The organism is Pseudomonas xanthosomatis, from assembly GCF_019139835.1.
GTDB lineage: Bacteria > Pseudomonadota > Gammaproteobacteria > Pseudomonadales > Pseudomonadaceae > Aquipseudomonas > Aquipseudomonas fakonensis.
On record NZ_CP077075.1, the window covers coordinates 4,556,811 to 4,600,000 of the forward strand.

The 43,190-nt window shown below is 62.9% G+C and carries 41 protein-coding genes, 2 tRNA genes and 2 rRNA genes (1 of these 45 only partly in view); 27 read left to right on the top strand and 18 right to left on the bottom strand.

Translation table 11 applies throughout. The annotated features are described in order from the left end of the window. Positions 1-1,337: the 5' portion of a SulP family inorganic anion transporter gene (locus KSS93_RS20050; protein ID WP_217885663.1), read on the bottom strand. The gene continues 106 nt to the left of window position 1, outside the view; the window shows 1,337 of its 1,443 coding nt (coding positions 1-1,337); it begins with the start codon at positions 1,335-1,337; its stop codon lies beyond the left edge, outside the window. Positions 1,338-1,577: 240 nt separating this feature from the next. On the opposite strand from KSS93_RS20050, the gene KSS93_RS20055 reads away from it, so the two are divergent. The 16 genes from KSS93_RS20055 (at position 1,578) to nuoN (ending at position 20,326) form a co-directional block, all read left to right on the top strand. Then, positions 1,578-2,342: a secretin GspD/PilQ domain-containing protein gene (locus tag KSS93_RS20055; protein ID WP_217885664.1), complete on the top strand. Its 765-nt coding sequence runs from the start codon at positions 1,578-1,580 to the stop codon at positions 2,340-2,342. Positions 2,343-2,831: 489 nt separating this feature from the next. Beyond that, entirely contained in the window at positions 2,832-4,157 is a 1,326-nt protein-coding gene (aceA, locus tag KSS93_RS20060) for an isocitrate lyase (protein ID WP_217885665.1), read from the top strand. A gap of 161 nt (positions 4,158-4,318) precedes the next feature. Next, positions 4,319-4,981, top strand: coding sequence for a lysoplasmalogenase (locus tag KSS93_RS20065; protein ID WP_217885666.1), 663 nt, complete (start codon positions 4,319-4,321; stop codon positions 4,979-4,981). 381 nt (positions 4,982-5,362) lie between these two features. After that, the gene (locus tag KSS93_RS20070) at positions 5,363-5,776 is read left to right on the top strand and encodes an NADH-quinone oxidoreductase subunit A (RefSeq protein WP_217839350.1); all 414 of its coding nucleotides are present in this window, start codon (positions 5,363-5,365) and stop codon (positions 5,774-5,776) included. Between the two features lie 9 nt (positions 5,777-5,785). Continuing rightward, positions 5,786-6,463, top strand: a complete 678-nt coding sequence (locus tag KSS93_RS20075; protein ID WP_008096180.1) for a NuoB/complex I 20 kDa subunit family protein — start codon at positions 5,786-5,788, stop codon at positions 6,461-6,463. A 79-nt stretch (positions 6,464-6,542) separates the two neighbouring features. Then, positions 6,543-8,324 carry an NADH-quinone oxidoreductase subunit C/D gene (gene nuoC / locus KSS93_RS20080; RefSeq protein WP_217839351.1) on the top strand — a complete coding sequence of 594 codons (1,782 nt, stop codon included), beginning with the start codon at positions 6,543-6,545 and terminating at the stop codon, positions 8,322-8,324. A 2-nt stretch (positions 8,325-8,326) separates the two neighbouring features. After that, positions 8,327-8,824, top strand: coding sequence for an NADH-quinone oxidoreductase subunit NuoE (gene nuoE, locus KSS93_RS20085; RefSeq protein WP_130264067.1), 498 nt, complete (start codon positions 8,327-8,329; stop codon positions 8,822-8,824). Then, a complete protein-coding gene (gene nuoF, locus KSS93_RS20090) occupies positions 8,821-10,182 on the top strand; it encodes an NADH-quinone oxidoreductase subunit NuoF (protein WP_217885667.1) in 1,362 nt (453 codons plus the stop codon). The genes nuoE and nuoF overlap by 4 nt, the downstream gene beginning before the upstream one ends. A gap of 133 nt (positions 10,183-10,315) precedes the next feature. Continuing rightward, positions 10,316-13,030 carry an NADH-quinone oxidoreductase subunit NuoG gene (gene nuoG, locus KSS93_RS20095; RefSeq protein WP_217885668.1) on the top strand — a complete coding sequence of 905 codons (2,715 nt, stop codon included), beginning with the start codon at positions 10,316-10,318 and terminating at the stop codon, positions 13,028-13,030. After that, positions 13,027-14,034 carry an NADH-quinone oxidoreductase subunit NuoH gene (gene nuoH / locus KSS93_RS20100; protein WP_217839354.1) on the top strand — a complete coding sequence of 336 codons (1,008 nt, stop codon included), beginning with the start codon at positions 13,027-13,029 and terminating at the stop codon, positions 14,032-14,034. Before nuoG ends, nuoH begins: the two co-directional genes overlap by 4 nt. 11 nt (positions 14,035-14,045) lie before the next feature. Further along, positions 14,046-14,594, top strand: a complete 549-nt coding sequence (nuoI, locus tag KSS93_RS20105) for an NADH-quinone oxidoreductase subunit NuoI (RefSeq protein ID WP_016488223.1) — start codon at positions 14,046-14,048, stop codon at positions 14,592-14,594. A gap of 10 nt (positions 14,595-14,604) precedes the next feature. Next, complete coding sequence (gene nuoJ, locus KSS93_RS20110; RefSeq protein WP_217885669.1) at positions 14,605-15,105, top strand: NADH-quinone oxidoreductase subunit J; 501 nt, start codon at positions 14,605-14,607, stop codon at positions 15,103-15,105. Between the two features lie 3 nt (positions 15,106-15,108). Then, on the top strand, positions 15,109-15,417 hold the full coding sequence (gene nuoK, locus KSS93_RS20115; RefSeq protein ID WP_023631349.1) for an NADH-quinone oxidoreductase subunit NuoK: 309 nt from the start codon (positions 15,109-15,111) through the stop codon (positions 15,415-15,417). Next, positions 15,414-17,273, top strand: a complete 1,860-nt coding sequence (gene nuoL, locus KSS93_RS20120) for an NADH-quinone oxidoreductase subunit L (protein ID WP_217885670.1) — start codon at positions 15,414-15,416, stop codon at positions 17,271-17,273. Before nuoK ends, nuoL begins: the two co-directional genes overlap by 4 nt. A 43-nt stretch (positions 17,274-17,316) precedes the next feature. After that, on the top strand, positions 17,317-18,849 hold the full coding sequence (gene nuoM / locus KSS93_RS20125; RefSeq protein ID WP_217885671.1) for an NADH-quinone oxidoreductase subunit M: 1,533 nt from the start codon (positions 17,317-17,319) through the stop codon (positions 18,847-18,849). 7 nt (positions 18,850-18,856) lie between these two features. Next, the gene (gene nuoN / locus KSS93_RS20130) at positions 18,857-20,326 is read left to right on the top strand and encodes an NADH-quinone oxidoreductase subunit NuoN (protein ID WP_217885672.1); all 1,470 of its coding nucleotides are present in this window, start codon (positions 18,857-18,859) and stop codon (positions 20,324-20,326) included. A gap of 75 nt (positions 20,327-20,401) precedes the next feature. Here the strand turns inward: nuoN and KSS93_RS20135 are convergent, their stop codons facing one another. After that, the gene (locus KSS93_RS20135; protein WP_217885673.1) at positions 20,402-20,647 is read right to left on the bottom strand and encodes an Ogr/Delta-like zinc finger protein; all 246 of its coding nucleotides are present in this window, start codon (positions 20,645-20,647) and stop codon (positions 20,402-20,404) included. Positions 20,648-20,848: 201 nt separating this feature from the next. Between KSS93_RS20135 and KSS93_RS20140 the strand changes: the two genes are divergently transcribed. Next, complete coding sequence (locus KSS93_RS20140) at positions 20,849-21,229, top strand: helix-turn-helix domain-containing protein (protein ID WP_217885674.1); 381 nt, start codon at positions 20,849-20,851, stop codon at positions 21,227-21,229. Here the strand turns inward: KSS93_RS20140 and KSS93_RS20145 are convergent. Genes KSS93_RS20145 through KSS93_RS20155 form a run of 3 tightly spaced genes read right to left on the bottom strand, consistent with a single transcriptional unit; the run spans position 21,226 to position 22,192 of the window. Beyond that, the gene (locus KSS93_RS20145) at positions 21,226-21,588 is read right to left on the bottom strand and encodes a hypothetical protein (RefSeq protein WP_217885675.1); all 363 of its coding nucleotides are present in this window, start codon (positions 21,586-21,588) and stop codon (positions 21,226-21,228) included. The two genes, KSS93_RS20140 and KSS93_RS20145, sit on opposite strands and share 4 nt — an antisense overlap. Then, on the bottom strand, positions 21,581-21,916 hold the full coding sequence (locus KSS93_RS20150; RefSeq protein WP_217885676.1) for a head completion/stabilization protein: 336 nt from the start codon (positions 21,914-21,916) through the stop codon (positions 21,581-21,583). Before KSS93_RS20150 ends, KSS93_RS20145 begins: the two co-directional genes overlap by 8 nt. A 9-nt stretch (positions 21,917-21,925) precedes the next feature. Further along, entirely contained in the window at positions 21,926-22,192 is a 267-nt protein-coding gene (locus tag KSS93_RS20155) for a response regulator transcription factor (RefSeq protein ID WP_437182054.1), read from the bottom strand. Positions 22,193-22,427: 235 nt separating this feature from the next. Between KSS93_RS20155 and KSS93_RS20160 the strand changes: the two genes are divergently transcribed. Continuing rightward, on the top strand, positions 22,428-24,494 hold the full coding sequence (locus KSS93_RS20160; RefSeq protein ID WP_217885677.1) for a TonB-dependent receptor family protein: 2,067 nt from the start codon (positions 22,428-22,430) through the stop codon (positions 24,492-24,494). 36 nt (positions 24,495-24,530) lie between these two features. Here KSS93_RS20160 and KSS93_RS20165 read toward each other — a convergent pair whose 3' ends face one another. Beyond that, positions 24,531-25,595 carry an AI-2E family transporter gene (locus KSS93_RS20165; protein WP_217885678.1) on the bottom strand — a complete coding sequence of 355 codons (1,065 nt, stop codon included), beginning with the start codon at positions 25,593-25,595 and terminating at the stop codon, positions 24,531-24,533. A 124-nt stretch (positions 25,596-25,719) separates the two neighbouring features. On the opposite strand from KSS93_RS20165, the gene trhP reads away from it, so the two are divergent. The 5 genes from trhP (at position 25,720) to KSS93_RS20190 (ending at position 29,818) form a co-directional block, all read left to right on the top strand. Further along, positions 25,720-27,054 (top strand): prephenate-dependent tRNA uridine(34) hydroxylase TrhP, encoded by a 1,335-nt coding sequence (gene trhP / locus KSS93_RS20170; RefSeq protein WP_217885679.1) that lies wholly within the window; start codon positions 25,720-25,722, stop codon positions 27,052-27,054. 87 nt (positions 27,055-27,141) lie between these two features. Further along, positions 27,142-27,594 (top strand): copper resistance protein B, encoded by a 453-nt coding sequence (locus tag KSS93_RS20175; RefSeq protein ID WP_225917225.1) that lies wholly within the window; start codon positions 27,142-27,144, stop codon positions 27,592-27,594. Positions 27,595-27,878: 284 nt separating this feature from the next. After that, entirely contained in the window at positions 27,879-28,307 is a 429-nt protein-coding gene (locus KSS93_RS20180) for a DUF411 domain-containing protein (RefSeq protein WP_217885680.1), read from the top strand. Further along, positions 28,307-28,744 carry a YqaA family protein gene (locus tag KSS93_RS20185; RefSeq protein WP_217885681.1) on the top strand — a complete coding sequence of 146 codons (438 nt, stop codon included), beginning with the start codon at positions 28,307-28,309 and terminating at the stop codon, positions 28,742-28,744. The genes KSS93_RS20180 and KSS93_RS20185 overlap by 1 nt, the downstream gene beginning before the upstream one ends. A gap of 75 nt (positions 28,745-28,819) precedes the next feature. Continuing rightward, positions 28,820-29,818, top strand: a complete 999-nt coding sequence (locus tag KSS93_RS20190; RefSeq protein WP_217885682.1) for an alpha/beta fold hydrolase — start codon at positions 28,820-28,822, stop codon at positions 29,816-29,818. Positions 29,819-29,951: 133 nt separating this feature from the next. Here KSS93_RS20190 and KSS93_RS20195 read toward each other — a convergent pair whose 3' ends face one another. From KSS93_RS20195 to KSS93_RS20220, 6 genes are all read right to left on the bottom strand, one after another. Beyond that, complete coding sequence (locus tag KSS93_RS20195) at positions 29,952-30,530, bottom strand: DinB family protein (protein ID WP_217885683.1); 579 nt, start codon at positions 30,528-30,530, stop codon at positions 29,952-29,954. Positions 30,531-30,544: 14 nt separating this feature from the next. Next, entirely contained in the window at positions 30,545-31,636 is a 1,092-nt protein-coding gene (gene zapE, locus KSS93_RS20200) for a cell division protein ZapE (RefSeq protein ID WP_217885684.1), read from the bottom strand. A 212-nt stretch (positions 31,637-31,848) separates the two neighbouring features. Beyond that, positions 31,849-32,997, bottom strand: a complete 1,149-nt coding sequence (locus tag KSS93_RS20205; RefSeq protein WP_217885685.1) for a PQQ-dependent sugar dehydrogenase — start codon at positions 32,995-32,997, stop codon at positions 31,849-31,851. A 20-nt stretch (positions 32,998-33,017) separates the two neighbouring features. After that, on the bottom strand, positions 33,018-33,341 hold the full coding sequence (locus KSS93_RS20210; protein ID WP_217885686.1) for a hypothetical protein: 324 nt from the start codon (positions 33,339-33,341) through the stop codon (positions 33,018-33,020). 140 nt (positions 33,342-33,481) lie between these two features. Continuing rightward, positions 33,482-34,441 carry an agmatinase gene (gene speB, locus KSS93_RS20215; RefSeq protein ID WP_217885687.1) on the bottom strand — a complete coding sequence of 320 codons (960 nt, stop codon included), beginning with the start codon at positions 34,439-34,441 and terminating at the stop codon, positions 33,482-33,484. A 15-nt stretch (positions 34,442-34,456) separates the two neighbouring features. After that, positions 34,457-35,536, bottom strand: coding sequence for an extracellular solute-binding protein (locus tag KSS93_RS20220; RefSeq protein ID WP_217885688.1), 1,080 nt, complete (start codon positions 35,534-35,536; stop codon positions 34,457-34,459). Positions 35,537-35,638: 102 nt separating this feature from the next. On the opposite strand from KSS93_RS20220, the gene KSS93_RS20225 reads away from it, so the two are divergent. Then, positions 35,639-36,529 (top strand): LysR family transcriptional regulator, encoded by an 891-nt coding sequence (locus KSS93_RS20225; protein WP_217885689.1) that lies wholly within the window; start codon positions 35,639-35,641, stop codon positions 36,527-36,529. 76 nt (positions 36,530-36,605) lie between these two features. Next, positions 36,606-37,070 carry an LEA/WHy family protein gene (locus KSS93_RS20230; RefSeq protein WP_217885690.1) on the top strand — a complete coding sequence of 155 codons (465 nt, stop codon included), beginning with the start codon at positions 36,606-36,608 and terminating at the stop codon, positions 37,068-37,070. A gap of 1 nt (position 37,071) precedes the next feature. On the opposite strand, the gene KSS93_RS20235 is transcribed toward KSS93_RS20230, so the two are convergent. Then, positions 37,072-37,335 (bottom strand): hypothetical protein, encoded by a 264-nt coding sequence (locus KSS93_RS20235; protein ID WP_217839376.1) that lies wholly within the window; start codon positions 37,333-37,335, stop codon positions 37,072-37,074. A 129-nt stretch (positions 37,336-37,464) separates the two neighbouring features. Here KSS93_RS20235 and KSS93_RS20240 point away from each other — a divergent pair, with 129 nt between their 5' ends. Further along, complete coding sequence (locus KSS93_RS20240) at positions 37,465-37,785, top strand: ElaB/YgaM/YqjD family protein (RefSeq protein WP_217885691.1); 321 nt, start codon at positions 37,465-37,467, stop codon at positions 37,783-37,785. 6 nt (positions 37,786-37,791) lie between these two features. Here KSS93_RS20240 and KSS93_RS20245 read toward each other — a convergent pair whose 3' ends face one another. Then, positions 37,792-38,409 (bottom strand): MiaE family protein, encoded by a 618-nt coding sequence (locus KSS93_RS20245; protein WP_217885692.1) that lies wholly within the window; start codon positions 38,407-38,409, stop codon positions 37,792-37,794. Between the two features lie 156 nt (positions 38,410-38,565). On the opposite strand from KSS93_RS20245, the gene KSS93_RS20250 reads away from it, so the two are divergent. After that, positions 38,566-39,432 carry a universal stress protein gene (locus KSS93_RS20250; protein WP_217885693.1) on the top strand — a complete coding sequence of 289 codons (867 nt, stop codon included), beginning with the start codon at positions 38,566-38,568 and terminating at the stop codon, positions 39,430-39,432. Positions 39,433-39,568: 136 nt separating this feature from the next. Here KSS93_RS20250 and rrf read toward each other — a convergent pair. The 4 genes from rrf to KSS93_RS20270 form a co-directional block, all read right to left on the bottom strand. Continuing rightward, a 5S ribosomal RNA gene (gene rrf / locus KSS93_RS20255) occupies positions 39,569-39,684 on the bottom strand. Between the two features lie 144 nt (positions 39,685-39,828). Continuing rightward, a 23S ribosomal RNA gene (locus KSS93_RS20260) occupies positions 39,829-42,721 on the bottom strand. 245 nt (positions 42,722-42,966) lie between these two features. Continuing rightward, positions 42,967-43,042: transfer RNA gene (locus KSS93_RS20265), tRNA-Ala, on the bottom strand. A gap of 26 nt (positions 43,043-43,068) precedes the next feature. Further along, positions 43,069-43,145, bottom strand: a tRNA-Ile gene (locus tag KSS93_RS20270). Positions 43,146-43,190: the final 45 nt, after the last annotated feature.

A 43,190-nucleotide genomic window follows, 5' to 3' on the forward strand; every position in this document is an offset into this window, starting at 1 on the left:
AACGCGGCCACCGCCGAATAATCGACAAAGCTCAGGTGCTGGCAATCCAGGGTCACCTTGGCCGGGTCGCCCGCCGGGTCGAACTGGTTCAAAAATGGTGTGGTCGAGGCGAAGAACAGCGTGCCGTGCACCTGGTAATGCTTGCCGCCTTCGGCATCCTCGTGGCTGTCGGCATACAGCTCGCGCGCGTGCTGCCAGGCAAAGTTCACCGCTGCAATGACGATACCGAACAACACCGCCGTGGCCAGGTCGGTGAATACCGTCACCACGGTGACCGCGATGATCGCCAGCACATCGCTGACCGGCACCTTGTGCAGCACCCGCAGGGATGCCCAGGCGAAGGTCTGCTGGGCCACCACGAACATCACCCCCACCAGCGCCGCCAGCGGAATGCGCTCGATCAGCGGCGACAGGAACAGCACGAACAGCAGGATCATCACGCCCGCCGCCACTCCCGACAGCCGGCCACGGCCATTGGAGCTGAGGTTGATCACCGTCTGGCCGATCATCGCGCAGCCGCCCATGCCGCCGCACAGGCCCGAAACCATGTTCGCGGCGCCCAGCGCAACACATTCGCGATCCGGGAAGCCGCGGCTTTCGGTGATCTCGTCGGTGAGGTTGAGCGTGAGCAGGGTTTCCAGCAGGCCGACCATGGCCATCAACACTGCATACGGGGCGATGATCTTCAGGGTTTCGAGGTTCCACGGGATATCGGGCAGCGCCAGCCCCGGCAGGCCGCCGGCAATGTGCGCCATGTCACCGAGGGTGCGGGTGGGCAGGCCGAGCAGGTACACCAGCAGGCCAACGCCGAGAATGGCCACCAGCGCCGGCGGCACTGCGCGGGTGATCTTGGGCAGCACGTAGACCACCAGCATGGTCAGCGCCACCAGGCCGAGCATCAGGTATAGCGGCGCGCCGCTGAGCCAGTGCTCGCCGTCCTTGAAGTGCTCCAGCTGCGCCAGGGCAATGACGATGGCCAGGCCGTTGACGAAGCCGAGCATCACCGGGTAAGGCACCAGGCGCACCAGCTTGCCCAGGCGCAGCACGCCGAACAGGATCATCACCACCCCGCCCAGCAGCACCGTGGCCAGCAGATACTGGGCACCGTGCTGCACCACCAGGGCGACGATCACCACCGCCATGGAGCCGGCAGCGCCGGAGATCATCCCCGGGCGGCCGCCGAACAGCGCGGTCAGGGTGCAGATGATGAAGGCCCCGTACAGGCCCATCAGCGGGTTGAGGTGCGCCACCAGGGCAAAGGCGATGCACTCGGGCACCAAGGCGAACGAGGTGGTAAGGCCGGCAAGCAGGTCGGCGCGTAGGCGAGCGGGTTTCATTGAAGTCCTGAAAATTGGTGCAAGAGCTGTATCCCTGGAGGAGCGGGCTTGCCCGCGATAGCGTCGGCAGGGCCAATCTCGCCGCCTGATCGGACGCCATCGCGGGCAAGCCCGCCCCCACAGGGGCCGGGGCAAATCGGGCGGTGGGCGATGTTACGGAATTTGTCTGACAGCAGCCACCGCGCATTCATTCACACCCTTGTGATTCACACCCGGCAAGATGCTGACAAATTTGCCATCATGAGCATTCCACCCGCGGAGATCATGGACATGCCGCTACGCCCCCTCTTTGCCTCGCTGCTGCTGGCCGCCAGCCTGACCGCCCAGGCAGCCACCGAGGTCATCCCCCTGCAACACCGCGCCAGCACCGAGCTGCTGCCTGCTGCCCAGTCGTTCATCGGCAAGGACGGCACGGTCAGCACCTTCGAGGACAAGCTGATCGTCAACGCCCCGCAGCAACGCATCGACGACCTGCGCGCCCTGCTGCAGCAGCTCGATACCGCCCCCAAGCGCCTGCTGATCAGCGTCGACAACAACGACAGCAACTTCCAGGACAACCGCGGCAACGCACGGATCATCCGCTACGGCACCGCCAACCGCGAGGGCGGCCTGCAGCAGGTACAGGCCAGCGAAGGCCAGCCGGCGCTGATCCAGGTGGGCCAGAGCGTGCCCATTACCAGTACCTCCACCGACGGTTACGGGCGCATGCAAAGCAACACCGAATACCGCAACGTCACCCAAGGTTTCTACGTCACCCCACGCCTGAGCGGTGACACGGTTCGGCTGCAAATAAGCACCAATAATGACCGAATGAGCCAGGAACGTCCGGATGTAGTGAAAGTGCAAAGCACCGACACAACCGTTACCGGGCGCCTTGGCGAGTGGATCACCCTGGCAGGGTTCAATCAGCAGAGCCAGGCCGAACGCAGCGCGTCAAGCCTGAGTTATAGCACCCAGCGCGGTGAAAACATGACATTGCGTGTCAAAGTCGACCTGGCGGACTGAATCCAGGCAAATCAAGGCCTCGACCCAAGGCCTTGAAACTGACCCGTGAGTCGCATTAGACCAAAGATGTAGTAACCGCAAAAAAGCACTACAAAACATTTGACAGGGTGTTTTTGCCGAGGGCATGATGGCCTCGCTCCCGCTAATCAGAGGCCCTGGCAAGGGTCTTCGGAGCGCCCTCCCAGTACCCGCGGAGGCGCTTCGTGTCCATACGGCCCACAAGGCTGTTCGATGGGGTTGCGACTGCAACGAAGAAGTTGTCCCGAGGGACGGAAGCGCATCACCGCAGTACCGGCAACCGCATCGCACCGCAGCAAGGCATCCACGAGCCAACCTGCAGGGCACCGCCACGCCTGGGCTGCACACCCTTCCCCTTCGAGCCTTTTGCGTAAAGCAGCGCAATCTCCGGCCAGCCGCCAGGCACTCTGAGCCGCGTATCCGAGCATCAGCACAATTATTCTCAAGATCGATGCGACGAGGTTTATTTCCATGGCACTGACACGCGAACAGCAAATTGCAGCCCTCGAGAAAGACTGGGCCGAGAACCCGCGCTGGAAAGGCGTGACCCGTACCTACACCGCCGCCGATGTCGTTCGCCTGCGTGGCTCCCTGCAGCCGGAGCACACCCTGGCCCGCCAGGGCGCAGAAAAACTGTGGAAGCTGGTCACCCAGGGTGCCCACCCGTCCTTCCGCCCTGAAAAAGATTTCGTCAACTGCATGGGCGCCCTGACCGGCGGCCAGGCCGTACAACAGGTCAAGGCCGGCATCCAGGCTATCTACCTGTCGGGCTGGCAGGTGGCCGCCGACAACAACTCGGCCGAATCCATGTACCCCGACCAGTCGCTGTACCCGGTCGACTCGGTACCGACCGTGGTCAAGCGCATCAACAACTCGTTCCGCCGCGCCGACCAGATCCAGTGGAAAGCCGGCAAGAACCCGGGCGACGCTGGCTACATCGACTACTTCGCACCCATCGTGGCTGACGCCGAAGCCGGTTTCGGCGGCGTACTGAACGCCTACGAGCTGATGAAGAACATGATCGAAGCGGGCGCCGCCGGCGTGCACTTCGAAGACCAGCTGGCCTCGGTGAAAAAATGCGGCCACATGGGCGGCAAGGTACTGGTACCGACGCAAGAAGCCGTGCAAAAACTGGTCGCCGCCCGCCTGGCGGCCGACGTTGCCGGCGTGCCGACCATCATCCTGGCCCGTACCGACGCCAACGCCGCTGACCTGTTGACCAGCGACTGCGACCCGTACGACCAGCCGTTCGTGATTGGCGAGCGTACCCGTGAAGGCTTCTACAAGGTGCGCGCCGGCCTCGACCAGGCCATCGCCCGCGGCCTGGCCTACGCCCCGTACGCCGACCTGATCTGGTGCGAAACCGCCAAGCCCGACCTGGACGAGGCCCGCCGTTTCGCCGAGGCGATCAAGAAGGAATACCCGGACCAGCTGCTGTCGTACAACTGCTCGCCGTCCTTCAACTGGAAGAAGAACCTGGACGACGCCACCATCGCCAAGTTCCAGCGCGAGCTGTCGGCCATGGGCTACAAGCACCAGTTCATCACCCTGGCCGGCATCCACAACATGTGGCACGGCATGTTCAACCTGGCGCACGACTACGCCCGCAACGACATGACCGCCTACGTGAAGCTGCAGGAGCAGGAGTTCGCCGACGCCAGCAAGGGCTACACCTTCGTGGCGCACCAGCAGGAAGTGGGCACCGGCTACTTCGACGACATGACCACCGTGATCCAAGGTGGCGTTTCGTCGGTGACTGCACTGACTGGTTCGACCGAGGAAGAGCAGTTCCACTGAGTTTGGTGAGCGGTTGAGCAAGGCCCGGGGTTCGCGAGAATCCCGGGCCTTCTTCATTTTCAGGCTGAACACCACCCCCTGTAGGAGCGGCCTTGCCGGTGCGCCGGCAAAATTGCAGATCAGGTCTATCCTTGTGGCAGCACAGCCAGCAAGGACCGCCCATGCCCCGTCCAAGCCACCTGCTCCTGATTGCCGTCGCCGCAGCCGCCCTCTATCTATATGCACTGGCTACCGGCAACCCTCTGCTCGCCCTGCTGGCCAAACCCGTCCCGGTACTGGCCCTGATCGTCTGGCTGAGCATCTGCCCCGCCACTGCCTACCGCCGCTGGATCATGATCGGCTTGAGCTTCTCGGTACTCGGCGACCTCCTGCTGGCCATCCCCAAGGACCTGTTCGTGTTCGGCCTGGCCGCCTTTCTGTGCGCCCACCTGGCCTACCTGCGCGGCTACTGCAGCATCACCCTGCGCCCGGCCCTGCCGGCGCTGGCATTCGCCGTGCTGGTCGGCGGCGGCCTGTTCGCCCTGCTTGCCAGCCACGAGTTCGGCCCGCTGCTGATACCGGTGGCGCTGTACGCACTGGCCATCGGCGCCATGCTCTGGCGCGCCCTGGCCTGCAGCGGTGTCGCCGCACTGGGCGCCTGCGCCTTCGTGCTCTCCGACAGCCTGTTCGGCATCGACCGTTTCGTCAGCCCGTTCGCAGCGGCGCAGTACATGATCATCCTGCTGTATTGGCTCGGCCAGTGGCTGATCGCCACGTCCGCGAGCAGCGGCAAAACCGACAAAGCATTGACCCAGAGCGGTGCAGACAACTTGCGAAGCTGCTAGAACGAGACCTTTTCCCATTTGCAAGAGGGGCCAATCGCCAGTTGAACTTTGCAAGGCTCAGAACTGCTGAAAGAGTACAGATCAAGCCAAATGATATTAATTATCATTACACAACTAAGCCGCCGTTACGCGAGGTAAGAAACATAATTAACAAAACCGCACGCAATGCCCGAAACTCAAGGGTTTCAGCCAGTTACGAACGGTTTTTGTTCTTAAACCTACGAATAAATTTGCAACGGAAATTTTACTTGCAGTGGGTTTACCCATAAAATCAGCGCGATTGATTCAGCTGCGACATTTGGTCACTGCACCTGCGACAGCGCGTCGCCGCTCTACTTATTTCAGACTGCAGAGCTGGGTCTCTGTATAAGGATTTCTAGCATGTCCGATTCGGTAGGACTCATGGCCCACAACTGGGGCTTTGCCATCTTCCTCCTGGGTGTCGTCGGCCTGTGTGCCTTCATGCTCGGCCTGTCCAGCCTGCTCGGTAGCAAGGCCTGGGGCCGCGCCAAGAACGAACCCTTCGAATCCGGCATGCTGCCCGTCGGCAGCGCCCGCCTGCGCCTCTCCGCCAAATTCTATCTGGTCGCGATGCTGTTCGTGATCTTCGATATCGAAGCCCTCTTCCTGTATGCATGGTCTGTGTCCGTCCGCGAAAGCGGCTGGACCGGATTCGTCGAAGCACTCGTTTTCATAGCAATTCTGTTGGCAGGTCTTGTCTACCTTTGGCGCGTCGGGGCGCTCGATTGGGCTCCCGAAGGTCGCCGCAAGCGGCAAGCGAAGCTGAAACAATGAGGCTTTGGCATGCAATACAATCTCACCAGAATCGATCCGGATGCACCCAACGAGCAGTATCCGGTCGGTGAGCGGGAAACCGTCACCGATCAACTGCTAGAGGACCAGGTCCACAAGAACATCTACATGGGGAAACTCGAAGATGTGCTGCGTGGCGCGGTCAACTGGGGTCGCAAGAACTCCCTCTGGCCGTACAACTTCGGCCTGTCCTGCTGCTACGTGGAAATGACCACGGCCTTCACGGCACCCCACGACATCGCGCGCTTCGGCGCCGAAGTCATCCGGGCCTCGCCGCGTCAGGCCGACTTCATGGTCATCGCCGGTACCTGCTTCGTGAAAATGGCGCCGATCATCCAGCGCCTGTACGAGCAGATGCTCGAGCCCAAATGGGTCATCTCCATGGGTTCGTGCGCCAACTCCGGCGGCATGTACGACATCTACTCGGTCGTTCAGGGGGTCGACAAATTCCTCCCCGTGGACGTGTACGTGCCTGGCTGCCCGCCGCGCCCCGAAGCGTTCCTGCAAGGCTTGATGCTGCTGCAGGAGTCGATCGGCCAAGAACGACGCCCGCTTTCCTGGGTAGTTGGTGATCAAGGCATCTACCGTGCCGAAATGCCAGCCCAGAAGGACCTGCGTCGCGAACAGCGCATTGCGGTAACCAACCTGCGCAGCCCCGACGAAGTCTGATCCAGCGACCTGCCGCCCGCTCAGCGATGAGCCGGCGGCCTGGCTTCATTCTTAACGCTGACCCAAAGCGACCGAGACCATGACAGCGGACAACGCTATTTATATTCCGCCCTACAAGGCTGACGACCAGGATGTGGTCGTCGAACTGCACAACCGTTTTGGCGCCGACGCATTCGTCGCCCAGGAAACCCGCACCGGCATGCCGGTACTGTGGGTAAAACGCGCGCAACTCAAGGAAGTGCTGAGCTTCCTGCGTGGCGTGGCCAAGCCGTACAGCATGCTGTACGACCTGCACGGCGTCGACGAGCGCCTGCGCACCCAGCGCCGCGGCCTGCCCGCCGCCGACTTCAGCGTGTTCTACCACCTGCTGTCGGTCGAACGTAACAGCGACGTGATGATCAAGGTGTCGCTCAGCGAAGGCGACCTGAACCTGCCCACCGTGACCGGCATCTGGCCCAACGCCAACTGGTACGAGCGTGAAGTCTGGGACATGTTCGGCATCGACTTTGCTGGCCACCCGCACCTGAGCCGCATCATGATGCCGCCCACCTGGGAAGGCCACCCGCTGCGCAAGGACTACCCGGCGCGCGCCACCGAGTTCGACCCCTACAGCCTGACCCTGGCCAAGCAGCAGCTTGAAGAAGAGTCGGCGCGTTTCAACCCCGAAGCCTGGGGCATGAAGCGTTCGGGCGCCAACGAGGACTACATGTTCCTCAACCTGGGCCCCAACCACCCTTCGGCCCACGGTGCGTTCCGTATCGTGCTGCAGCTGGACGGTGAAGAGATCGTCGACTGCGTCCCGGACATCGGCTACCACCACCGTGGTGCCGAGAAAATGGCCGAGCGCCAGTCGTGGCACAGCTTCATCCCCTACACCGACCGTATCGACTACCTCGGCGGGGTGATGAACAACCTGCCGTACGTACTGGCGGTGGAGAAGCTGGCCGGCATTCAGGTGCCGCAAAAAGTCGACGTGATTCGCATCATGCTCGCCGAGTTCTTCCGCATCACCAGCCACCTGTTGTTCCTGGGTACCTACATCCAGGACGTCGGCGCCATGACCCCGGTGTTCTTCACCTTCACCGACCGCCAGCGCGCCTACACCGTGATCGAGGCGATCACCGGTTTCCGCCTGCACCCGGCCTGGTACCGCATCGGTGGCGTTGCCCACGACCTGCCGCGAGGCTGGGACAAGCTGGTCAAGGACTTCGTCGAATGGCTGCCCAAGCGCCTGGACGAATACACCAAGGCTGCCCTGCAGAACAGCATCCTCAAGGGCCGTACCATCGGCGTCGCCGCCTACAACACCAAGGAAGCGCTGGAATGGGGCACCACCGGTGCCGGCCTGCGCTCCACCGGTTGCGACTTCGACCTGCGTAAAGCGCGCCCCTACTCCGGCTACGAGAACTTCGAGTTCGAAGTGCCGCTGGCCCACAATGGCGATGCCTACGATCGCTGCATGGTCCGTGTCGAGGAGATGCGCCAGAGTATCCGCATCATCGACCAGTGCCTGCGCAACATGCCGGAAGGCCCGTACAAGGCGGACCACCCGCTGACCACGCCGCCGCCGAAAGAGCGCACCCTGCAGCACATCGAAACCCTGATCACCCACTTCCTGCAAGTCTCGTGGGGCCCGGTCATGCCGGCCAACGAGTCGTTCCAGATGATCGAGGCGACCAAGGGCATCAACAGTTACTACCTGACAAGCGATGGCGGCACCATGAGCTACCGCACCCGGATCCGCACGCCCAGCTACCCGCACCTGCAGCAGATCCCTTCGGTGATCAAAGGCAGCATGGTCGCGGACCTGATCGCGTACCTGGGCAGTATCGACTTCGTTATGGCTGACGTGGACCGCTAAGCATGAACAACACGCTTATCCAAACCGACCGTTTCGCCCTGAGCGAAACCGAGCGCTCGGCCATCGAGCACGAGATGCACCACTACGAGGACCCGCGCGCGGCGTCCATCGAAGCCCTGAAGATCGTGCAGAAAGAGCGCGGCTGGGTGCCGGACGGCGCCATCTACGCCATCGGCGAAGTGCTGGGTATCCCGGCCAGCGACGTCGAAGGCGTGGCCACCTTCTACAGCCAGATCTTCCGCCAGCCGGTCGGGCGCCACATCATCCGTGTGTGCGACAGCATGGTCTGCTACATAGGCGGCCACGAGTCGGTGGTCAGCCAGATCCAGAGCGAGCTGGGCATCGGCCTGGGCCAGACCACCGCAGACGGGCGCTTCACCCTGCTGCCAGTGTGCTGCCTGGGCAACTGCGACAAGGCTCCGGCACTGATGATCGACGACGACACCTTTGGCGACGTGCAACCTGCCGGCGTCACCAAGCTGCTGGAGGGTTACGTATGACCATCACTTCCTTCGGCCCGGCCAACCGCATTGCGCGCACCGCCGAAACCCACCCGCTGACCTGGCGCCTACGTGACGACGGCGAGCCGGTGTGGCTTGCCGAGTACGAATCGAAAAACGGCTATGCCGCCGCGCGCAAGGCGCTGGCCGACATGTCCGCCGACGACATCGTGCAGAGCGTCAAGGACTCCGGCCTCAAGGGCCGTGGCGGCGCGGGCTTCCCCACTGGCGTGAAGTGGGGCCTGATGCCCAAAGACGAATCCATGAACATCCGCTACCTGCTGTGCAACGCGGATGAAATGGAGCCCAACACCTGGAAGGACCGCATGCTGATGGAGCAACAGCCCCATCTGCTGGTCGAGGGCATGCTGATCAGCGCCCGCGCCCTGAAGGCCTACCGTGGCTACATCTTCCTGCGTGGCGAATACACCACCGCGGCGAAGAACCTCAACCGCGCCATCGACGAAGCCAAGGCTGCAGGCCTGCTGGGCAAGAACATCCTGGGCAGCGGTTTTGACTTCGAGCTGTTCGTGCACACCGGTGCCGGGCGTTACATCTGCGGTGAAGAAACCGCACTGATCAACTCCCTCGAAGGCCGCCGCGCCAACCCGCGCTCCAAGCCACCCTTCCCTGCCGCCGTTGGCGTGTGGGGCAAGCCGACCTGCGTGAACAACGTCGAGACCCTGTGCAACGTGCCGGCCATCGTCGCCAACGGCAACGACTGGTACAAGTCGCTGGCCCGCGAAGGCAGTGAAGACCACGGCACCAAGCTGATGGGCTTCTCCGGCAAGGTGAAGAACCCGGGCCTGTGGGAACTGCCGTTCGGCGTTACCGCCCGCGAGCTGTTCGAAGACTACGCCGGTGGCATGCGCGACGGTTTCAAGCTCAAGTGCTGGCAGCCAGGCGGCGCCGGTACCGGCTTCCTGCTGCCCGAGCACCTGGACGCACAAATGTACGCCGGCGGCATCGCCAAGGTCGGCACCCGTATGGGTACTGGCCTGGCCATGGCGGTGGATGACAGCGTCAACATGGTCTCGCTACTGCGCAACATGGAAGAGTTCTTCGCCCGCGAATCCTGCGGCTGGTGCACCCCGTGCCGCGACGGCCTGCCATGGAGCGTGAAGATGCTGCGCTCGCTGGAAGCCGGCCAGGGCCGCGCCGAAGACATCGAGACCCTGCTGGGTCTGGTCAACTTCCTCGGCCCCGGCCGCACCTTCTGTGCTCACGCACCGGGTGCCGTCGAGCCACTGGGCAGTGCCATCAAATACTTCCGCTCGGAGTTCGAGGCCGGTGTGGCGCCTGAAAGCGCCGGCACCCTGCGCCCGAACCTGGCGAAGCCGATTGTAGTCGGCGCATAAAAAGATAGAGCGCGGGTGGTCCGTGCCACCCGCCGGCCTTGCAGGCTCGCCGTAAAGATTGGCGATGAGCCGCAGGCCCACCGATTTCCATTAGCCACGCCCGCTCACGCGGGCCAACGAAGAACTTTGAACCATGGCCACTATCCACGTAGACGGCAAAGCGCTCGAAGTCAACGGTGCAGACAACCTGTTACAGGCGTGTCTGTCGCTCGGCCTCGACATCCCTTATTTCTGCTGGCACCCGGCGCTCGGAAGCGTCGGCGCCTGCCGGCAATGTGCGGTCAAGCAGTACACCGACGAGAACGACACCCGTGGTCGGATCGTCATGTCCTGCATGACCCCTGCCTCCGACGGCACCTGGATCTCCATCGAAGATGAAGAGTCCAAGGCGTTTCGCGCCAGCGTCGTCGAGTGGCTGATGACCAACCACCCGCACGACTGCCCGGTGTGCGAGGAAGGCGGTCACTGCCACCTGCAGGACATGACGGTAATGACCGGCCACAACGAGCGCCGTTACCGTTTCACCAAGCGTACCCACCAGAACCAGGACCTCGGCCCGTTCATCGCCCACGAGATGAACCGCTGCATCGCCTGCTATCGCTGCGTACGCTACTACAAGGACTACGCCGGCGGCACCGACCTGGGTGTGTACGGCGCCCACGACAACGTGTACTTCGGTCGCGTTGAAGACGGCGTGCTGGAAAGCGAGTTCTCCGGCAACCTCACCGAGGTCTGCCCGACCGGTGTGTTCACCGACAAGACCCACTCCGAGCGCTACAACCGCAAGTGGGACATGCAGTTTGCCCCAAGCATCTGCCACGGCTGCTCCAGCGGCTGCAACATCAGCCCCGGCGAGCGCTACGGCGAACTGCGCCGCATCGAGAACCGCTTCAACGGCTCGGTGAACCAGTACTTCCTGTGCGACCGTGGCCGCTTCGGCTATGGCTACGTCAACAGCAAGGACCGCCCGCGCCAGCCACTGCTGGCCGATGGCAGCAAGCTGTCCCTCGACGCCGCCCTGGACAAAGCCGCCGACCTGCTGCGCGGCCGCACCATCGTCGGTATCGGCTCGCCGCGCGCAAGCCTCGAGAGCAACTACGGCCTGCGTGAGCTGGTCGGCGCCGAGTACTTCTATTCGGGTATGGAAGCTGGCGAGCTGGCCCGCGTGCGCCTGGCGCTGGACGTGCTGAACAACAGCCCGCTGCCCGTACCGACCCTGCGTGACATCGAAGACCACGACGCAGTATTCGTGCTCGGTGAAGACCTCACGCAAACCGCCGCCCGCATGGCCCTGGCCGTGCGCCAGGCGACCAAGGGCAAGGCCGAAGCCATGGCCGACGCCATGCGCGTACAGCCTTGGCTGGACGCTGCGGTGAAGAACATCGGCCAGCACGCGCTGTACCCGCTGTTCATCGCATCCTTGGCTGAAACCAAGCTCGACGACGTCGCCGAAGAGTGTGTGCACGCAGCCCCTGCGGACCTGGCCCGTATCGGTTTCGCCGTGGCCCACGCCATCGATCCGAGCGCGCCTGCCGTCGAAGGCCTGGACAGCGAAGCCAAGGCCCTGGCCCAGCGCATCGCCGATGCCCTGGTCGCGGCCAACCGCCCGCTGGTGGTTGCCGGTGCATCGCTGGCAGAACCTGCGCTGATCGAAGCCGCCGCCAACATCGCCAAGGCGCTGAAGCTGCGCGAGAAGAACGGCTCGCTGACCCTGGTCGTCCCTGAGGCCAACAGCCTCGGCATGGCGATGATGGGCGGTGAGTCCGTCGACGCTGCGCTGGATGCGGTAATCAGCGGCAAGGCCGATGCCATCGTGGTGCTGGAAAACGACCTGTACACCCGCGTGCCGGCCGCCAAGGTCGACGCCGCCCTGGCCGCAGCCAAGGTAGTCATCGTCGCCGACCACACCAGGACCGCCACCCTGGAGCGCGCCCACCTGGTGCTGCCGGCGGCCTCGTTCGCCGAAGGCGACGGCACCCTGGTCAGCCAGGAAGGCCGCGCCCAGCGCTTCTTCCAGGTGTTCGACCCGCAGTACCTGGACAGCAGCATCCAGATCCACGAAGGCTGGCGCTGGATGCACGCCCTGCGTGCGACCCTGCTGAACAAGCCGGTGGACTGGACCCAGCTGGACCACGTCACCAGCGCCTGCGCCGAAGCCGCCCCGCAACTGGCCGGCATCGTCAATGCAGCGCCAAGCGCCGCGTTCCGCATCAAGGGCATGAAACTGGCCCGCGAGCCGCTGCGCTACTCCGGGCGTACCGCCATGCGCGCCAACATCAGCGTGCACGAGCCGCGCACCCCGCAAGACAAGGACACCGCGTTCGCCTTCTCGATGGAAGGCTATTCGGGTTCGGCCGAACCGCGCCAGCAGGTGCCGTTCGCCTGGTCGCCGGGCTGGAACTCGCCGCAAGCCTGGAACAAGTTCCAGGACGAGGTCGGTGGCCACCTGCGTGCCGGTGACCCGGGCGTGCGCCTGATCGAGTCGCAAGGCGACCGCCTGAGCTGGTTCAGCGCCATCCCGGCTGCCTTCAACCCGGCCCGTGGCACCTGGACTGCGGTACCGTTCTTCCACCTGTTCGGCAGTGAAGAGAACTCTTCGCGCGCCACCCCGGTGCAGGAGCGCATCCCGGCCCCTTACGTGGCATTGGCCAAGTCCGAGGCCGACCGCCTGGGCGTCAACGACGGCGCCCTGCTGAGCCTGAACGTCGCAGGCCACGCGCTGCGCCTGCCGCTGCGTATCAATGAACAACTGGGCGCTGGCCTGGTTGCGTTGCCCAAAGGCCTGGCCGGCATTCCGCCTGCCATCTTCGGTGCATCCGTCGAAGGCCTGCAGGAGGCAGCACAATGAGCTGGTTCACCCCCGAAGTGATCGATGTGATCATTCAGGTCGTCAAGGCCATCGTGGTGCTGCTGGCCGTGGTGGTCTGCGGCGCCCTGCTCAGCTTCGTCGAGCGTCGCCTGCTGGGCTGGTGGCAGGACCGTTACGGCCCGAACCGCGTTGGCCCGTTCGGCATGTTCCAGATCGCTGCCGACATGCTGAAGATGTTCTTCAAGGAAGACTGGAACCCGCCCTTCGTCGACAAGATGATCTTCACCCTGGCGCCGGTCGTGGCCATGAGCGCCCTGCTCATCGGCTTCTCGATCATTCCGATCAGCCCGGGCTGGGGCGTTGCCGACCTGAACATCGGCCTGCTGTTCTTCTTCGCCATGGCGGGTCTTTCGGTGTACGCGGTGCTGTTCGCCGGCTGGTCGTCGAACAACAAGTACGCCCTGTTGGGCAGCTTGCGTGCTTCGGCGCAGACCGTGTCGTACGAAGTATTCCTGGGCCTGGCGCTGATGGGCGTGGTGGTACAGGTGGGCTCGTTCAACATGCGCGACATCGTTGAGTACCAGGCCCAGAACCTGTGGTTCATCATTCCGCAGTTCTTCGGCTTCTGCACCTTCTTCATCGCTGGTGTCGCCGTGACTCACCGTCACCCGTTCGACCAGCCGGAAGCGGAACAGGAACTGGCCGACGGCTACCACATCGAGTATGCCGGCATGAAATGGGGCATGTTCTTCGTCGGTGAATACATCGGCATCATCCTGATCTCGGCGCTGCTGGTAACCCTGTTCTTCGGTGGCTGGCACGGCCCGTTCGGCATCCTGCCGCAGGTGCCGTTCCTGTGGTTCGCCCTGAAGACCGCGTTCTTCATCATGCTGTTCATCCTGCTGCGCGCCTCGATCCCGCGCCCACGCTATGACCAGGTGATGGACTTCAGCTGGAAGTTCTGCCTGCCGCTGACCCTGATCAATTTGCTGGTGACCGCTGCGATCGTGCTTTACAACACGCCAGCCGTCGCGGCCCAGTGAGGATTTGACCCATGTTCAAATATATCGGCGACATCGTTAAGGGCACCGGCACACAGCTGCGCAGCCTGGCCATGGTGTTCTCCCACGGGTTCCGCAAGCGCGACACCCTGCAGTACCCCGAAGAACCCGTGTACCTGCCGCCGCGCTATCGCGGCCGCATCGTCCTCACCCGCGACCCCGACGGCGAAGAGCGCTGCGTGGCGTGCAACCTCTGCGCGGTGGCCTGCCCGGTGGGCTGCATCTCGCTGCAGAAGGCAGAAACCGAGGACGGCCGTTGGTACCCCGAGTTCTTCCGCATCAACTTCTCGCGTTGCATCTTCTGCGGCTTGTGTGAAGAGGCGTGCCCGACCACCGCGATCCAGCTCACTCCGGATTTCGAAATGGCCGAGTTCAAGCGTCAGGACCTGGTGTACGAGAAAGAAGATCTGCTGATCTCCGGCCCCGGCAAAAACCCTGACTACAACTTCTACCGTGTTGCGGGCATGGCAATCGCTGGCAAGCCGAAAGGCGCTGCGCAGAACGAAGCCGAGCCGATCAACGTGAAGAGCTTGCTCCCATAAGGACAGAAAGATGGAATTCGCTTTCTACTTCGCATCCGGGATCGCCGTGGTCTCCACCCTTCGGGTGGTTACCGGCACCAACCCTGTGCACGCCCTGCTCTACCTGATCATTTCGCTGATCTCCGTGGCGATGATCTTCTTCTCCCTCGGTGCGCCGTTTGCCGGCGCCCTGGAAGTGATCGCCTACGCCGGCGCCATCATGGTGCTGTTCGTCTTCGTGGTGATGATGCTCAACCTCGGGCCGGCCTCGGTCGCCCAGGAGCGCGGTTGGCTCAAGCCCGGCATCTGGGCGGGGCCGGTGATTCTCGCCGCCCTGCTGCTGCTGGAGCTGCTCTACGTGCTGTTCGCCAACCCGACCGGCGCTGCCATCAGCGGTACCACCGTCAGCGCCAAAGAGGTTGGCATCAGCCTGTTCGGCCCGTACCTGCTGGTGGTTGAACTGGCCTCGATGCTGCTGCTCGCCGCAGCCGTCACCGCCTTCCACCTGGGCCGCGTTGAGGCGAAGGAGTAAATCATGGGTGCTATCCCTCTCGAGCATGGTCTGGCGGTCGCCGGCATCCTGTTCTGCTTAGGTCTGGTTGGCCTGATGGTCCGCCGCAACATCCTCTTCGTGCTCATGAGCCTGGAAGTCATGATGAACGCTGCTGCCCTGGCGTTCATCGTCGCCGGTGCCCGTTGGGTCCAGCCCGACGGCCAGGTGATGTTCATTCTGGTGATCAGCCTGGCAGCCGCCGAGGCCAGCATTGGCCTGGCGATCCTGCTGCAGCTGTATCGCCGCTTCCACACTCTCGACATCGATGCTGCCAGTGAGATGCGCGGATGAACCTACTCTTCCTGACTTTCGTCTTCCCCCTGATCGGCTTCTTGCTGCTGTCGTTCTCGCGCGGGCGGTTCTCCGAGAACCTCTCGGCGCTGATCGGCGTCGGCTCGGTGGGCCTCTCGGCGGCCACCGCCGCCTACGTGATCTGGCAGTTCAACGTTGCCCCGCCTGAGGGCGGCGCCTACAGCCAGTTGCTGTGGCAGTGGATGTCGGTGGACGGCTTCGCGCCGAACTTCACCCTGTACCTGGATGGCCTGTCGGTCACCATGCTGGGCGTGGTTACCGGCGTGGGCTTCCTGATCCACCTGTTCGCTTCCTGGTACATGCGTGGCGAAGCCGGCTACTCGCGCTTCTTCTCGTACACCAACCTGTTCATCGCCAGCATGCTGTTCCTGATCCTGGGCGATAACCTGCTGTTCATCTACTTCGGCTGGGAAGGCGTGGGCCTGTGCTCGTACCTGTTGATCGGTTTCTACTACAGCAACCGCAACAACGGTAACGCGGCGCTCAAGGCGTTCATCGTCACCCGCATCGGCGACGTGTTCATGGCCATCGGCCTGTTCATCCTGTTCGCCCAGCTGGGCACGCTGAACGTGCAGGAACTGCTGGTGCTGGCACCGCAGAAGTTCCAGGCCGGTGACACCTGGATGGTGCTGGCCACCCTGATGCTGCTGGGTGGCGCGGTCGGTAAATCGGCCCAGCTGCCACTGCAGACCTGGCTGGCCGACGCGATGGCAGGCCCGACCCCGGTTTCGGCACTGATCCACGCCGCCACCATGGTGACCGCGGGCGTGTACCTGATCGCCCGTACCAACGGCCTGTTCCTGCTGGCCCCGGACATCCTGCACCTTGTAGGTGTGGTGGGTGGCGTCACTCTCGTGCTGGCCGGTTTTGCCGCGCTGGTGCAGACCGACATCAAGCGTATCCTCGCCTACTCGACCATGAGCCAGATCGGCTACATGTTCCTCGCGCTTGGCGTTGGTGCCTGGGATGCGGCGATCTTCCACCTGATGACCCACGCCTTCTTCAAGGCCCTGCTGTTCCTTGCCTCGGGTGCGGTGATCGTTGCCTGCCACCACGAGCAGAACATCTTCAAGATGGGCGGCCTGTGGAAGAAGCTGCCGTTGGCCTACGCAAGCTTCGTGGTCGGTGGCGCAGCGCTGGCTGCATTGCCGATCCTGACCGTAGGCTTCTACTCCAAGGATGAAATTCTTTGGGAAGCCTTCGCCAGCGGCAACAGCGGCCTGCTGTATGCCGGCCTGGTCGGGGCGTTCATGACCTCGCTGTACACCTTCCGCCTGATCTTCATCGCCTTCCACGGCGAAGCCAAGACCGAAGCCCACGCCGGCCACGGCATCAGCCACTGGCTGCCGCTGGGCGTGCTGATCGTGCTGTCGACCTTCGTTGGCGCATGGATTCACCCGCCGCTGGCAGGTGTGCTGCCTGAAAGCGCCGGCCACGCCGGTGGCGAAGCCAAGCACTCGCTGGAAATCGCCTCGGGCGCCATCGCGATTGCCGGTATCCTGCTGTCGGCCCTGTTGTTCCTGGGCAAGCGCAGCTTCGTCAGCAGCATCGCCAACAGCGGCATCGGCCGTGTGCTGTCGGCCTGGTGGTTCGCCGCCTGGGGCTTCGACTGGATCTACGACAAGCTGTTCGTCAAACCTTACCTGCTGATCAGCCACGTCCTGCGCAAGGACCCGGTTGACCGCAGCATCGGCCTGATTCCTCGCCTGGCGCGCGGCGGCAACGTCGCCATGAGCAAGACCGAGACTGGCCAGCTGCGCTGGTACACCGCTTCGATCGCCGTTGGCGCAGTGCTGGTACTCGGCGCTGTGGTATTGGCTGCGGTAAACCCATGAACCTTGCGAACCTTGCGACTCTGCGAAAGGAAACCAACCCGTCATGATTTTGCCTTGGCTGATCCTGATCCCCTTCATCGGCGGCCTGCTGTGCTGGCTAGGTGAGCGCTTCGGCGCCACCCTGCCGCGCTGGATCGCGCTGCTGACCATGTCCCTGCTGCTCGGCATCGGCCTGTACCTGTGGGCTAACGGCGACTACACCCTGGCCCCTGCACCGGGCGCCGAGCCTGCCTGGGCCCTGGAATACAAAGTCCAGTGGATCCAGCGCTTCGGCATCAGCATCCACCTGGCCCTCGACGGCCTGTCGCTGCTGATGATCCTGCTGACCGGCCTGCTCGGCGTGCTGTCGGTGCTGTGCTCGTGGAAAGAGATCCAGCGCCACGTCGGCTTCTTCCACCTCAACCTGATGTGGATTCTGGGCGGCGTGGTCGGTGTGTTCCTGGCACTGGACCTGTTCCTGTTCTTCTTCTTCTGGGAAATGATGCTGGTGCCGATGTACTTCCTCATCGCGCTCTGGGGCCATAGCTCGGCAGACGGCAAGAAGACCCGGATCTACGCGGCGACCAAGTTCTTCATCTTCACCCAGGCCAGCGGCCTGATCATGCTGGTGGCGATCCTGGGCCTGGTGCTGGTGAACTACAACACCACTGGTGTGCTCACCTTCAACTACAGCGACCTGCTCAAGGCCGAGCTGCCGCCTGGCGTTGAATACGTGCTGATGCTGGGCTTCTTCATCGCCTTTGCGGTGAAACTGCCGGTCGTACCCTTCCACTCCTGGCTGCCGGACGCCCACGCCCAGGCACCGACCGCCGGCTCCGTGGACCTGGCGGGCATCCTGCTGAAGACCGCGGCCTACGGCCTGTTGCGCTTCGCCCTGCCGCTGTTCCCCAACGCCTCGGCCGAGTTTGCGCCGATCGCCATGACCCTGGGCCTGATCGGTATTTTCTACGGCGCCTTCCTGGCCTTTGCACAGACCGACATCAAGCGCCTGATCGCCTTCTCCAGCGTTTCGCACATGGGCTTCGTGCTGATCGGCATCTACTCCGGCAGCCAGCAAGCGCTGCAGGGCGCGGTGATCCAGATGCTCGCCCACGGCCTGTCGGCTGCGGCGCTGTTCATCCTGTCCGGCCAGCTGTACGAGCGCCTGCACACCCGTGACATGCGCCAGATGGGCGGCCTGTGGCACCGCATCGCGTATCTTCCGGCCATCAGCCTGTTCTTTGCCGCCGCGTCCCTGGGCCTGCCGGGTACCGGCAACTTCGTCGGCGAGTTCCTGATCCTGATCGGCAGCTTCGCCCATGTGCCATGGATCACCGTGATCGCCACCACCGGCCTGGTATTCGGTTCGGTCTACTCGCTGATCATGATCCACCGCGCCTACTTCGGCCCGGCCAAGGCCGACACCGTGCTGGCCGGCATGGACAGCCGCGAGCTGATCATGGTGCTGGGCCTGGCCGTGCTGCTGATCGTGCTGGGCGTGTACCCGCAGCCGTTCCTCGACACCTCTGCCGCCACCATGAGCGGTGTGCAGCAGTGGCTCGGTTCCGCTTTCACTCAACTCGCTTCGGCCCGGTAAGAGCGCTATGGAATTCACCACTCAACACTTCATCGCATTGGCGCCGATGCTGATCACCACCATCACCACGGTGGTGGTGATGCTGGCGATCGCCTGGAAGCGCAACCACTCGCAGACCTTCCTGCTGTCCACCGTGGGCCTGAACCTGGCCCTGCTGTCGATCTTGCCGGCCCTGAAGGTCGCACCGCTGGCGGTCACGACGCTTGTGACCATCGACAAGTTCGCCTGCCTGTACATGGCGATCATCCTGATCGCCACGCTGGCCTGCGTGACCCTCGCCCATGCTTACCTGGGCGAAGGCTCCAAGGGCTTCCCGGGCAACCGTGAAGAGCTGTACCTGCTGCTGCTGATGTCGGCACTCGGTGGCCTGGTGCTGGTCAGCGCCAACCACCTGGCAGGCCTGTTCATCGGCCTGGAGCTGCTGTCGGTGGCGGTCTACGGCCTGGTGGCGTACGCCTTCTTCAACAAGCGCTCGCTGGAAGCCGGCATCAAGTATATGGTGCTGTCGGCCGCAGGTTCTGCCTTCCTGCTGTTCGGCATGGCGCTGCTGTACGCCGATGCCGGCGCGCTGACCTTCGACCAGCTGGGCAAGGCCCTGGCCGCTACCAGCATGCCGAGCCTGCTGGCGCAACTGGGCCTGGGCATGATGCTGGTAGGCCTGGCCTTCAAGCTGTCGCTGGTGCCGTTCCACCTGTGGACCCCGGACGTGTACGAAGGCGCCCCGGCGCCGGTGGCCGCGTTCCTGGCCACCGCCAGCAAGGTGGCGGTGTTCGCCGTGGTGGTACGCCTGTTCATGCTCTCCCCTGCTGCCAGCAGCGGCGTGCTGAGCACCGTACTGGCGGTCATCGCCGTCGCTTCGATCATCGTCGGCAACCTGCTGGCGCTGACCCAGAGCAACCTCAAGCGCCTGCTGGGTTACTCGTCGATCGCCCACTTCGGCTACCTGGTCATTGCACTGGTAGCCAGCAAGGGCCTGGCCATGGAAGCCATGGGTGTATACCTGGTCACCTACGTGATCACCAGCCTCGGCGCCTTCGGCGTGATTACCCTGATGTCCTCGCCGTACGCCGGCCGTGACGCCGATGCGCTGTACGAATACCGCGGCCTGTTCTGGCGCCGTCCGTACCTGACCGCGGTGCTGACCGTAATGATGCTGTCGCTGGCAGGCATCCCGCTGACGGCTGGCTTCATCGGCAAGTTCTACATCATCGCCACCGGCGTCGAGTCGCACCTGTGGTGGCTGGTCGGCGCTCTGGTGATCGGCAGCGCCATCGGCGTTTACTACTACCTGCGGGTCATGGTCACCCTGTACCTGGTGGAGCCGAACCTGCGTCGCCACGACGCCCCGCTGAAGTGGGAGCAGCGCACCGGCGGTGTAATGCTGCTGGCCATCGCCATCCTTGCCTTCGTGCTGGGCGTCTACCCGCAGCCGCTGCTGGAAATGGTGCAGCAGGCCGGGCTGCAACTGATCGGCTGATCGGCCTCAGGCGTCACAAAAACACCCCGCTCATGCGGGGTGTTTTTTTATCTGCGTCTTGCATCAACCGATGTATCAGTCCCCCCTCAGCAGTGCGGCACTACGCAACTCACCATTGGCCGGTGGCAGATACACTTCCGGGTTGGGCATGCCGCTGGGGGACAATTCGTGAGTCATTTCGAACTCGGCACGCACCGACCAGCCACACGCTTCGGTGGTGCACTGAAGGTAGGCGATCCGCAAGAATATATGCCGCCCTTCGCTGGTCCGTATGCGCATCCGGCTTTGGCAATGGGGGCAAACCAGTTTATAAGTACTCACGACAGGTACCTGAATGCAGAGTTCATACCTGCAGTCTGTGAGAAAAATCGCTTGGCCGCATCGGTATTGGCTGCACAAGTGAGTGTATTCTTCGATTTGATGTGTTTCATTGCCGAATTACTCCTTTTAAGGCTGGCCTTTATTCATAACGAGTAGTTTAAGCCCATGAAATATCATTAAACCAGTCATGGATTATCAGCTATGAGTACCCACACGCTTGCTTCTGTTTTGGCCCGTCTGAAAGTTCTGACCTCCACCCACACCGATGCAGAGCTTTCAAGGGCACTGTCGATAAGCCCGCAGACCCTCAGCAGCTGGAAGATGCGCGACAGCATTCCATATTCATTATGCGTAGAAATTGCCCGCAAACATGACTGTTCGCTGGACTGGCTGTTGCTTGGCGAGCCTGGCGCGCAAGCCCCGGATGGCAATGATGCGGCCTGGGAGCATGAGCTGCTGGCGCAGTTGCGTGCGCTGCCGGTTGCCGATCGCCGGGCGGTTACCCTGGTGGTACGCGACAAGCAGCGCATCCAGCAGTTGCAACAGCAGCTGGATGCGCTGGCTTGCCGCGCTGGCGGCTAACCCTTGCGGCGCCAGCGCTGGATGATGTCTTGCGGATCCAGCGATTCCAGCCAGTCCATGACCTTGAGGCTGACGGGAATCACCACCACCGCCGCCACAAATGCGGCCATGCCACGGGAAAGCATGGGCGCCAGCGACAGCACCAAGGGTTCGAACAGATGGCCCACGCCAACAGTCACGAAGACCAGCAGCAGGCTCCTGCCCACCTTCGGGCGCCTGGACGCTCTGCCGGCCAACCGGTCACGTGCCGCAAAGACCAGCAAGGCCCCCAGCAAGGCGGCGAACAGTACATAGCCATCGACGTCGATCACCCCTTGCATCACGCCCGATAGCCCCTGGGGGAGCGTTGCGTCACTCATGCTCCACCCTCCCCTGCAGTAACCGCCGAGGCGCGACCGCGCCCAGATTACGCAGGATCGCAGCCTCGACGAAGCACAGGTAACAGACCCGCAACGCTCGCCCGTGGGCGTGTCCGTCCAGATCTTCCAGGCGTTTGTAACCGCGCGTTCGCAAGGCCACTCGCCAGCTGGCGAACTCCTGCGCGGCAGCGATCACGGCGCAGCGGCCGGCAACCTCGAGAGCGGCCTCGCTGACGGTGCAGAACAACTTCAGGCGCGCCCGCAGCAGGGTCAGCTCGAAGCGCGGCCAGAACGGGTCATGGCAGTCGTTAATGGCGTCGATGCTCATCACTGCACCTCACTGCTCAGTCAGCATGCCGTAGCGGATGGCTTTGATAACCGCCGCTACGCGGGTGGATACATCGAATTTGCGCAGGATGTTCGAGACATGAAAGTTCACCGTCGACTCCTTGCACTCCAGGATCCGGCCGATTTCCCATGAGCTTTTGCCATAGGCACACCACAACAGCACCTGGTACTCGCGAGGGGTCAGCCGCACCGAGGCGCCCGACTCGGGTTGCTGCCGGTCTACGGGGTCACTGCCCATTCGTGTGTTGTCAGTCATCTTTGCACTCCATGAGTGATTGAGAACGGCATCACTGCCGATGGCAATCACCTTACGAAGCGCCCGGCGCCCTTCTCCACCAGCCGCAGTTGTAAAGAACCGCGCTACAAAACCGTCTGAGCAAAACAGCCCGAATAGTCGTCGTACGAAATTTGCCGAAATTTGTTCGTGCTCCAGGCGGCATTTCGCTCGTCTCAACGCCGTTGCCCACCCGCCTTTTGTCTGGAGCCTCACGATGCGTCGCGCTTTGCCTCTCCCCCTCGGCCTGCTGGCTGCCCTGGGTACGCCCCTGCCCAGCCTGGCCGCCCCTTCGGTCGAGCTCGGCCAGGTACTAATCACCGACGAGGCGCAGGACGAACTGGCCGATGCCGGCGAACGCCTGCGCGAAACCCCGGGCGCCAGCAACCTGGTAGACATGCAGCGGGTGGGCCAGGGCCGGGTGGCCAGCAATCAGGACGTGCTGGCCTACCAGCCCGGCGTGTTCGCCCAGTCGGCGGGTAACGACGGCATCAAGCTGTCGATTCGCGGCTCGGGCATCAACCGCGCACCGGGCGCCCATGGCTCCGGGGTGTACACGATGTTCGACGGCCTACCCCTGACCGGCCCCGGTGGCACGCCCTACGAGCTGTTCGAGCCGCTGTGGCTGAGCCGCGCTGAAGTGCTGCGCGGGGCCAACGGCTTCGACCAGGGCTCGCTCGCCCTGGGCGGGGCGATCAATTACGTCACCCATACCGGTTACGATGCCGCGCCGCTTCAGGTGCGCTACGAAGCCGGTAGCCGTGGCTACCAGAAGCGCCAGGTCAGCTCCGGCCAGGTACTGGGCAACCTGGATTATTACGTGGCCCTGACCGATTCGGAGTACGACGGTTACCAGGACCACAGCAGCGGCAGCTCGAAGGGCATCGCCGCCAACCTCGGTTACCGTTTCAACGCCAACCTGCAAACCCGCTTCTACCTGCGCTACCGCGAGACCGAGAACGACCTGGCCGGGCGCCTGACCAAGGCGCAGATCAAGCACGACCCGCGTGCCGCAAACCCCGGTTACCTGTCGCGCAACGACAGCCGCCCGCAGCCGGGCAGCACTTGGGTGGGCAACAAGACCACGTTCTTTCTGGACGACGATTCGCGCCTTGAGGCCGGGCTGGTCTACCACGACTACCCAATGGACCTGCGCGAAGGTGCAATGCGCCTGAAGGTGGCCTACACCGATGTCAGCGGCACGCTGAATTACTTCCGGCGCAGCACGCTGCTGGGCCACGAGAGCAAGACCACGGTCGGCTGGCGCACCACCAAGCACCTGCCCAACAGCGGGGCGTCGCAATTTTCGCGGATCGACGACATTGTCGGGGCTCGTACCCGCGACTTCACCTACCAGGGGTCGGACACGGTGCTGCATGCAGGCAATGATCTGGAGTTGGTGCCAAACCTGTGGCTGACTACAGGCATGGCGATGATCTACACCCGACGGGAAAGTGATGTCACCTACCCTGCCGAAGGGGGCAAGGTCAGCCAGCACGACTGGGACTATGCACCCCGCGTTGGATTGCGCTATGACATCAGCCCGGCCGTGCAGGTGTATGGCAACCTGAGCCGCTCGGTGGAGCCGCCGCACCCGTGGTCGTTGATCTGGAGTGCGCCCAGCGTTGGCGGCAAGCAGATCCAGCCTATCGAGATGCAGAACCAGACCGCCACCACCCTGGAACTGGGGGCCCGTGGCGACTCGATGATCGGCCGCTGGGACCTGGCCTGGTACTACGCCCAGGTACGCCATGAGCTGCTGGCGGTGGAACTGGCCCCTGGCATCACCGGTGAATACAACAGCAGCCCCACCGTGCACCAGGGCGTCGAGGCGGGCCTGGACAGCACCCTCTGGGAGCGTTCCGGCAGCGGCAAGCTGAGCCTGCGCCAGGCCTACACGTTCAGCGATTTCCACTACCGCGACGACGATACCTTCGGCGACAACCGCCTGCCCGGCATCCCCATGCACTACTACCAGGCCGAACTGCGCTACGACTGGCCGAGCGGCTTCCATGCCGGGGTCAACACGCAGATGGCGTCCAAGGTGCAGACCGACTACGCCAACAGCTACCACGCCAATGCCTATGCACTGCTGGGCGCGCGGCTGGGCTGGGACTCGCCGAAACAGGACTGGCAGACCTGGCTGGACCTGCGCAACCTGACCAACCAGCGTTATGCCGCCACGGTGACACCTTTCTACGATGATGCCGGGCAAGACAAGGCCCGCTCGACGCCTGGAGAAAGCTTCGGTGTGTATGCCGGGGTGTCCTACAGCTTCCGTTGAATACCCGATCGCGCAGGGCCGGCCCTGCGCGATCGGCTAGGAGGGCAACTGCACCTGCGGTTTGTTCGCCGCGAAAATAGCCCAGCTGGAAATGAACAGCGCCGCGATCAGCGGCCCGATCACAAAGCCGTTGAGGCCGAACACCGCCAGCCCGCCGAGGGTCGAAACCAGAATCAGGTAGTCGGGCATGCGCGTGTCCTTGCCCACCAGGATCGGTCGCAGCAGGTTGTCCACCAGGCCGATCACCAGCACACCAAAAGCGGTCAGCACGATGCCCTGCCAGATTGCCCCGGTGAGCAGGAAGTACGCCGCCACCGGCGCCCAGACGATACCCGCGCCCACCGCAGGCAGCAGCGACAAAAACGCCATCAGCACCGCCCACACCAGCGCGCTGGGAATACCCAGCACCCAGAAGATGAACCCGCCCAGTGCGCCCTGGGTGATGGCCACCAGCAGGTTGCCCTTCACCGTGGCGCGCACCACGCGCTTGAACTTCAGTTGCAGGCGACGCTTTTGCTGCTCAGGCAGCGGCACCGCCTGGCGCACCTTGCGCGCAAGCTCCGCGCCCTCGCGCAGGAAGAAGTACAGCAGGTACAGCATGATGCCGAAGCTCACCAGAAAGTCGAAGGTGCCCTGGCCGAAGCTGAAGGCCTGGCTGGCGAGGAACTGGCTGCCTTGGGTAGCCCACTTGGTGATCTTGTCGCGCAGGCCGTCGAGGTTGCCCATGCCCAAGCGGTCCAGGGCGTGCTGGGCGTAGGCCGGCAGCATGTCCTTGCCGCGCTCGATGTAGCCGGCGATGTCCAGTTGGCCGCTTTCGATGCGCTGGTACAGGGTGGCGCCCTCCTGCACCAGCAGCGCGCTGATGACGATCACCGGCAGGATCGCGATCAACAGGCAAATGGTCAGGGTGGCGGCGGTGGCCAGGTTGCGCCGGCGCTCGAAGCGCATCAGCAACTGGCGCTGCAGGGGCGCAAACAAAATGGCCAGGATCACTGCCCAGAAGATCGCGCCGTAATATGGCAGCAGGATCCAGATGAAGGCGATGGTGACCAGGGCCAGCAGCACGGTCAGGGCTTTGTTCTGCAGAGCGGTTTCGTTCATGGGCATTCCTCGGGGGCTCAACAGCTTAGTGCTCGCAGCGCGGGCAAAAGTGCCGTTGACCCAGGTCAATGCCGGCAGCGAGTGCAGCCCGTAGCATCCGCGCCTTTTGCCCCCGGTGCGCACCATGACCCCGTCCGCCTCGCCCGAACTGCTGGCCCCTGCCGGCACCCTCAAGACCATGCGCTACGCCTTCGCCTACGGCGCCGATGCGGTGTATGCCGGCCAGCCGCGCTACAGCCTGCGGGTGCGCAACAACGACTTCGACCACGCCACGCTCGCCGAGGGCATCCGCGAGGCACATGCGCTCGGCAAACGCTTCTACGTGGTGGTCAACATCGCCCCGCACAACGCCAAGCTCAAGACCTTCCTCAAGGACCTTGCGCCGGTGATCGAAATGGGCCCGGATGCGCTGATCATGTCCGACCCCGGGCTGATCATGCTGGTGCGCGAGCACTTCGCGCAGATGCCGGTGCACCTGTCGGTACAGGCCAATACGGTGAACTGGGCCAGCGTGCAGTTCTGGCAGCGCATGGGGCTGGCCCGGGTGATCCTGTCGCGGGAGCTGTCGCTGGAGGAGATCGAACAGATCCGCCAGCAGGTGCCCGGCATGGAGTTGGAGGTGTTCGTGCACGGCGCACTGTGCATGGCCTATTCGGGCCGCTGCCTGTTGTCGGGTTACCTGAACAAGCGTGATGCCAACCAGGGCAGCTGCACCAATGCCTGCCGCTGGAAGTACCAGGCCACTGCGGCCAGCGAGAACGCCACTGGCGACATCGTGCGTGAGGTCGAGCCGACCTTGGGCCTCGGTGCGCCCACCAGCCAGGTGTTCCTGCTGCAGGAAAGCAACCGCCCGGGTGAGGAAATGCCGGCGTTCGAAGACGAGCACGGCACCTACATCATGAACGCCAAGGACCTGCGCGCCATCCAGCACGTCGAGCGCCTGAGCCGCATGGGCGTGCACTCGCTGAAGATCGAGGGCCGCACCAAGTCGCACTTCTACTGCGCCCGCGCCGTGCAGTCGTACCGTAAGGCCATCGACGACGCGGCGGCCGGGCGGCCGTTCGACCGCGGCTTGATGGACAACCTCGAATCCCTGGCCCAGCGCGGCTACACCGAGGGTTTTCTGCGCCGCCACGTGCATGACGAGTACCAGAACTACCAGCGCGGCAACTCGGTGTCGGAGCGCCAGCAGTTCGTCGGCGAGCTGACCGGTGTGCGGGTGAACGGCCTGGCCGAAGTCAAGGTGAAGAACCGCTTCGCCGTGGGTGACCACCTCGAGCTGATGACCCCGAACGGCAACTACCACTTCGACCTGGGCCGCCTGTGTGATCGTCAGCAGCAGGCTATCGAGGTGGCGCCGGGTGACGGGCACGTGGTGTACCTGCCGGTCCCCGAGCAGGTGCCATTGGAGTTCGGCCTGCTGATGCGAGACCTGGGCAACGACGAGGCCGCTGGCTGACTGATCTGTAATCTGCGCTTCAGGTGGCTGACAGGGGCTGGCCCGCAACATCGTGGCAGGCCCCACCGCGGGGCCGTGGGAGCGGGCTTGCCCCGCGATCAAGGTAACCTGCCATCAAGAGCACGCCATGCGCCCTACCGGCGCCTGGCCACGGGCGTGGCGCTGTGCGCATTGCTGGCCAGCGAGCGGGCCCTGGCGGCCGGCATGGAGCTTGCTGACACGGCCTATGCCGGCGAGCGACAGCAGAGCGCGCTGCGCCTGGCGGCTGCGTACGCTATCCTGCTGACCAACCGCTGGGTGCTGGAGCCGAAGGTCAAAGCCAACTTCTTTGGCCGTGACGATGCCGGCCGCGAACAGAGGGCGGGGCTGGCCGACAGCGAGTTCGGGCTGCGCCTGCGTTATGAGGTCAGCCGTGGTTTTGCGCCCTATGTGGGGGTCAGTTTCAACCGCTTGCACGGCAGCCGCGCCGAACTGGCCCGGGAGGATGGCGAGGATACCGGGCAGGTGCGTTGGGTGGCGGGGGTGCGGTTGCGTTTTTGAAGCGGCAGGCCGGCTCCTACAGGTTTGAAGGCTTCGCGATCTCTGTGGGAAGCGGCCTTGTGTCGCGATTGGGGCGCGAAGCGGCCCCAAGGTCTCGGCCTCATGCAAAATTGCCGGGGCTGCTGCGCAGCCCAATCGCGACACAAGGCCGCTTCGCACAGGGATCGCGCCAGCTTTTAGACATTGAGCAAGACCGTTGCTTGCGCGCTTTACTCCCGCGTACCAACCCCACCAGGGCGGCATATTGCCAATGAACCATATCTTTGTTTTTCAGGAACTTCACCATGCCACGCAAACATCTGCTGCCCCTCGCCCTGCTGGCCTTCACCGGCCTGGCCCAGGCGGGCGAGACCATCGACGTTTATCGCGACCCCAATTGCGGTTGCTGCAAGGCGTGGATCAAGCACCTGAGTGACAACGGCTTCAAGGTCAACGACCACGTCGAGCCGAACATGAGCGCGGTCAAGCAGCGTCTGGGTGTGGCGCCGCGCCTGGCTTCGTGCCACACCGGCGTGATCAACGGCAAGTTCGTCGAGGGCCATGTGCCGGCCGAACAGGTGCGCCTGCTGGCCAAACGCGACGACCTCAAGGGGCTGGCGGTACCGGGCATGCCGATGGGCTCGCCGGGCATGGAGATGGGTGAGCACAAGGATGCCTACCAGGTCATCGGCGTGACCCAGGCCGGCGAGGACACCGTGGTCGCCGAATACTGATGCTAAGCCTCTGGGCGCTGTTTCTCAGTGCCTTCGGCGCCGCCACCCTGCTGCCGCTGCAATCGGAAGCGGTGCTGGTGGGCCTGCTGCTGCGCACCCCCGATGCCTGGGCCACGTTGCTGCTGGTGGCCACCCTCGGCAATGTGCTGGGTTCAGTGGTCAACTGGCTGCTGGGGCGGGCCATCGAGCATTTGCGTGAGCGGCGCTGGTTCCCGTTCAGCGCCAGCCAGCTGGAGCGCGCGCAGCAGCGCTACCAGCGCTGGGGGCAGTGGTCGCTGCTGCTCAGCTGGATGCCGGTGATCGGCGACCCGCTGACGCTGATCGCCGGGATCATGCGCGAGCCGTTCTGGCGCTTTTTGCTGCTGGTGACCCTGGCCAAGGGCGCGCGCTACCTGGTGCTGGCGGTAATTACCCTGGGCTGGTTTCACACCGGGTAACACCTTTCACGCGGGGCTCGGTCTACCGACTGTTAAAGTCGCCTTTTCCTACATGGCCCTACACGGAGTGCCCCCATGCTGCGCGCAACCGCCCTGGCCCTGGCCTGCCTGACCGCAGGCAGCACCATCGCCGCCGAATCGCCCACCTATGGCAAGCAACTTGAAGGCTTCGCCTACCCCCACCCACTCAAGCACTTCGACTTCCAGTCCCAGGGCCAGGCCCTGCAGATGGGCTACATGGACGTGCCGGCCAAGGGCAAGGCCAATGGCCGCAACGTGGTGCTGATGCATGGCAAGAACTTCTGCGCCGGCACTTGGGAAACCACCATCGACGCCCTGAGCCAGGCGGGCTATCGGGTGATTGCCGTGGACCAGGTGGGCTTCTGCACGTCGAGCAAGCCGGCGCACTACCAGTACAGCTTCCAGCAACTGGCCGACAACACCCATGCGCTGCTGGCCAAGCTTGGGGTCGACAAAACCGTCGTGCTGGGCCACTCCACCGGCGGCATGCTGGCCACCCGTTACGCGCTGATGTACCCGCAGCAGGTGGAGCGCCTGGCCATGGTCAATCCCATTGGCCTGGAAGACTGGAAAGCGCTGGGCGTGCCCTACCGCACCGTGGACCAGTGGTACGCCCGGGAGCTGAAGCTGGATGCCGATGGGGTGCGCAACTACGAGCGCAACACTTACTACGCCGGGCGCTGGAAGCCTGAATACGAACGCTGGGTGCAGATGCTGGTAGGCCTGAACAAGGGCCCGGGGCACGAGGCGGTGGCGTGGAACTCGGCGCTGATCTACGACATGATCTTCACCCAACCGGTGGTGCACGAATTCAAAGACCTGAAGATGCCGACCCTGCTGCTGGTGGGTGACCAGGACAGCACGGCGATCGGCAGCGATATCGCGCCGCCCGAGGTCAAGGCCACTCTCGGCAAATACAAGGTGCTGGGGCCACAGGTGGCGAAGATGATCCCGCAGGGGGAACTGGTGACCTTCGAGGGGCTGGGGCATGCGCCGCAGATCGAAGAGCCGGCGAAGTTTCACCAGGCGTTGGTTGGCTGGCTGAACCGCTGATACTGGCCTCTGTAGGAGCCGACTTGCCGGCGATGGGGCCGGCACGGCTTGCTCGATCGCCTGGGCGGGCCTCATCGCCGGCAAGCCGGCTCCTACAAGGGGCGCTCCAGCCCTTGAGATATTGTGCTGTGGCTCAGCGCCAGACTTGCTCCTCGGTCCAGCCCAGTTCGGCGAAGTCATCGGCCCGCAGGCCGGCCTCCTCTTCACAGAAAAACTCATCCAGTTGCGGTGGCCGTACGGCCGTGTCGCTGAGCATCGCGTGCACCTGGCCGCGGTGGTGGATCTGGTGCTCGAACAGGTGAGCCAACAGGCGCAGGCGCTGTTCGCGCTGCACCCGGTCCGGCCGCACGATACTCACGTAGCGCGCCAGTTGGTCGTCATGCAACTGCCGGCAATAGGCAATCAGGCGCTGGTCGGCCTGAGTCTGTTGCGCTTGCAGGTCGGTGCAGGTAGCAAAGGGCTGTTCAGGCTGGAAGAAGCGCTCGCCGTCCGGGTCGGGCGCTGCACCGCGCTGCTCGCACTCCAGCGCATCGAGGTAGAACCAGTCCACCGTCAACAGGTGGTTGAGGGTGGCCTTGATCGAGGGGAAGAAGCTGCAGCGGGGGGCTACGAACTCGTCCTGGGTCAGTTGCAGGCAGGCCTTGTACAGGCGGTGGTTGGCCCAGCCGTTGTTGCAGGCCTGGGTCAGCAGATGATGTGACAGCGGGTCCATGGTCGGCTCCTCCTTCAGGCGAAGCGTTGCAGTTGCATCTCCCGCAGCCGGCTCAGGGTCCGTTGGTACGGGAACGCCAGATACCCTTGAGTGTAGAGCGCATCCAGCGCTACTTCGGCTTCCAGGTACAGCGCCACGCGCCGGTCGTAGCATTCGTCCACCAGGGCGATGAAGCGGCGCACGCTGTCATCCTTGGGCGCCAGCGTGGGCAGCTCGCGGTCGCCCGCCACTACCCGCGCGGCACCGTCTTCGGTACCACGGGCGATGCGCCCGGCCTGCTGAGCGCCGCTGAGCGCGGGGATGCCACCCACCAGAATGGCCGGGAAGCGGTCGCACAGGGCCATGAAGTCCATCGCGGCCAGGGGGTGCTCGCACAGGTCGGCGAAGCGACACCACAGGGCCTGGGGGCTGTGGCGCACCACACGGACCTGGCGCGCACCCACCTGCAACGGCTGCTGGCTGCCAGGGTCTTGGGGGCTCAGTTGATCGAACACCGTCGCCAGCGCCTCAGGCTGCGCAACCCAATAGCGTTGGTGGGCTGCGCCGGGGTGCAGGCGGTGGTCCTGTTCGCCGGCCACTGCCAGCACCTTCATGTGCCGCTCGATGGCGGCAATGGCCGGCAGGAAGCGTCCACGGTTGAAGCCATCGAGGTAGAGCTGGCCTGGCGGCTGGTTGGAGGTGGCGACCACGACGACGCCCTGATCGAACAGTACCTGGAACAGGCGCCCGAGGATGATGGCGTCGCCGATATCACTGACGAACAGTTCGTCGAAACACAGCACGCGGATTTCACCGGCCAGCTCGCGGGCCAGGGCCTGGAGCGGGTCGGCGGTGCCGTTGAGCTGGAACAGGCGCTGGTGGACCCAGGCCATGAAGTGGTGAAAGTGCTGGCGCCGGGCCGGAACGCTCAGGCAGCGGTGGAACAGGTCCATCAGCCAGGTCTTGCCGCGGCCCACCGGGCCCCAGAGGTACAGGCCCTGGGGTGTGCGGCCTTGTTGCAGGGCGCCGAAGCAGGCTTGCAGGGCACTGACGGCGGCAGCCTGGGCGGGGTCGGGGGCGAAGCCGCGTTCGTTCAAAGCCTGCTGGTAGAGGGATTCGGGGGTCATGGGGGCGCAGTGGCAAAAGCACTATGGTACGACAGTGCCGGCCTCTTCGCGGGTAAACCCGCTCCCACAGGGGCCGGTACAAGCCTGTGTCTTGTGCCGGCCTCATCGCCGGCAAGCCGGCTCCTGCAGGTACTGCGCAGGCTTGAAGATCATGCGATCACTGTGGGAGCGGATTTACCCGCGAAGAGGCCCTTGTAGGCTAACAGAGGACTTTATCCCTCCTGCAGACCGACCTTCAAAAGCGCACCGTCCTTGGCATCGGTCAGCACGTACAGGTAGCCATCCGGCCCTACCCGTACGTCGCGGATGCGCGCTTTCAGTTCACCCAGCAGGCGTTCTTCATGCACCACCTTGTCGCCGTCCAGTTGCAGGCGGATCAGTTCCTGGGTCGCCAGCGCACCGATGAACAGGTTGTGCCCCCAGGCCTTGAATGTCGGGTTGTCGTAGAAGGCCATGCCGCTGATGCCGGGCGACTTCTCCCAGACATGGTGCGGGTCGACCATGCCATCGACGTGCTTGCCCTTGGCCTCGGGGATCGGCAGCAGCGAATAGTTGATGCCATGGGTGGCGATCGGCCAACCGTAGTTCTTGCCGGGTTCGGGGATGTTGATCTCGTCGCCGCCGCGCGGGCCGTGCTCGTGGGTCCAGAGCTTGCCGGTCCAGGGGTTGAGCGCCGCACCCTGCTGGTTGCGGTGGCCGAACGACCAGATTTCCGGGCGCACGTTGTCACGGCCGACGAAGGGGTTGTCCTTGGGTACTTCGCCGTCGGGCAGAATGCGCACGATCTTGCCCTGCAGCTTGTCCAGGTCCTGGGCGGTGGGGCGCTGGTTGTTTTCGCCAAGGGCAATGAACAGGTAGCCGTTGCGGTCGAACACCAGGCGCGAGCCGAAATGGTTGCCCACCGACAGCTTGGGCTGCTGGCGGAAGATCACCGTGAAGTTTTCCAGGCGCGCCTGGTCCTGGGACAGCTGGCCGCGGCCTACAGCGGTGCCGGCCTTGCCGTCACTGCCCTCTTCGGCGTACGACAAATACACCGTGCGGTCCTTGCTGAACTCGGGCGAGAGCACCACATCGAGCAGGCCGCCCTGCCCTTCGGCCCACACCTTGGGCACCCCGGCCAGCGGCGGGCCGACCTTGCCTTGGGCGTTGACGATGCGCAGGTTGCCCGGGCGCTCGGTGACCAGCATATCCTTGCCACCGGGCAGGAAGGCCAGCGCCCAGGGGTTGCGCAGGCCGTCGGCGACGGTGCTGACGGTCAACTGGCCCTCTTCGCTGGGGTATTGCTGCTCGGCGGCGGCCTGGGCAAGCAGGGGGAACAGGCTGGCAGCGGCCAGGGTGGTCAACCAGGTGCGTGGGGTCATGCTCGGTTCCTTCGAAGGGCTCAAGGCACGCGCTGCGAATCACGTGGCGGCCGGGTGGGTTCCAGGTTGGGGGTTTGCTGCTGGCGGCGCAGGTTGTCGCCATTGCCGATTCCGCGGTTGTCGAGGGTCGGCGGTCGCGGGTTGGGCTGGGTGGACGGGCCGCGCACCGGTGGTGTGGCGGGCACGCTGCCCTGGCGGCTGTTGGGGTTGGCACGCTGGATGGGGCTGTTGTAGGGGTTGTTGCTGTCGCTGGCGGCCAGCAACAGGGGTGGCGCCTCAGGCGCGGCGTGCAGGGGCAGGCTCAGCAGTAGGCCGAGCGCCAGGGTTGGCAATGTAGGATTCATGCTTCACCTCCTGTACGAAATGGCGCGCCTGGGCGTTGGATAGCCTACGGCGCGCAGGGTTCGATGCAAAAGTGTGAATGCTTTCCTGATGTTTCAGTGGGGTAACTGATCGCCGGCAAGCCGGCGCCTGCAGGGCGTGGTCAGATTGGGTCCACCTTGTGGCGGGCGGCGTACAGGCAAAGCATTTCCATGGCCAGGGTGGCGCCGGCCAGGGCGGTGATGTCGGCATGGTCGTAGGCCGGGGCCACCTCCACCAGGTCCATCCCCACCAGGTTGATGCCGCGCAGCCCGCCGAGGATTTCCAGCGCCTGCACCGTGCTCAGGCCGCCGCATACCGGGGTGCCGGTGCCGGGGGCGTAGGCCGGGTCCAGGCAGTCGATGTCGAACGTCAGGTACACCGGGGTGTCGCCGACCCGCTGTCGAATCGCCGCGACCATGGCCTCGGTACCCTGGCGGTGCACCTGGCGGGCGTCGAGGATGGCGAAGCCCTGGCTGTCGTCGTTCGTGGTGCGCAGGCCCACCTGTATGGAGCGGGACGGGTCCACCAGGCCTTCGCGGGCGGCATGCCAGAACATGGTGCCGTGGTCGATACGCCCCTCCTCGTCCGGCCAGGTGTCGCTGTGGGCGTCGAAGTGGATCAACGCCAGGGGGCCATGGCGGCGGGCATGGGCCTTGAGCAGCGGGTAGCTGATGAAGTGGTCGCCACCGAGGGTGAGCATGGCGCAGCCGGCGTCGAGGATGCGTTCGGCGTGGGCCTGGATGCTGCCGGGTACCGACTCGGGGGTGCCGCTGTCGAAGGCGCAGTCGCCGTAGTCGATCACCGCCAGGTGGTCGAACGGGTCGAACGCCCACGGCCAGTGCCGGGCCCAGGCCTGCTGCACCGAGGCGGCGCGGATCGCCCGCGGGCCGAAGCGCGCCCCGGGGCGGTTGCTGGTGGCGGTGTCGAACGGCACGCCGCTGACCACCACGTCGACGCCACGCAGGTCGCGGCTGTAGAGGCGCCGGGAAAAACTGGTGATGCCGGCATAGGTGCTTTCGGCGGCTGTGCCGTAGAGGCTGTCGCGAGTGATGGCCTGGTCGTTGTCCTGGGCAAGTTCCACGCTGTGCTCCTTTTCTTATTGGCGGGTACGGAAGGCGGTCCACAGGCGGTTGCGCTGGCGCAGGTCGGCCAGTGCCATGCTGCGGTCGGCGAACAGGCGCTGGCGCACTTCGGCGGGTGGGTAGATGTCCGGGTCGTTGCGGATCGCCTCGTCCACCAGCGGCGTGGCGGCCTGGTTGGCATTGGCGAAGTAAAGGGTGTTGGTGAGCGCGGCCACCGACTCCGGGCGCAACATGAAGGCGATGAACGCGCGGGCGGCCTCGGGGTGCGGGGCGCCCTTGGGGATCACCAGGTTGTCCTGCCACACCAGGGTGCCCTCGCGGGGGATGCGGTAGATCAGCTCGAACGGCTTGCCGGCCCGGCGTGCCTGCTCGGCGGCCATGGCGGCGTCGCCGTTGTAGGTGAGCGCCAGGCATACGCTGCCGTTGGCCAGGTCATTGATCTGACGGCCGTTGGCCACGTAGCTGACCGAGGGCTGCAACTGCTGCAGCAGCTGTTGTGCGGCGTCGAGGTCGGCCTTGTTCTGGCTGTACGGGTCCTTGCCCAGGTAGTTGAGGGTGAGGCCGATCACCTCCTGGGGAGAATCTGGCATGGCAATGCCGCAATCCTTCAGGCGGCTGGCGTAATCGGGCTTGAACAGCAGGTCGAGGCTGTCCAGCGGCACGTTCCCCAGGCGCTTGTGCACGGCTTCGACGTTGATGCCCAACCCCAGGGTGCCCCAGGTGTAGGGCACGGCGTGGCGGTTGCCGGGATCGGCTTCGGCCAGCTTGGCCAGCAGGTCCTTGTCGAGGTTGGCGTAGCCTGGCATGGCCTGGGCGTCCAGCGGCTGCAGGGCTCCGGCCTTCAAGGCGCGGGCCAGCACCGTGGCCGAGGGCACCACCACGTCGTAGCCGCTGGCACCGGTGAGCAACTTGGTTTCCAGCACTTCGGTGGTGTCGAAGGTGTCGTAGCGGACCTTGTAGCCAGTTTCCTCTTCGAAGCGCTTCAGGGTTTGCGGGGCGACGTAGTCGGCCCAGCTGTACAGGTTGACGACTTTTTCTTTGGCCTGCAGCGGCAGGGCGATCAACAGCGACAGCAAGCACAACGTTCGACGCATGGCGGGCACCTCGACGAGTGGGTGGATGCCGCCAGCATGCCTGTCGGGTTACATTGCAAAAATGGCAACTGTGCAATGCTGACATTCACCAGGAGCAATGTGATGCTTGGGCAACTCCACGACCTCGACCTGCACCTGCTGCGGCTGTTCGTCACTGTAGCCGAGGCCGGCGGCTTCAGTGCCGCCCAAGGGGTGCTGGGGCTCAGCCAGCCCAGCATCAGCCAGCAGATGGCCAAGCTGGAGACGCGTCTGGGCTACCGCCTGTGCAGCCGTGGCAAGCGCGGCTTTCGCCTGACCGACAAGGGCGAGCTGCTGCTGCAGGCAACCCGTGGGCTGCTGCTGCAGATCGAGCAGTTTCGCCAGCAGGCCAACGGCGTGGCCGGGCGCCTGCTCGGCACGCTGCGCATCGGGCTTGCAGAGAACCAGGATGCGGGCGTGACCCTGCGCATCGCCCGGGCTATCGCGCGTTTTCGTCAGCGTGATGAAGCCGTGCAGCTCGAGCTGACCAGCGCGCCTCCGGCAGAGCTCGAGCGCTTGCTGCTGGAGCAGCGGCTGGATTGTGCGATCAGCTACTTTTCCGGCAGCCAGGCAGCGTTCGACTACCAGCCGTTGTTCGAGGAGCGCCAACGGCTGTATTGCGGCAAGGGGCACGCATTGTTCGAGGTGGCGCAGCCAACTCGCGAGCAACTGCAGGAGGCGGATCAGGTGCATCACCCCTACCGCTTTCTGAAACAGGGCGAGCCGTTTCGCAGCTTGCGCAGCATGGCTGTGGCAGAGCAGATCGACAGTGCGCTGACGTTCATCCTGTCAGGAAGGCATATTGGTTACCTGCCCTGCCATTGTGCCGAGCCGTGGGAGGTGCAGGGCCTTCTGCGGGCGCTGGAGCCTGGGCTGGATTTTGTGGTGCCGTTCACTTTGGCGCGGCATCGCGGGCAAGTGGCGGAAGAAGCGCTGGTGGCCTTTGTGGAGGATTTGGTGACGGTTTTTGCTTGAGGTATGGTGGGGCTGTGAGGGCCCTATCGCCGGCAAGCCGGCTTCTGCAGGGGCGCATTTGGACTTTGGGGGCGCGATGATTGGCCGATGGTGCTTGATAGTGTTGTTAAGCCTGGGGTTTAGCGGCTGTGCGCTGTTTCAGGGGCGTGATCCGTTGAACATCAGCGTGATTGGTATAGAGCCATTGCCTGGGCAGGACCTGGAGCTGCGCATGGCGGTGAAGATCCGCGTGCAGAACCCTAACGAAACGCCGGTGGACTTCAACGGCATCGCCCTGAACCTGGAGGTCAACGACCAGCCGCTGGCCGCGGGTGTCAGCGACCAGCGCGGGCATATCGGCCGCTATGGCGAGCAGGTGATCGTGGTGCCGGTGAGCATCACTGCCTTCGCCTTTCTACGCCAGGCCTATGGCCTGAGCCAGGTGGAGTCGCTGCAGGGGCTGCCCTATGTGCTGCGTGGCAAGCTGGCAGGCGGCCCACTGGGGACGGTGCGTTTCACTGACGAAGGCAGGCTCGACCTGCCAGATGCCACAGGCGGTTGACTCAGCGGCCTGCGTTGGCAGCGGCCATCATCTTGTTGACTTCGCTGCGCACCAGGCTGGTGAACTCAGGCGGCGACATGCCGTCGAGCTCTGCCCGTACCCACTCCGCCCACTTGCCCTTGCGCCGCGGCTTCTCGGCGATCAGCCGGCCCGCTTCGCCCTTGGCCTTGCCCAGGTTGTTCTGCCAGTAGTCGAACAACCGGGCTTTTTCTGCCTCGATCTGCGCCCGTTCCTGAAAGCTCATGTTGGCCAGATTGAAACTCATGGGTATTCCTGCCGCTGTAAAAATGGCCGCTATCTTACACTGTAGCGGTCGGGCGTCGGTAAGCCGCTGCAACTTTCCGGACGCAGCGGCATCCACTGTTCAACCCCAACCCTTCACGAGGATGTGTACATGGCCAGGAAAACCGCCGCGCAAGCCGACAATGACCAGATCAAGGACCAGGTATTCAGCGAGCTTCAGGCATTGATCGAAGAATCGGAAAAACTGCTCAGCGACAGCGCTGCACTGGTAGGCGAGGAAGCCGACAGCCTGCGCGCCCAGTTGGGTCTGAAGCTGCGCCAGGCGCGCCAGGCCACCAGCCGGCTCGGGCAGCGGGCGCAGCCGGTGGTAGACGCGACCCACGAGTACATCGGTGGCCACCCCTGGCAGACGGTAGCTATCTCTGCCGGATTTGGCCTTGTGGTGGGCCTGTTGCTGGGGCGCCGCCAGTAGCCTGTACTAAGCAGCCAAAGCCATGGGGATGCCGCTGTGAAAGCGCATCTCCTGGTCGGGCGACAGGATCAGCTCGGCCTCTGCCTCGCGAACCAGTTCCACGACCCGGGCGATGTCATCGGCATCACCGTACTGGTGAGCCAGTTTCAGATAACCCTGATAGTGACGCGCCTCGCTCTTGAGCAGGCCGTTGTAGAACTTGCCGAGTTCTTCATCCAGGTGCGGCGCAATGGCCGCGAAACGCTCGCAGCTACGTGCCTCGATGAACGCCCCTACCACCAGCGTGTCGACCAGCTTGACCGGCTCGTGGGCGCGCACCAGGCGACGCAGGCCCGAGGCATAGCGCCCGGCCGACACTGGCCGCAGCGGCACACCACGACGCTTCATCAAGCGCAGCACCTGCTCGTGGTGCACCAACTCCTCACGGGCCAGGCGCGACATCATGTGGATCAGTTCCGGGTGCGAGTTGTACTTGGCAATCAGGCTCAGGGCCGTGCTGGCAGCCTTGAACTCGCAGTTCTTGTGGTCGATGAGCAGGGTTTGCTGGTCGGCGAGCGCCGCTTCAATCCAGGCATCCGGGGTGCGGCAGCCGAGGAAGGCTTCGATTTCGGGAATCAGGGACATGGCACTCACAATCGCACAGGGCAAAGACAAAGCCCGCGATTATACCGGGGGCGACAGCCAGTGCCAGTGGCTATGCTTGATGTACGTCAAGCGGCGACCTGAAGCGTGCCGACTATAGTCAGGCATTGGTTGCCATTTTGAAGGGAGCTCACACCCATGCAAGCCGTTCGCAGCATCCTTGTTGTCCTCGACCCTGAACACGCCCATAGCCGCGCACTGACCCGTGCCAAGCTGATTGCCGGGGTGACGGGCGCACGCCTGCACTTGCTGATGTGTGACAAGAAGCAGGATCACAGCGCGCTGCTCAGCCTTTTGAGCAGCCAGCTGCATGATGATGGGTATGACAACGTCACCCATGAGCAGAAATGGAAGGAGAGCCTGCACAAGTCGATCATTTACGTGCAGCAGGCCGAAGGCTGCGAGCTGGTCATCAAGGAACACCGGCCGGACAACCCGTTGCGCAAGGCATTACTGACGCCCAGTGACTGGAAGCTGCTGCGCGAGTGCCCAAGCGCGGTGCTGATGGTGAAGAGCGAGCGGCCCTGGACGGGTGGGGTCATTCTGACTGCGGTAGATGTGGGCAATCAGGACGAGGACCACCGGCGCCTGCACGCCAGCATCATCGACCATGGCTATGACATTGCCGGGCTGGCCAAGGGTGCACTGCACGTTATCAGTGCCCACCCCTCCCCCATGCTTGCGGCATCGGACCCGGTGTACCAGCTCAGTGAGACCATCGAGAAGCGCTATCGAGAAGCCTGCAGTGCGTTTCAGGCCGAGTTCGATATCAGTGAGGATCGGCTGCATGTCGCCGAAGGGCCCGCTGATGTGCTGATTCCTCATATCGAAAAGAAACTCGATGCAGTGGTCACGGTAATCGGCACAGTGGCTCGTACCGGAATTTCCGGCGCCTTGATAGGTAATACCTCGGAGGTAGTGCTCGACTTGCTGGAAGGCGATGTACTGGTGCTCAAGAGCGAGGAAGCGACAGCGCACCTGGCAGAACTGGCGCGCGATCTGTAGGAGCCACCTTGCCGGCGATAGGGCCTTGGCAGGTATGTGCGTTGCCTGGGCGGGCCGCATAGCGGGGCTCTGGTTTTCCGCCGCACAAAGACAAAACCCCTACCTGCATGCGCAGATAGGGGTTTTGCGAAATGAATCTTGACGATGACCTACTCTCACATGGGGAAACCCCACACTACCATCGGCGATGCATCGTTTCACTGCTGAGTTCGGGATGGGATCAGGTGGTTCCAATGCTCTATGGTCGTCAAGAAATTCGGTAGCCAGTCCGTTCAGATGAACAGCCCAGCGAATTCGGATATGCGATATTTGCGGTTCTTGCTGACGTTGTGAACTTTCGGTTCTTTCGTCTTCACCACCACAATTCGGCTCACGCACAAATTGCTTGGGTGTTATATGGTCAAGCCTCACGGGCAATTAGTATTGGTTAGCTCAACGCCTCACAGCGCTTACACACCCAACCTATCAACGTCGTAGTCTTCGACGGCCCTTTAGGGGATTCAAGATCCCAGTGAGATCTCATCTTGAGGCAAGTTTCCCGCTTAGATGCTTTCAGCGGTTATCTCTTCCGAACATAGCTACCCGGCAATGCCACTGGCGTGACAACCGGAACACCAGAGGTTCGTCCACTCCGGTCCTCTCGTACTAGGAGCAGCCCCTCTCAAATCTCAAACGTCCACGGCAGATAGGGACCGAACTGTCTCACGACGTTCTAAACCCAGCTCGCGTACCACTTTAAATGGCGAACAGCCATACCCTTGGGACCGGCTTCAGCCCCAGGATGTGATGAGCCGACATCGAGGTGCCAAACACCGCCGTCGATATGAACTCTTGGGCGGTATCAGCCTGTTATCCCCGGAGTACCTTTTATCCGTTGAGCGATGGCCCTTCCATACAGAACCACCGGATCACTAAGACCTACTTTCGTACCTGCTCGACGTGTGTGTCTCGCAGTCAAGCGCGCTTTTGCCTTTATACTCTACGACCGATTTCCGACCGGTCTGAGCGCACCTTCGTACTCCTCCGTTACTCTTTGGGAGGAGACCGCCCCAGTCAAACTACCCACCATACACTGTCCTCGATCCGGATAACGGACCTGAGTTAGAACCTCAAGGTTGCCAGGGTGGTATTTCAAGGATGGCTCCATGAGAACTGGCGTCCCCACTTCAAAGCCTCCCACCTATCCTACACAAGCAAGCTCAAAGTCCAGTGCAAAGCTATAGTAAAGGTTCACGGGGTCTTTCCGTCTAGCCGCGGATACACTGCATCTTCACAGCGATTTCAATTTCACTGAGTCTCGGGTGGAGACAGCGCCGCCATCGTTACGCCATTCGTGCAGGTCGGAACTTACCCGACAAGGAATTTCGCTACCTTAGGACCGTTATAGTTACGGCCGCCGTTTACCGGGGCTTCGATCAAGAGCTTCGCTTGCGCTAACCCCATCAATTAACCTTCCGGCACCGGGCAGGCGTCACACCCTATACGTCCACTTTCGTGTTTGCAGAGTGCTGTGTTTTTAATAAACAGTCGCAGCGGCCTGGTATCTTCGACCGGCATGGGCTTACGGAGCAAGTCCTTAACCCTCGCCGGCGCACCTTCTCCCGAAGTTACGGTGCCATTTTGCCTAGTTCCTTCACCCGAGTTCTCTCAAGCGCCTTGGTATTCTCTACCTAACCACCTGTGTCGGTTTGGGGTACGGTTCCTAGTTATCTGAAGCTTAGGAGCTTTTCTTGGAAGCATGGCATCAACCACTTCGCGCTCTAATGAGCACTCGTCATCAGCTCTCGGCCTTGAAATCCCGGATTTGCCTAAGATTTCAGCCTACCACCTTAAACTTGGACAACCAACGCCAAGCTGGCCTAGCCTTCTCCGTCCCTCCATCGCAATAACTAGAAGTACAGGAATATTAACCTGTTTTCCATCGACTACGCTTTTCAGCCTCGCCTTAGGGACCGACTAACCCTGCGTCGATTAACGTTGCGCAGGAAACCTTGGTCTTTCGGCGTGCGAGTTTTTCACTCGCATTGTCGTTACTCATGTCAGCATTCGCACTTCTGATACCTCCAGCAAGCTTCTCAACTCACCTTCACAGGCTTACAGAACGCTCCTCTACCGCATCACCAAAGGTGATACCCGTAGCTTCGGTGCATGGTTTGAGCCCCGTTACATCTTCCGCGCAGGCCGACTCGACTAGTGAGCTATTACGCTTTCTTTAAAGGGTGGCTGCTTCTAAGCCAACCTCCTAGCTGTCTAAGCCTTCCCACATCGTTTCCCACTTAACCATGACTTTGGGACCTTAGCTGACGGTCTGGGTTGTTTCCCTTTTCACGACGGACGTTAGCACCCGCCGTGTGTCTCCCATGCTCGGCACTTGTAGGTATTCGGAGTTTGCATCGGTTTGGTAAGTCGGGATGACCCCCTAGCCGAAACAGTGCTCTACCCCCTACAGTGATACATGAGGCGCTACCTAAATAGCTTTCGAGGAGAACCAGCTATCTCCGAGCTTGATTAGCCTTTCACTCCGATCCACAGGTCATCCGCTAACTTTTCAACGGTAGTCGGTTCGGTCCTCCAGTCAGTGTTACCTAACCTTCAACCTGCCCATGGATAGATCGCCCGGTTTCGGGTCTATACCCAGCGACTAAAGCGCCCTATTAAGACTCGCTTTCGCTACGCCTCCCCTATTCGGTTAAGCTCGCCACTGAATATAAGTCGCTGACCCATTATACAAAAGGTACGCAGTCACCTAACAAAGTAGGCTCCCACTGCTTGTACGCATACGGTTTCAGGTTCTATTTCACTCCCCTCTCCGGGGTTCTTTTCGCCTTTCCCTCACGGTACTGGTTCACTATCGGTCAGTCAGTAGTATTTAGCCTTGGAGGATGGTCCCCCCATGTTCAGACAAAGTTTCTCGTGCTCCGTCCTACTCGATTTCACTGGCAAGAGATTTTCGTGTACGGGGCTATCACCCACTATGGCCGCACTTTCCAGAGCGTTCCACTAATCTCAAACCAGCTTAAGGGCTGGTCCCCGTTCGCTCGCCACTACTAAGGGAATCTCGGTTGATTTCTTTTCCTCAGGGTACTTAGATGTTTCAGTTCCCCTGGTTCGCCTCTTGCACCTATGTATTCAGTACAAGATACTCAGCTTGTGCTGAGTGGGTTCCCCCATTCAGAGATCTCTGGATCACAGTCTGTTTGCCGACTCCCCAAAGCTTATCGCAGGCTACCACGTCTTTCATCGCCTCTGACTGCCAAGGCATCCACCGTATGCGCTTCTTCACTTGACCATATAACCCCAAGCAATCTGGTTATACTGTGAAGACGACATTCGCCGAAAATTCGTACGTCGCTCTTTCGAGCAGAACTCACAAATTTTACCTTAGCCTGAATAACCAGCAGTGAAACTGGCATTCAGTCTATTTCTATCACATATCCGAATTTTTAAAGAACGATCTGACAAAAGTCAGAAATCAACATTCACACCGGAATGTTCATTTCTAAGTTCTGAACAGTGCTGCGAAACCTGAAAGAGTGGTGGAGCCAAGCGGGATCGAACCGCTGACCTCCTGCGTGCAAGGCAGGCGCTCTCCCAGCTGAGCTATGGCCCCGTATAACCTAGGCCGCACCAAGTAATTGGTAGGTCTGGGCAGATTTGAACTGCCGACCTCACCCTTATCAGGGGTGCGCTCTAACCAACTGAGCTACAGACCTATAACAGGGTCGCGTTACAGCATCGTCTTTACACAATGAATCAAG

What these genes read in the sequence shown, in the direction of transcription:
- KSS93_RS20055 (WP_217885664.1), top strand. Translation starts at nt 1,578, where the DNA reads ATGAGCATTCCACCCGCGGAGATCATGGACATGCCGCTACGCCCCCTC.
- aceA (WP_217885665.1), top strand. Translation starts at nt 2,832, where the DNA reads ATGGCACTGACACGCGAACAGCAAATTGCAGCCCTCGAGAAAGACTGG.
- KSS93_RS20065 (WP_217885666.1), top strand. Translation starts at nt 4,319, where the DNA reads ATGCCCCGTCCAAGCCACCTGCTCCTGATTGCCGTCGCCGCAGCCGCC.
- KSS93_RS20070 (WP_217839350.1), top strand. Translation starts at nt 5,363, where the DNA reads ATGTCCGATTCGGTAGGACTCATGGCCCACAACTGGGGCTTTGCCATC.
- KSS93_RS20075 (WP_008096180.1), top strand. Translation starts at nt 5,786, where the DNA reads ATGCAATACAATCTCACCAGAATCGATCCGGATGCACCCAACGAGCAG.
- nuoC (WP_217839351.1), top strand. Translation starts at nt 6,543, where the DNA reads ATGACAGCGGACAACGCTATTTATATTCCGCCCTACAAGGCTGACGAC.
- nuoE (WP_130264067.1), top strand. Translation starts at nt 8,327, where the DNA reads ATGAACAACACGCTTATCCAAACCGACCGTTTCGCCCTGAGCGAAACC.
- nuoF (WP_217885667.1), top strand. Translation starts at nt 8,821, where the DNA reads ATGACCATCACTTCCTTCGGCCCGGCCAACCGCATTGCGCGCACCGCC.
- nuoG (WP_217885668.1), top strand. Translation starts at nt 10,316, where the DNA reads ATGGCCACTATCCACGTAGACGGCAAAGCGCTCGAAGTCAACGGTGCA.
- nuoH (WP_217839354.1), top strand. Translation starts at nt 13,027, where the DNA reads ATGAGCTGGTTCACCCCCGAAGTGATCGATGTGATCATTCAGGTCGTC.
- nuoI (WP_016488223.1), top strand. Translation starts at nt 14,046, where the DNA reads ATGTTCAAATATATCGGCGACATCGTTAAGGGCACCGGCACACAGCTG.
- nuoJ (WP_217885669.1), top strand. Translation starts at nt 14,605, where the DNA reads ATGGAATTCGCTTTCTACTTCGCATCCGGGATCGCCGTGGTCTCCACC.
- nuoK (WP_023631349.1), top strand. Translation starts at nt 15,109, where the DNA reads ATGGGTGCTATCCCTCTCGAGCATGGTCTGGCGGTCGCCGGCATCCTG.
- nuoL (WP_217885670.1), top strand. Translation starts at nt 15,414, where the DNA reads ATGAACCTACTCTTCCTGACTTTCGTCTTCCCCCTGATCGGCTTCTTG.
- nuoM (WP_217885671.1), top strand. Translation starts at nt 17,317, where the DNA reads ATGATTTTGCCTTGGCTGATCCTGATCCCCTTCATCGGCGGCCTGCTG.
- nuoN (WP_217885672.1), top strand. Translation starts at nt 18,857, where the DNA reads ATGGAATTCACCACTCAACACTTCATCGCATTGGCGCCGATGCTGATC.
- KSS93_RS20140 (WP_217885674.1), top strand. Translation starts at nt 20,849, where the DNA reads ATGAGTACCCACACGCTTGCTTCTGTTTTGGCCCGTCTGAAAGTTCTG.
- KSS93_RS20145 (WP_217885675.1), bottom strand. Translation starts at nt 21,588, where the DNA reads ATGAGTGACGCAACGCTCCCCCAGGGGCTATCGGGCGTGATGCAAGGG.
- KSS93_RS20150 (WP_217885676.1), bottom strand. Translation starts at nt 21,916, where the DNA reads ATGAGCATCGACGCCATTAACGACTGCCATGACCCGTTCTGGCCGCGC.
- KSS93_RS20155 (WP_437182054.1), bottom strand. Translation starts at nt 22,192, where the DNA reads ATGACTGACAACACACGAATGGGCAGTGACCCCGTAGACCGGCAGCAA.
- KSS93_RS20160 (WP_217885677.1), top strand. Translation starts at nt 22,428, where the DNA reads ATGCGTCGCGCTTTGCCTCTCCCCCTCGGCCTGCTGGCTGCCCTGGGT.
- KSS93_RS20165 (WP_217885678.1), bottom strand. Translation starts at nt 25,595, where the DNA reads ATGAACGAAACCGCTCTGCAGAACAAAGCCCTGACCGTGCTGCTGGCC.
- trhP (WP_217885679.1), top strand. Translation starts at nt 25,720, where the DNA reads ATGACCCCGTCCGCCTCGCCCGAACTGCTGGCCCCTGCCGGCACCCTC.
- KSS93_RS20180 (WP_217885680.1), top strand. Translation starts at nt 27,879, where the DNA reads ATGCCACGCAAACATCTGCTGCCCCTCGCCCTGCTGGCCTTCACCGGC.
- KSS93_RS20185 (WP_217885681.1), top strand. Translation starts at nt 28,307, where the DNA reads ATGCTAAGCCTCTGGGCGCTGTTTCTCAGTGCCTTCGGCGCCGCCACC.
- KSS93_RS20190 (WP_217885682.1), top strand. Translation starts at nt 28,820, where the DNA reads ATGCTGCGCGCAACCGCCCTGGCCCTGGCCTGCCTGACCGCAGGCAGC.
- KSS93_RS20195 (WP_217885683.1), bottom strand. Translation starts at nt 30,530, where the DNA reads ATGGACCCGCTGTCACATCATCTGCTGACCCAGGCCTGCAACAACGGC.
- zapE (WP_217885684.1), bottom strand. Translation starts at nt 31,636, where the DNA reads ATGACCCCCGAATCCCTCTACCAGCAGGCTTTGAACGAACGCGGCTTC.
- KSS93_RS20205 (WP_217885685.1), bottom strand. Translation starts at nt 32,997, where the DNA reads ATGACCCCACGCACCTGGTTGACCACCCTGGCCGCTGCCAGCCTGTTC.
- KSS93_RS20210 (WP_217885686.1), bottom strand. Translation starts at nt 33,341, where the DNA reads ATGAATCCTACATTGCCAACCCTGGCGCTCGGCCTACTGCTGAGCCTG.
- KSS93_RS20220 (WP_217885688.1), bottom strand. Translation starts at nt 35,536, where the DNA reads ATGCGTCGAACGTTGTGCTTGCTGTCGCTGTTGATCGCCCTGCCGCTG.
- KSS93_RS20225 (WP_217885689.1), top strand. Translation starts at nt 35,639, where the DNA reads ATGCTTGGGCAACTCCACGACCTCGACCTGCACCTGCTGCGGCTGTTC.
- KSS93_RS20230 (WP_217885690.1), top strand. Translation starts at nt 36,606, where the DNA reads ATGATTGGCCGATGGTGCTTGATAGTGTTGTTAAGCCTGGGGTTTAGC.
- KSS93_RS20235 (WP_217839376.1), bottom strand. Translation starts at nt 37,335, where the DNA reads ATGAGTTTCAATCTGGCCAACATGAGCTTTCAGGAACGGGCGCAGATC.
- KSS93_RS20240 (WP_217885691.1), top strand. Translation starts at nt 37,465, where the DNA reads ATGGCCAGGAAAACCGCCGCGCAAGCCGACAATGACCAGATCAAGGAC.
- KSS93_RS20245 (WP_217885692.1), bottom strand. Translation starts at nt 38,409, where the DNA reads ATGTCCCTGATTCCCGAAATCGAAGCCTTCCTCGGCTGCCGCACCCCG.
- KSS93_RS20250 (WP_217885693.1), top strand. Translation starts at nt 38,566, where the DNA reads ATGCAAGCCGTTCGCAGCATCCTTGTTGTCCTCGACCCTGAACACGCC.